The 57,671-nt window shown below is 41.5% G+C and carries 52 protein-coding genes and 1 tRNA gene (1 of these 53 running past the window's edge); 26 read left to right on the forward strand and 27 right to left on the reverse strand.

The window, feature by feature from the left end; all coding sequences use genetic code 11:
• Positions 1–138 precede the first annotated feature (138 nt).
• From M2470_RS09700 to M2470_RS09775, 16 genes are all read right to left on the reverse strand, one after another.
• Positions 139–921 carry a DUF695 domain-containing protein gene (locus M2470_RS09700; RefSeq protein ID WP_129733294.1) on the reverse strand — a complete coding sequence of 261 codons (783 nt, stop codon included), beginning with the start codon at positions 919–921 and terminating at the stop codon, positions 139–141.
• A gap of 143 nt (positions 922–1,064) precedes the next feature.
• Entirely contained in the window at positions 1,065–1,427 is a 363-nt protein-coding gene (locus tag M2470_RS09705) for a hypothetical protein (RefSeq protein ID WP_229058435.1), read from the reverse strand.
• A gap of 8 nt (positions 1,428–1,435) precedes the next feature.
• Positions 1,436–2,116, reverse strand: coding sequence for a hypothetical protein (locus tag M2470_RS09710; RefSeq protein WP_129733293.1), 681 nt, complete (start codon positions 2,114–2,116; stop codon positions 1,436–1,438).
• An 11-nt stretch (positions 2,117–2,127) separates the two neighbouring features.
• Positions 2,128–2,361 (reverse strand): hypothetical protein, encoded by a 234-nt coding sequence (locus M2470_RS09715; RefSeq protein WP_129733292.1) that lies wholly within the window; start codon positions 2,359–2,361, stop codon positions 2,128–2,130.
• A gap of 38 nt (positions 2,362–2,399) precedes the next feature.
• The gene (locus M2470_RS09720; RefSeq protein WP_129733291.1) at positions 2,400–3,332 is read right to left on the reverse strand and encodes a hypothetical protein; all 933 of its coding nucleotides are present in this window, start codon (positions 3,330–3,332) and stop codon (positions 2,400–2,402) included.
• A 14-nt stretch (positions 3,333–3,346) separates the two neighbouring features.
• Positions 3,347–3,940: a hypothetical protein gene (locus tag M2470_RS09725; protein ID WP_129733290.1), complete on the reverse strand. Its 594-nt coding sequence runs from the start codon at positions 3,938–3,940 to the stop codon at positions 3,347–3,349.
• A gap of 47 nt (positions 3,941–3,987) precedes the next feature.
• Entirely contained in the window at positions 3,988–4,548 is a 561-nt protein-coding gene (locus M2470_RS09730) for a hypothetical protein (RefSeq protein ID WP_129733289.1), read from the reverse strand.
• Positions 4,549–4,568: 20 nt separating this feature from the next.
• Entirely contained in the window at positions 4,569–4,775 is a 207-nt protein-coding gene (locus M2470_RS09735) for a hypothetical protein (RefSeq protein WP_129733288.1), read from the reverse strand.
• A gap of 51 nt (positions 4,776–4,826) precedes the next feature.
• The gene (locus M2470_RS09740; protein ID WP_129733287.1) at positions 4,827–5,819 is read right to left on the reverse strand and encodes a fusion protein; all 993 of its coding nucleotides are present in this window, start codon (positions 5,817–5,819) and stop codon (positions 4,827–4,829) included.
• Positions 5,820–5,838: 19 nt separating this feature from the next.
• Positions 5,839–6,075 carry a hypothetical protein gene (locus M2470_RS09745; protein WP_203558333.1) on the reverse strand — a complete coding sequence of 79 codons (237 nt, stop codon included), beginning with the start codon at positions 6,073–6,075 and terminating at the stop codon, positions 5,839–5,841.
• 507 nt (positions 6,076–6,582) lie between these two features.
• Positions 6,583–7,113 (reverse strand): hypothetical protein, encoded by a 531-nt coding sequence (locus M2470_RS09750; RefSeq protein ID WP_129733285.1) that lies wholly within the window; start codon positions 7,111–7,113, stop codon positions 6,583–6,585.
• A gap of 22 nt (positions 7,114–7,135) precedes the next feature.
• The gene (locus M2470_RS09755) at positions 7,136–7,555 is read right to left on the reverse strand and encodes a virulence RhuM family protein (RefSeq protein ID WP_129733284.1); all 420 of its coding nucleotides are present in this window, start codon (positions 7,553–7,555) and stop codon (positions 7,136–7,138) included.
• A gap of 6 nt (positions 7,556–7,561) precedes the next feature.
• Positions 7,562–8,086, reverse strand: coding sequence for an ORF6N domain-containing protein (locus tag M2470_RS09760; RefSeq protein WP_129733283.1), 525 nt, complete (start codon positions 8,084–8,086; stop codon positions 7,562–7,564).
• Between the two features lie 11 nt (positions 8,087–8,097).
• Entirely contained in the window at positions 8,098–8,994 is an 897-nt protein-coding gene (locus M2470_RS09765) for a site-specific integrase (protein ID WP_129733282.1), read from the reverse strand.
• Between the two features lie 20 nt (positions 8,995–9,014).
• Positions 9,015–10,457 (reverse strand): site-specific integrase, encoded by a 1,443-nt coding sequence (locus M2470_RS09770; RefSeq protein ID WP_129733281.1) that lies wholly within the window; start codon positions 10,455–10,457, stop codon positions 9,015–9,017.
• Positions 10,458–10,912: 455 nt separating this feature from the next.
• A tRNA-Asp gene (locus M2470_RS09775) sits at positions 10,913–10,986 on the reverse strand.
• Positions 10,987–11,364: 378 nt separating this feature from the next.
• Between M2470_RS09775 and hisH the strand changes: the two genes are divergently transcribed.
• The 8 genes from hisH (at position 11,365) to M2470_RS09815 (ending at position 18,588) form a co-directional block, all read left to right on the forward strand.
• Complete coding sequence (gene hisH, locus M2470_RS09780; protein WP_280744993.1) at positions 11,365–11,955, forward strand: imidazole glycerol phosphate synthase subunit HisH; 591 nt, start codon at positions 11,365–11,367, stop codon at positions 11,953–11,955.
• Positions 11,956–11,966: 11 nt separating this feature from the next.
• Complete coding sequence (gene hisA, locus M2470_RS09785) at positions 11,967–12,692, forward strand: 1-(5-phosphoribosyl)-5-[(5-phosphoribosylamino)methylideneamino]imidazole-4-carboxamide isomerase (protein WP_280744992.1); 726 nt, start codon at positions 11,967–11,969, stop codon at positions 12,690–12,692.
• A gap of 7 nt (positions 12,693–12,699) precedes the next feature.
• A complete protein-coding gene (gene hisF, locus M2470_RS09790) occupies positions 12,700–13,455 on the forward strand; it encodes an imidazole glycerol phosphate synthase subunit HisF (protein WP_280745002.1) in 756 nt (251 codons plus the stop codon).
• A gap of 16 nt (positions 13,456–13,471) precedes the next feature.
• Complete coding sequence (hisIE, locus tag M2470_RS09795) at positions 13,472–14,068, forward strand: bifunctional phosphoribosyl-AMP cyclohydrolase/phosphoribosyl-ATP diphosphatase HisIE (protein WP_280744991.1); 597 nt, start codon at positions 13,472–13,474, stop codon at positions 14,066–14,068.
• A gap of 7 nt (positions 14,069–14,075) precedes the next feature.
• Positions 14,076–14,753: an ATP-binding cassette domain-containing protein gene (locus M2470_RS09800; RefSeq protein ID WP_280744990.1), complete on the forward strand. Its 678-nt coding sequence runs from the start codon at positions 14,076–14,078 to the stop codon at positions 14,751–14,753.
• Between the two features lie 62 nt (positions 14,754–14,815).
• Positions 14,816–16,132 (forward strand): aspartate kinase, encoded by a 1,317-nt coding sequence (locus tag M2470_RS09805; RefSeq protein WP_280744989.1) that lies wholly within the window; start codon positions 14,816–14,818, stop codon positions 16,130–16,132.
• Positions 16,133–16,243: 111 nt separating this feature from the next.
• Positions 16,244–17,401 carry a diaminopimelate decarboxylase gene (gene lysA, locus M2470_RS09810; protein WP_280744988.1) on the forward strand — a complete coding sequence of 386 codons (1,158 nt, stop codon included), beginning with the start codon at positions 16,244–16,246 and terminating at the stop codon, positions 17,399–17,401.
• A gap of 8 nt (positions 17,402–17,409) precedes the next feature.
• Positions 17,410–18,588 (forward strand): glycosyltransferase, encoded by a 1,179-nt coding sequence (locus tag M2470_RS09815; protein ID WP_280744987.1) that lies wholly within the window; start codon positions 17,410–17,412, stop codon positions 18,586–18,588.
• Positions 18,589–18,616: 28 nt separating this feature from the next.
• Here M2470_RS09815 and M2470_RS09820 read toward each other — a convergent pair whose 3' ends face one another.
• From M2470_RS09820 to M2470_RS09855, 8 genes are all read right to left on the reverse strand, one after another.
• A complete protein-coding gene (locus M2470_RS09820) occupies positions 18,617–19,885 on the reverse strand; it encodes an FtsX-like permease family protein (RefSeq protein WP_280746476.1) in 1,269 nt (422 codons plus the stop codon).
• Entirely contained in the window at positions 19,885–21,084 is a 1,200-nt protein-coding gene (locus M2470_RS09825) for a pyridoxal phosphate-dependent aminotransferase (RefSeq protein ID WP_280744985.1), read from the reverse strand. Before M2470_RS09825 ends, M2470_RS09820 begins: the two co-directional genes overlap by 1 nt.
• 114 nt (positions 21,085–21,198) lie before the next feature.
• Positions 21,199–22,083: a YitT family protein gene (locus M2470_RS09830; RefSeq protein WP_280744984.1), complete on the reverse strand. Its 885-nt coding sequence runs from the start codon at positions 22,081–22,083 to the stop codon at positions 21,199–21,201.
• A gap of 114 nt (positions 22,084–22,197) precedes the next feature.
• Positions 22,198–22,602, reverse strand: a complete 405-nt coding sequence (locus M2470_RS09835) for a hypothetical protein (protein ID WP_280744983.1) — start codon at positions 22,600–22,602, stop codon at positions 22,198–22,200.
• 127 nt (positions 22,603–22,729) lie between these two features.
• Positions 22,730–24,508 carry an ABC-F family ATP-binding cassette domain-containing protein gene (locus M2470_RS09840; protein ID WP_280744982.1) on the reverse strand — a complete coding sequence of 593 codons (1,779 nt, stop codon included), beginning with the start codon at positions 24,506–24,508 and terminating at the stop codon, positions 22,730–22,732.
• Between the two features lie 661 nt (positions 24,509–25,169).
• A complete protein-coding gene (corA, locus tag M2470_RS09845; RefSeq protein ID WP_280744981.1) occupies positions 25,170–26,225 on the reverse strand; it encodes a magnesium/cobalt transporter CorA in 1,056 nt (351 codons plus the stop codon).
• Between the two features lie 7 nt (positions 26,226–26,232).
• Entirely contained in the window at positions 26,233–28,701 is a 2,469-nt protein-coding gene (locus tag M2470_RS09850; protein ID WP_280744980.1) for a Smr/MutS family protein, read from the reverse strand.
• Between the two features lie 11 nt (positions 28,702–28,712).
• Entirely contained in the window at positions 28,713–30,131 is a 1,419-nt protein-coding gene (locus M2470_RS09855) for a DUF4136 domain-containing protein (RefSeq protein WP_280744979.1), read from the reverse strand.
• A 267-nt stretch (positions 30,132–30,398) separates the two neighbouring features.
• Between M2470_RS09855 and M2470_RS09860 the strand changes: the two genes are divergently transcribed.
• Genes M2470_RS09860 through mgrA form a run of 3 tightly spaced genes read left to right on the forward strand, consistent with a single transcriptional unit; the run spans position 30,399 to position 33,171 of the window.
• On the forward strand, positions 30,399–30,983 hold the full coding sequence (locus M2470_RS09860) for a nucleotide exchange factor GrpE (RefSeq protein WP_280744978.1): 585 nt from the start codon (positions 30,399–30,401) through the stop codon (positions 30,981–30,983).
• Between the two features lie 28 nt (positions 30,984–31,011).
• Positions 31,012–32,160 carry a molecular chaperone DnaJ gene (gene dnaJ / locus M2470_RS09865; RefSeq protein ID WP_280744977.1) on the forward strand — a complete coding sequence of 383 codons (1,149 nt, stop codon included), beginning with the start codon at positions 31,012–31,014 and terminating at the stop codon, positions 32,158–32,160.
• 18 nt (positions 32,161–32,178) lie between these two features.
• Complete coding sequence (mgrA, locus tag M2470_RS09870; RefSeq protein ID WP_280744976.1) at positions 32,179–33,171, forward strand: L-glyceraldehyde 3-phosphate reductase; 993 nt, start codon at positions 32,179–32,181, stop codon at positions 33,169–33,171.
• A 5-nt stretch (positions 33,172–33,176) separates the two neighbouring features.
• Here the strand turns inward: mgrA and M2470_RS09875 are convergent, their stop codons facing one another.
• On the reverse strand, positions 33,177–34,892 hold the full coding sequence (locus M2470_RS09875) for a serine protease (protein ID WP_280744975.1): 1,716 nt from the start codon (positions 34,890–34,892) through the stop codon (positions 33,177–33,179).
• 172 nt (positions 34,893–35,064) lie between these two features.
• On the opposite strand from M2470_RS09875, the gene abc-f reads away from it, so the two are divergent.
• From abc-f to M2470_RS09890, 3 genes are read left to right on the forward strand one after another with little or no spacing between them, the layout of a single operon-like run.
• On the forward strand, positions 35,065–36,654 hold the full coding sequence (gene abc-f / locus M2470_RS09880) for a ribosomal protection-like ABC-F family protein (protein ID WP_280744974.1): 1,590 nt from the start codon (positions 35,065–35,067) through the stop codon (positions 36,652–36,654).
• A 50-nt stretch (positions 36,655–36,704) separates the two neighbouring features.
• Positions 36,705–36,869, forward strand: a complete 165-nt coding sequence (locus M2470_RS09885; protein ID WP_280744973.1) for a hypothetical protein — start codon at positions 36,705–36,707, stop codon at positions 36,867–36,869.
• Complete coding sequence (locus tag M2470_RS09890; protein WP_280744972.1) at positions 36,866–37,183, forward strand: hypothetical protein; 318 nt, start codon at positions 36,866–36,868, stop codon at positions 37,181–37,183. Before M2470_RS09885 ends, M2470_RS09890 begins: the two co-directional genes overlap by 4 nt.
• 20 nt (positions 37,184–37,203) lie before the next feature.
• Here M2470_RS09890 and M2470_RS09895 read toward each other — a convergent pair whose 3' ends face one another.
• On the reverse strand, positions 37,204–38,427 hold the full coding sequence (locus M2470_RS09895; protein ID WP_280744971.1) for an MFS transporter: 1,224 nt from the start codon (positions 38,425–38,427) through the stop codon (positions 37,204–37,206).
• A 99-nt stretch (positions 38,428–38,526) separates the two neighbouring features.
• Here M2470_RS09895 and M2470_RS09900 point away from each other — a divergent pair, with 99 nt between their 5' ends.
• The 7 genes from M2470_RS09900 (at position 38,527) to M2470_RS09930 (ending at position 50,669) form a co-directional block, all read left to right on the forward strand.
• Entirely contained in the window at positions 38,527–39,780 is a 1,254-nt protein-coding gene (locus tag M2470_RS09900) for a site-specific integrase (protein ID WP_280744970.1), read from the forward strand.
• Between the two features lie 815 nt (positions 39,781–40,595).
• A complete protein-coding gene (locus tag M2470_RS09905) occupies positions 40,596–42,575 on the forward strand; it encodes an FISUMP domain-containing protein (RefSeq protein WP_280744969.1) in 1,980 nt (659 codons plus the stop codon).
• A gap of 89 nt (positions 42,576–42,664) precedes the next feature.
• Positions 42,665–44,674, forward strand: a complete 2,010-nt coding sequence (locus M2470_RS09910; protein WP_280744968.1) for an FISUMP domain-containing protein — start codon at positions 42,665–42,667, stop codon at positions 44,672–44,674.
• 135 nt (positions 44,675–44,809) lie between these two features.
• Positions 44,810–45,244: a large-conductance mechanosensitive channel protein MscL gene (gene mscL / locus M2470_RS09915; protein WP_280744967.1), complete on the forward strand. Its 435-nt coding sequence runs from the start codon at positions 44,810–44,812 to the stop codon at positions 45,242–45,244.
• 55 nt (positions 45,245–45,299) lie between these two features.
• Positions 45,300–46,349, forward strand: a complete 1,050-nt coding sequence (locus tag M2470_RS09920; RefSeq protein ID WP_280744966.1) for a glycosyltransferase family 9 protein — start codon at positions 45,300–45,302, stop codon at positions 46,347–46,349.
• A 20-nt stretch (positions 46,350–46,369) separates the two neighbouring features.
• Positions 46,370–48,217, forward strand: a complete 1,848-nt coding sequence (locus M2470_RS09925; protein ID WP_280744965.1) for an ABC transporter ATP-binding protein — start codon at positions 46,370–46,372, stop codon at positions 48,215–48,217.
• 25 nt (positions 48,218–48,242) lie between these two features.
• Positions 48,243–50,669: a glycoside hydrolase family 95 protein gene (locus M2470_RS09930; RefSeq protein WP_280744964.1), complete on the forward strand. Its 2,427-nt coding sequence runs from the start codon at positions 48,243–48,245 to the stop codon at positions 50,667–50,669.
• Positions 50,670–50,710: 41 nt separating this feature from the next.
• Here M2470_RS09930 and M2470_RS09935 read toward each other — a convergent pair whose 3' ends face one another.
• The gene (locus M2470_RS09935; protein WP_280744963.1) at positions 50,711–51,850 is read right to left on the reverse strand and encodes a hypothetical protein; all 1,140 of its coding nucleotides are present in this window, start codon (positions 51,848–51,850) and stop codon (positions 50,711–50,713) included.
• Positions 51,851–51,951: 101 nt separating this feature from the next.
• Between M2470_RS09935 and M2470_RS09940 the strand changes: the two genes are divergently transcribed.
• The 5 genes from M2470_RS09940 to M2470_RS09960 form a co-directional block, all read left to right on the forward strand.
• Positions 51,952–52,362: a lipocalin-like domain-containing protein gene (locus M2470_RS09940; RefSeq protein WP_280744962.1), complete on the forward strand. Its 411-nt coding sequence runs from the start codon at positions 51,952–51,954 to the stop codon at positions 52,360–52,362.
• Positions 52,363–52,368: 6 nt separating this feature from the next.
• On the forward strand, positions 52,369–53,859 hold the full coding sequence (locus tag M2470_RS09945) for a capsule assembly Wzi family protein (protein WP_280744961.1): 1,491 nt from the start codon (positions 52,369–52,371) through the stop codon (positions 53,857–53,859).
• Positions 53,860–54,250: 391 nt separating this feature from the next.
• Positions 54,251–56,236 carry a nucleoside-diphosphate sugar epimerase/dehydratase gene (locus M2470_RS09950; protein WP_280744960.1) on the forward strand — a complete coding sequence of 662 codons (1,986 nt, stop codon included), beginning with the start codon at positions 54,251–54,253 and terminating at the stop codon, positions 56,234–56,236.
• Between the two features lie 460 nt (positions 56,237–56,696).
• Positions 56,697–57,128 carry an HU family DNA-binding protein gene (locus M2470_RS09955; protein ID WP_280744959.1) on the forward strand — a complete coding sequence of 144 codons (432 nt, stop codon included), beginning with the start codon at positions 56,697–56,699 and terminating at the stop codon, positions 57,126–57,128.
• A gap of 59 nt (positions 57,129–57,187) precedes the next feature.
• Positions 57,188–57,671, forward strand: the start of a protein-coding gene (locus tag M2470_RS09960) for a UDP-glucose/GDP-mannose dehydrogenase family protein (protein WP_280744958.1). It continues 827 nt past the right edge of the window; the window shows 484 of its 1,311 coding nt (coding positions 1–484); the start codon lies at positions 57,188–57,190; the stop codon falls past the right edge of the window.

Here is a 57,671-nt window from a genome sequence, read left to right on the forward strand (position 1 = left end):
ATTGAAACTTGCTAAAAATTAAATAATGTCATTTGATCTGCAAATTATTTGTATATTTTCTCTCAAATAATTTGCAGATCTCATAAGAATAGTAACGGGCGGAAACCGCGCGTCTGTTTATTTTATATCAGCTATATTTTATCTGCTGTTTTGTGGGCAGCATCCCCAACCGTCGTATTTGGCACCGTAGTCATTACCCAATGTTACTAACTCCCATGTATATTCGTTAATCTCTGAGGGCATGACATTGTTTAGCCGGGAGATTTGCAATGCGAAATGATAGGAATCGCCATGATCTACGGTTTCTTTTAGCGCCACTTTATATCCGAGCGTTTCGACTTCCCGAATAAACTGCTCTCGCCCTTCTTCGGTCGGGAAATAGATAAAGTGATCCACTTCCCTTTCTTTGCTGAAGTCGTCGCCGTCCTGATCCAGTTGGAATAAGACCGACTGGTTTTCTATGGTTTGCAGTTCGTATTTGGATGGGTACAACAAGTCGAAGTAGGTATTCCAATCCTTGTCTTTCTGCACTTCAATGTTGTACGAGTATTCGGGATGTACATTCATGACGGACTTTAAGAGTTCCTCGCATTCTTTTCCGTGTTTTACATAAAGGTACATATTCATCAGACCGTTTGACTTAACGATTCCTGCGACGATGACATTTTTCTTTTCGGTAGCCTCGATGATTTCTTCTTGGATGCTGTGTAGTACCTCGGATTCTTCTTCTGCCGTGAATAATCCGTTTTCATCTGCGGAGAGCATCTGAATAGTAAATAGCAGCAACTCTTTGAGGTTATCTATTGGGGCTAAGTCTACCAGCGCGAGGTTCATCAGGACGTTAGCGGGATGATCTTCGATGTGGCTGAAATAAGCAACCCATTGTTCTGGTATATTGTTGGTTTTAATTGATTCTGACATATTGTATAACTTTTATTACGGCGTGAATTTAACTAAAAGATTTTAATACTCACTGTATTAGGATAATCTAAAAAATATTTAGTGATATAATAGCTATCCCGACGGTGTTCCGTCGGGATTTTTTCGTGTATAAAGAGGAAAATTCAACGAATATCTGTACCGAACATTTCATTGAAGAACGCTACAAGTTCCTCTCGACGCAGGCTATCCCAATAGAGAGAGGCAGGGTGATACGGTTCGTGCCGACCGATTTCATAGGCAATATCCATTTTTGTAAAACGCTTGCCCTGATTGTAGCGCATTTCTGTACCTTCCAACCAACGTGAACGACGGCTTTGTTGTTGAAGCGGGAGCAGTTGTTCCAACATATAGGCATAATTTTCGCCTACGGTGTGTCCGCTTTCCATTTTATACGGACTGTCTTTACAACGCTTACATTCGTCAATGGCGGCGTTCAAATCTGTTACTTCAATTATGTTTCCATCTATGTCTTTTATTGTTGTCATATTCTTTGTTATTTAGAGGTTTGTACTTGCATTGAGGAAACATACCAATTATCTTGATACTTGTCTCCAATCAGGTTAAAAGTACCTGATAGTCCGCTATTATCTGCGTATTTCTTGGCTTCCATTATAGAGCTGAACTCGCCCAACTTTTTGAATCCAATAAATAATTTATACATGGTGCTGTTCTGTTTATGCTTGATGACTTCTGCCTGTAAAATGGCATACGCTTCATTATAATTTTTCTTTTTCTGTTCCAATTTGGCTTTGGCTTTGAGTAACTTTTCATCCGTTTCAAGATTGAAAAACAGGTCATTGTGTGTCATATAGTCGATATATTTGGCGATTGCCCTTTCTACCTTAGTTATCTGCGCTTTTGCCGAAGCTACTTTGCCTAAAAGGAAGTCAAAACCTGTTTGCAATCCCGTCCGCTTGTCGTATGCACAGTGATATACCCAAATTTTCTTACGGGGGTATTTACATACCAATTTTGCCCTGCGCCACTCAATAACCCACCGCCAACGGTCTAACATGGCACGAGGGATGTCGATTATATGTAGTATTTCACGGTTTCTGTCCTCGTCCCTTACTTCAAAGGTTATATATACCCAATGTTCTATTTTGAGTTCCCGTTCCGCTTTTGCAAGGTCTTTGGCATCTTGCATCCAATCGTCTATTTTTTCCTGTGCCATGATATTGATAATTAACTGTTATAAATTTGCTGTATTTCTTCTCCGATTTTTGACAACGCTTGTCGTTGTTCATCGGTAAGTGATAGTACAAAATCATCGTTGCTATACCATTCTCCGCTATCTTCTTGTTCTCGGAAACATCGCCTGTTAGCAGTATCTACGATTCCCAATATTACATCAACTTCGGTTGAAGTTAGTCCGCTAATTGTGCAGGTCTTATTTGTTTTATTTACTTTCAATTTCATGCTTTTTGAGATTATGGGCGGATTACTCCGCCCTTTGGTTATTCATATGCTTCAATCCTTTCTTTTACAATCTCATGTAAGTGTGAATTGGATTGATAAATTTTGATTTTTTCTTGAAAGGTTTTATTTTGCCAAAATTGGTTGGCATCATCAAGGAATTTTGCATCTATTTCATTATTGCCGTCTCTGTCCTGCTCTATACCTGTAATATCTTCAAATTCATCAAAACTAAGCCATTGCCACCACGTATTAAGAGTTTGCAAAGACCATTCATTCGGCTTTTTGGGACTTTCCTCAAATGATCTGACAACCGTTTTCAATTTTTGTCCGTCTGATACACTTAATTCTTTATCCCTGTCCAAAAGCCAGTACAGGAAAAAGATGATAGTGTCTTTAGATATTATATGATTGCCATTGAATAGATTTAGCAAAACAACAGGTTCTTTTTCTTTGGCTTTCAATGCTTCTTCGCTTGTGGTATAGGCATTTTCACCGATACCGAAACGTAGGGAGTTGTTTACGGTAAATTCTACCTTTCCGTATTCTTCCATTTTCCTGTATATGAAGTGTTCTAAATCTCTTATATCGTGTATCAGGTCGAAAGGGTGCAAGGCTTCCAGTTCTTCTTTTAACTGGTTGTGAATATCCCTTAACATGGGTTCAATGGTAAACCATTTAGTAGGGTTGGTTATCTTTCGGCAAGTGGCAGGATCGTGAACGTCATCGAGAAATAAACCATTCTTATCAAGTGTGCAATAACAGTCATAGCAGAAATGCGTATGATATTCCGTTTCGCTCTTTTTGATAGACTTATTTATGATTATTCGGATTTGACCGTTCTGTAACAGATAAAAACGGATGCTCCAACGGTCAGTTTCAAAAGCTATTTGATAATGCTTGCTTTCGCCTGTTACCCTGTTCAGGAAATGTACAACTCCCTTATACATAATTGCTATTTTATTCGGTTTCATATTGATTGGATTTATTAAAAGAATGATAATTCTAATTGTACAGGTTTACGCCCTGTAATCTCGTCAAATAAGGCTTTCGCTTGTTTTAATACATTGATTGCATATCGGTCGGTCTTACTGCTGTCTTTTTCAAGTCCTGTAAGCATTTCATTTAATGCTGCTTTCAGGCAGTCTTTTCTATTGTCGAATATTTTACCCCATACATTAAGCCCATAGCCTGATCCGCCTGTACTGTGAGAGTAACTCATTCCATAAGTCCATTTTCCGTTTAAGCCTTTACCCAGTGTGATATGGTTAGATACCGCCCAACCGTCCCGATGTGGGAATTGTATTTCTTCACGTTCCAAAAAATCAGGTCTTTCCAACCAACCGTATTCGTTAAATTCCTTTTTAATGAAGCCAAATACTAAATGTCTTTCGTACTCTCGTTTATTCATTAATAACTGGCGAGGGGTATTTCCAAAACTCTCGTATTCCTCTATTATCGCCCTGTCGTTACGTCTTAATGCGTTCAGATATATAGCTACATTGTGGCGTTCTGCCCTGCAAAAATTGATGTCCTGTATCTTTTGCAATTTTTCGTATGCTGACAATTCTCTGTATTTCATGACTGTTATTTTGTGGGGCAGGGTTACTGCCCCGTGTTTGACTTCTTTTATCTTGCACTCATTGTTATAGTTCCTCGCAGATTGGGTGAGAACTTTTGTTCATAGGCTTCAATCTGCCTTTCAAGTTCTTCCCATGCGGTTATTTCTTCATCATACATCTGTAAATCGGCTTTACATTCTTGTATTAGAATTGTGAGGTATTCTTTTTCTATTTCAATTTGCTTGATTGCTTCATCCGCATTTATCCTGTCTTGTGAATTTTCATCAGGCTTGGTTGTTGGCAGGAGAAAAACGCAGTTGTATGATGTCAGATAATTCCATGTTTTGCCCTCCACACTTGCATACATTCTGTGATTATTGTCAGATATACCGATTGCAATGCCTTTACATCCTCTTTTTTCGGTGATGCTGTAAGAAAGGTTGTTCGGGTTCTCTGCGGTGTATATGGCTTTAATTAGCTTTGAATTGGCTACCTTGCCATTAAAGGCTCTGATAAACGGCTCACACGTTTCCAAACCTTTTATAAGGTTCTCATTTACTTTAATTTGTTGGTTCATTCTATTAATGAACTCTTGTTTTCTATTGGGGTTCTTTAATCCGTAATACATGATATATTGTTTTTTGATTGTTAATTATTTACTGCGTCCCATTCTCCTTTTTGGTCATCAAACCAAATTGCATGATAGAATTGGACGGTTACTTTTGGCTTCTTTCTTGGGTTGGCAAAGGTTTCCGTTTGGCTGACTTTCCACCCTTTTGCAGTTTCTGCGAGAATTATACAGGATAGGTTTTTATTATACCTGTGGATGAATTTCATATCTATATCTACTCTCATGGTGATTGTTTTTAGTAGGGCAGATAGGCTCTGCCCTGTGTTCTACATTGTTTAATCCAATCCGAAATAATAGGCTAACCTTTGCTCTTGTGATTTCGGGAAAATCCATCCTTTAATTTTTTTCCCATTAAAGGTTAATCGACTGTTGAAGCGTCCTCCCATTGCTCTTAGTTCGTCTTTAATTGCTTTGGTTTCCCCGAATACCGCTACTGCTTTGGCTGAATACTCAACCATTGTACAACCGCATTTACTTTCCCCTGTCTGGTTGGTTGGTGGCGTTGTGTTGGACTTACTGATATGTATATTATCTTCGCTTCCTGCTGTGTATGCAAAATCTTCAATAGTGCGTTCACGGTTATATACTGGCACTTTTTTAATTATCCAACCGCTATGCCTATATTCTCCTAAATAATACCCTGCACCCATAGAGTATTTTTCCCTATTTTCGTAATCCTCGTTAAACTCGGCTAAATAGGCGGTTTCCTCGAAGTTTGATGCGTATTTACGCATTTCGGAAAAAATATCCCTTTTATGTTTGGAAAAGCCTAAAATGACGGTGCGTTGTGTGCTACTTCCGTAATAGTCGGTTTGACTATCGCTTTCGTTTTGTTTCAGACGTGCCACGATTACCGCTTGCGCATCTTCGGGAAATATCTCGGCAAAACGTTTACGCCCTATTACCTTAACTTCTTCTACTCTTATCTTCTCTTTTTCGGCTTCGTCTGTTTCCGCTTTAACTATGTCTTTCGCTTCCTGAAGAAGTAACGCCACTTCAAAACCATCCATAAATTCAGGATTTTCGCTGTCGTAATAATAACCGATACCGAATTTTTCGCTTAATGGTCTGATTATGTCTGCTGTCTGAAAAACTTTTTTCCGTAGGTTAATCAGCTTGTAAGTGATACCCCAGTTATTTTTAACGATGTCATAGACTACATATCTGTCATAGCTATAACCCTCCATTTGGATAACCTGATTGACTTGAACAACCTGTATAGCCTTGTCAATTTCCTTGTTTGCTCCTAATAAAAATACTTTGCTCATAACTCTAAATTTTAAGGGATTATAAAAAGGTCAGCATTGCGAGAATAAAGAGGATTATAGCACCCATACCCACGAAAAAGGAGAGGATACCCCGTATAACAGGAAGAAAGAGATACAAGCCCACTAAAGCCCAAATAAACCCTGTTCCCCACACACAGAAGCCCAAAACCGCCAAAACGATTTTTAAAACCAATTTTATGCTAATTGGATGGTAGGCTGTCGGTCGTTGTTTCCTATTTTTTTCTGTACTTCTCATAATTTCTGACTTTTTTTTTATGCCAGTATGGAGAGGGTGAGGTGTGATCGAGTTTCAGGTGCCTTACTCACGCAGTGCTTTTTGGCAGCATCAAGATTTTTCAAAAAAATACACTCGCTTTCCTGTACCTGATTGGGGTGCAGATACATTTCTTTAAGAAAAGAGGCTATAATTATTGCCCGGATAATTTCTTAAAATCTATTACAAAAGAGATTTTGAATCGAGGAAGATTTTTTTAAAAACACGTCTGATCTTGTGCAGCCAATAAACATGAAATAAATTCGCGCCTGATACTCGTTCACTCCGAACCCCTCCTTTTTTATGGTCATAACTAAATGAGGAAGAAATTATACCGAGGGAAGTACAGAAAAAAGGAAATTTGGTTGTCTGCTTTGCGTTTATCATAATAAAACGCAGAACTTTCCTCACAGAAAGGAAAGCTATATACAAAAAAAGCCTGTACCGATTTTTACGATACAGGCTCCATTTGGATTGTGATATGTATTTTTATTTTGCTCTGGTTTTTCCGTAGCATTTGCTGCCGTCAGGAGATAAGTAGAAATCAAATGTTTCTTCAACGGCTGTTCCACCCGGAGCGATTGAGTATTTGCATCTAACAATTACGGCAAGAACATCATTCGGATTCTTACTGTCATATCCGTTAAGATTATCCGGAGTAAGATTTTTTAGAGAATCAATAGTATTGCTCATCCGTGCAATATCAGCATTGTATTTATCAATTTTAGCTTGATTTTTTTCTCTTGCCAGTAGATCTTCACTCATTTTTTTAGCCAGCTCAATCTTACTGATGTTAGGTTGATTATTTTTCTGAAATTCATCAGTAAGATAGGCGATACTGTCGGCAACCGTAACGTTGCCGGTTTCGCTAATCTCAATAATTTTGAAGTTGAGATTTTCTTTTGTGTCGCTCCCTTTTAACAGGTTATCAGTAATGGTTTTTTCGTAATTACTCGTTGATGAGTTTGAACCGCAGGAAACCATAAAAACAGCGATAAGTAAATAAAATACGTGTTTCATATCTAAATGTATTAAACGTTTATTAATTCATCGAAATAGCCGGAAGTTTTGAGTGTAGGTTATATACTATCAGAACTTCTGTTGATTTTTTATTATCAGTCCGGGTATATTCGGTTAATGCTTTCATTACCCATTCCCGAAATGCTTTTGCTTCAAAAGATGCTACACGGTAGCTGACAAATATCAGTGCTTCCAGATTATACAGTACCGTTTCGCATGGGTGCCCGTTGCTCTCAAATTTATGTATTCGGGTAACATCTTCTTCACGGAGCAAGCCGGATTTGAATATACTCCGTAGATTGTTACCAATCGTATTGACAAATACATTAAATAAGTCGGCAATTTGATGTTTCGTTACCCACAGGGTGCAATTTACAAGTTTTGCTTCAACAATCAGTTGATTTTCACTATTTTCTTTAATATTTATATATCCTCGTTCCATAATATATTATTCTTCATCCTGTTGAACATTATAACCAATACGCTTACGGGGTTTATTTTCCAGTTCCTTTTGTGATGCAAGTTCGGTAAGAGCTTGGTAAATATCACTAAACTGCATATTTGTTTCCACCATAAATTCCTCCAATTTACGATTTAATTCCGCATAACCCAGTGCATATTGTCGTAAAGCGACAAAAGCTCTGATAATAGATATATTAACCTGAATGGCCAACGTGCTGTTAAGAACGCTTGACAGTTGGGCTATACCCTGTTCAGTAAATGCAAAAGGTAAGTATTTTACGTGTTGCCCTTGTCCTTGATTTTCTAAGGTGCCAAAATTGCACCTTAAAAAATCGTACTCTTCCTTTGAGAGTTCAATCATAAAATCCGGAGGAAAACGGTCTATGTTCCGACGAACAGAACGTTTCAGATTTTTGGTTTCAACCTGATATAATTCAGCCAAATCGTAATCCAACATAACTCGCATACCTCGGATTTCATAAATCTTGCTTTGAATAATTTGTAATTCCATGATAAATATTTTTAGAGGTTTAATGCAGTATCCATACCTGTAAGGTGTTCTGATAATTTCAACATATCCCGCCCAATCTTTCCGTTATCCATTCGTACCAATGTTTGGGTTGTATTTATATTGGTATGTCCTAACATTCGGGATATTGTTTCAATGGGTACCCCATTCATATAGGTAATAGTAGTCGCAAATGTGTTTCTTGCAACCCTGAAAGTGAGATTTTTACCAATACCGCAAATATCACCGATTTCTTTCAAATAATCATTCATCTTTTGATTACTTGCTATCGGTAAATTTTGACTGTACTTATTCAAAATTTTCTGCGGAACTGAAAGCAAAGGGATTATAACAGGTGTATATGTCATGCTCCGCATAATTTTGATAATAGGATTACCGTCTTTATCTGTTTCAAAATTTTCGGTTGTTAGCATTGATAAGTCTGAATAATTCAGACCTGTAAAACAGGAAAAGATAAATACATCCCTTACTTGTTCAAGTCTTTTAGTCGAAAACTTTTTGCTCAAAATAGACTGTAACTCCTTTTCCGAAAGGAAGGCACGAACTACCTCTTGCCTTTTAATCCGGTAATGGCTAAAAGGGTTGTTGGATATAGCCTGTTTTTCACAGGCTATATTTACAATACGACGGAATAATTCTATTTTCTTGGCGGCTGTGTTTACGTTATATTTGCGAAACTTCATCAGGTAATTTTCAAAACCTATTATGAAATTGACGTCGATTTCGGACAGCAAGTAATCAACTTTCCCATATCGTTGTTTAATGTAATCAGCGATATAGTTTCTCACCGCTTCATATTTCAGGTAGGTAGATAAGGCTTTAACCTTATATACATTCTTATTATACTCGTCGAACAGAGCTATTACTGTTGAATATTCATTTTTTTTCATTACTATTAAAAATTAGTGGGTTAAACAGCTAATTGAGTATTGGCTTTTTCCGATTTAAAAGTGAGATTGCCTTCATTTTCAAAAGTATTAGACCAGAGAGATAATTTTTCTTCTTCTGAAAGGCTATGCCACATGACAGATATACGCTTTAATCTTTCGGGATCATCAGACAGAGTGCCGGGAAGATTAAATAAAGCCATTTTTTCATGCAATGAAAGGCATTCAAAAAGTTTATCTAAATTAGATTTAGATTTGATTCGCCTTTCTTCAAGTTTTTCAGCAAAAGAAGCCATATCGTTGCTTACCTTAACATCGGTAATTCTTGCATAAATTTGGGTAGTTTTTATGTTTGTATGACCTAACATTTTTGATACACTTTCAATGGAAACTCCTTTTGTAAGCGTAAGAGTGGCGAAAGTGTGTCTTGCAAGATGAAATGTTAAATCTTTGTCAATACCGCAAACAGCTCCGATTTCTTTGAGATATTCATTCACTTTTTGATTGCTTGGAACAGGGAGAACTTTCTTATTGGGCATCGTCCCTTTATACTTCTCAATAATTTGCTTTGGAATGTCGAGTAATGGAATATTGTAGCTTGTACCTGTCTTTTCACGTTTCCCCATTATCCACAAATTATTATCAAATGAAATGCGGATATTACTTTCATCCAATCCTTTTACGTCTATATAGGAAAGTCCGGTATAACAGCTAAAAATAAAGATATCTCTTACTCGCTCCAAACGTTCAGAAGAGAATTGTTTCTTCATGATTTCGTCTATTTGTTCTTGCATTAAATAGCCTCTATCGACTTTCTTAAACTTTATTTTATAGTTGGCAAAAGGATCAATGTGAATCCAACCGTTATTTTTGGCGAAAAGAATAATAGTGCGGAATCGCTGTAAGAATTTAGCAGTAGTATTTTCCTTACATTTGCAGCTTGTCATTAGGTACACTTCAAAATTTCTCAAAAAGGAGTGATTTACCTCTTTCAAAGAAATATCAGCAACATTATAATACTCTTTAATAAAATTAGCCATGTGCCTACGGGCTACGTCATATTTTTGAAGTGTACCTTTTGCCCTGCTTATACCAACCAATTTAGCGATATCATCAACATGCCGTTGGAATAATTCGAGTACGGTTTGGTTTTTAATTTCAAGACCAAGAAAGATATTTTTAACCCGATCAGGATTAACATTGTTCTCTTTGGTGAGTAAATCATGGTAAACGTTGTATAAGCCTGTTTTAATTGTTTCCAGAAAGGTATTTATCTCGACAGCTTCTTTTGTTCTGCCCAGAGCCATTGACGACTTTACATCCCATGATTTAGGATGCACATTTAATTTGGTACTGAAACGGCTTATTTGTCCGTCGATTGTAATCCGGCACATGATAGGAACACTGCCATCGGATTTTTGCTTGTCTCTTTTCAAAAAGAAAAGAACTTTAAATGTACTTTTCATAAACTCATTTTTTAATGTTACAAAATTAAAGTAAACTATCTGTTAATGAGTTTTATGCAGACTGCCAATTCCCGACAACACACTGCCAATTTTGGACAATTCGTACCCCTTTTTCTTTGATTTCTCGTACCCCCTGTGTCCCTTTTTGGTTTGGGGTATGAAATGGGACACACTAAATGTCTTTTTTTGGCTTTATTTTGGCTTTTTCCTAAGACAACATAAATAAAAAAAGTCCCTCATATTCACTGAATATGAAGGACTTGTCTCTTTTTTGGCGCCTATTGACTTAGGCTTTCCGCGGTATGGACGGGTACGCCACCAAACTGTGTCTTTTCGCTGTTTTCCAGCTACTTAACCCCTCTTTTTATCTTTAGGGGTACGAGTTAGAGCCAAAACTCTTAAACTCGTTGTACGTCAGTCTTTTAACGACCTTACCAACCTTATTCCTTTTTTAGCGGAACGGACGGGACTCGAACCCGCGACCCCCTGCGTGACAGGCAGGTATTCTAACCAGCTGAACTACCGCTCCATTTTTTTTTAACTACAATTGCTCTCAATTGCGGTGCAAAGATAGGAGGATTGTTTTTATTATGCAAGTCCTTTTTGTAAAATGTTCTGAGATTTTTTGCATTTTGATCTCATATTTGCGGCATTTTGATCTGAAGTTTTTGTTGGCCGATAGCTATCAGTTAGTTGGCTGACGGCCGTCGGCCAACTGACCGATAATTGTCAACCAATTGACCGACGCCTATCGGCCAATAAAAACAAGTCATACTTTTATCCTTTCTTAGGTGTTGTTTGACAAAATTATATGGATAAAGATCGGCATCTTACTTTTTACTATCTATTACACGATATGTCGTGGTAAATTGTTACTTTTGCGACGCTAATTATAAAGAGCCGAAAGATGGATGTAGCCATTGTAAAATATAATGCAGGGAATATATATTCTGTAGACTATGCTTTGAAACGTTTAGGGGTACAGGCTATTGTTACTGCAGATCATGAGGCGCTTCTGGCGGCGGATAAAGTGATTTTTCCCGGTGTAGGTGAGGCGCGGACAACGATGGAGCATCTGAAGGCTTCCGGCTTGGATGCTTTGATCCGGGACTTGAAGCAGCCTGTTTTGGGGATTTGTCTTGGGATGCAGCTGATGTGTCGTTTCTCTGAAGAAGGGGATGCGGAATGTTTACATATCTTTGATGTGGATGTTAAGCGTTTTATGCCTGAAAGACATGAGGATAAGGTACCTCATATGGGTTGGAATACGCTGAAGAATGTTAAAAGCAGCCTTTTTTCAAACGAACAGGAGAATCAGTTTGTTTATTTTGTACATAGCTATTATGTTCCGGTGAATGATAATACGGCTGCTACAACAGACTATATCATTCCGTTCAGCGCTGCCCTGCAAAGGGATAATTTTTATGCCACGCAGTTTCATCCCGAAAAAAGCGGAGCGATTGGCGAACAGATATTGTGCAATTTTTTGAAACTATAAGAAGATCAACGATGATTGAATTAATTCCGGCTATAGATCTGATTGATGGGAAATGCGTCCGCCTTACCCAGGGTGATTATGATACCAAGAAAGTCTATAATGAAGATCCTCTAGAGGTGGCAAAAATGTTTGAAGATCATGGTATTAGACGCTTACATCTTGTTGACCTGGATGGTGCACGTGCCGGACGTATTATCAATTACCGTGTTCTTGAAAAAATAGCTACACGTACATCCCTTATTATAGATTTTGGAGGCGGCTTGAAGCATGAGGACGATCTGGAAATCGCTTTTGAAAGTGGGGCGCAGATGGTTACAGGCGGAAGTATAGCTGTCAAAAATCCGGAAGTATTTACCGGCTGGATCAGTAAGTACGGGAGTGATAAGATTATATTAGGCGCTGATGTGAAAGATCGTAAGATTGCAGTCAGCGGCTGGGAAGAGACAACGGAAAAGGAGTTGATCCCCTTCATAAAAGAATATCATAATAAGGGAATAATAAAGGTGATCAGCACAGATGTAAGTCGTGATGGTATGTTGCAAGGCCCTTCCATTGATATGTATAAAGAAATAAAAGATGAGATTCCGATGCTATATATCATAGCAAGTGGGGGAGTAGGCTCTATTGAGGATATAGAGAAACTGGTAGAAGCGAAAATCCCTGCTGTAATTATAGGCAAGGCTATTTACGAAGGACGTATTACGTTGAAGGAGCTAATCAGGTTTAATGAGGAATAAAGATACTATGTTGGCAAAGAGAATTGTTCCTTGTCTGGATATAAAGGACGGAACTACTGTAAAAGGAGTTAATTTTGTAGATTTTCGTGATGCCGGAGATCCGGTAGAACTGGGTGCTCAATATAGTAAAGCAGGTGCCGATGAGCTGGTTTATCTGGACATTACAGCTTCGCATGAAGGAAGGAAAACCTTTACGGAGTTGGTGAAAAAGGTGGCGTCCCGTATCAGTATTCCGTTTACAGTGGGAGGTGGAATTAATGAGTTGAAGGATGTAGACCGCCTGCTTAGTGCAGGGGCTGATAAGGTTTCGATTAATTCGGCAGCACTTCGTAACCCTGATTTGATAGAGCAAATTGCGAAAAACTTCGGAAGCCAGGTCTGCGTAGTAGCTATTGATGCTAATTATGAGGATGGAAAATGGCTTTGCTATTTGAATGGAGGCCGTATTCCTACGGATAAATACCTGTTTGAATGGGCTGTTGAAGCAGAGAATCTGGGAGCAGGTGAAATCCTGTTTACAAGTATGACGCATGATGGTGTGAAAACAGGATATGCTAATGACGCATTGGCCTCTTTGGCTGACAAGTTACATATTCCGGTTATAGCCTCAGGTGGGGCCGGAACGAAAGAACATTTTCGGGATGCATTCCTCAAAGGAAAGGCTGATGCTGCATTGGCTGCCAGTGTTTTTCATTTCGGAGAAATTGGTATTGCCGATTTAAAGCAGTATCTTTCGGCTGAAGGTATCCCTGTACGATTATAATTTAGAAACAAGATAGATGAATTTAGATTTTGAAAAATCAGGTGGTTTGATTCCTGCAATTATCCAGGATGAAAGAACCTCTAAGGTATTGATGCTGGGATTTATGAATGAGGAGGCCTTTGAAAAGACAAAGGAAACCGGAAAAGTGACATTCTTCAGCCGTACGAGGAATCGTTTGTGGATGAAAGGGGAGGCCAGTGGTAATACACTTCAGGTAAAGAGCATACTGCTTGATTGCGATAATGATACATTATTAATCAAGGCGCAGCCTGCCGGTCCGGTTTGTCATACCGGCGCAGATACTTGTTTTGGAGAAGAAAACAAGGAAGATATCTTGTTTTTTAAATATCTTCAGGATTTTATAGAACGCCGGAAACTGGAAATGCCGGAAGGTTCATATACTACCTCCTTATTTATGAAAGGAATAAACCGTATGGCGCAGAAAGTAGGGGAGGAGGCTGTGGAAACGGTTATAGAAGCTACAAACGGAACAGAAGAAGGCCTTCTTTATGAAGCCTCGGATATGATCTATCACCTGATTGTCTTGCTGACAAGTAAGGGGTATCGGATAGAGGATCTGGCCCGTGAATTAATGAAACGACATAAAGAATAAAAGAAATATGGAAGATTCGGTTCTGCTCAAACTGGAAAATATAGAGGTTTTGCGTGACGAGAATATGATTTTGCGTGATGCCTCTTTAACGCTCCATAATGGGGAATTCCTTTATGTGATCGGAAAAGTAGGCTCAGGAAAGAGTACCTTGTTGAAGTCTTTATATTGTGAGGTTGCTATCAATCATGGCAACGCCCACTTATTACAATATGATTTGTTGAATATCAAGCGAAAAGAGATACCCTATCTTCGCCGGAAACTGGGAATTGTATTTCAGGATTTCCAGTTATTGACGGATCGTTCTGTGTTCAGGAACCTGGAATTTGCCTTGCGGGCGACAGGTTGGAAAAAGAATGATGAAATTACAGACCGGATTGACAGTGTGCTTTACCAGGTAGGTATGCAGACTAAGGGGTACAAAATGCCGCACGAATTGTCGGGCGGAGAGCAGCAACGTATTGTTATAGCCCGCGCCCTGCTTAATGAACCAAAAATCATTCTGGCAGACGAACCGACCGGTAATTTAGACCCGGAAACGAGTGCTCAGATCGTACAATTATTGCATGATATCTGTAAAAAGGGAACGGCTGTAATTATGACTACTCATAACTATACAATCGTGAATAATTACCCGGCGCGGATTGTAAAGTGCGAGAATGGCTGTTTAAGTGATATCGGCGAATAATATTTTATGTAACTTTGCGGTGCTTTTAGAGTAAGAATGAATAATTTAATAGAATAAGAAAAATGAAAGTATTGAAGTTTGGCGGTACTTCTGTGGGTTCGGCACAGAGAATGAAAGATGTTGCAAAGCTGATCACAACAGGTGAACGTAATATCATCGTGTTATCTGCAATGTCGGGTACTACTAATTCATTGGTTGAAATTTCGGATTATCTGTACAAGAAGAATCCTGACGGCGCAAATGAAATAATCAATAAACTTGCAATAAAATATTATAAACACGCTGAGGAGTTATATGATACTGCCGAATATAAACAAAGAGCCAAAGAACTGATATCTTATCATTTTGATTATATCCGCACGTTTACAAAAGACCTGTTTACGCTTTTTGAAGAAAAGGTTGTTTTAGCTCAGGGCGAATTGATCTCTACAGGGATGATGAATCTGTACCTGAACGAACAAGGCGTGAAGTCTGTTTTGCTGCCTGCCTTGGAATATATGCGTACCGATAAAAATGCAGAGCCCGATCCGGCTTACATCAAAGAAAAGCTAAACAATCTGTTGGAAGAACATAAGGATGCCGATCTGTATATCACTCAAGGATATATTTGCCGGAATGCTTATGGCGAAATAGACAATTTACAGAGAGGAGGTAGCGACTATACTGCATCCCTGATTGGTGCTGCTGTTTATGGCACAGAAATACAGATATGGACAGACATAGACGGAATGCACAATAATGATCCGAGATATGTAGAACATACAGCTCCGGTACGTAATCTTAACTTTGAAGAGGCTGCAGAGTTGGCTTATTTCGGAGCGAAGATACTGCATCCTACCTGTATATTACCAGCCAAGCTGAATAATATACCAGTTCGCCTATTGAATACAATACAGCCGGAAGCGCCCGGAACGTTGATATCTAATTCTTCGGAAAAAGACAAAATAAAAGCTGTTGCAGCTAAAGATAATATTACAGCAATTAAGATTAAGAGTGGCCGCATGCTGTTAGCTACCGGTTTCCTGCGCAAGGTGTTCGAGATATTTGAAAACTATCAGACACCCATTGATATGGTAACTACTTCGGAAGTAGGTGTATCCTGTACTATCGACAACCGGAAACGCTTGGATGAGATTGTAGATGATCTGAAGAAGTATGGAACGGTTACAGTAGACGAAGACCTGGTAATTGTCTGTGTAGTAGGCGACTTGGAATGGGACAATGTAGGCTTTGAGGCAAGTATCGTAAATGCTCTGAAAGATATACCCGTACGAATGATCTCTTATGGCGGAAGTAACTATAATGTATCTCTGTTGGTAAAAGCATCAGACAAGCAACGGGCATTACAGGCTCTTAGCAAACACTTATTTAACGACTAAATATTAACGGTTAACGATTAGCGTTTAACGATTAATAATGTGCGTAGATAGATGCACATTTACCTATTAATCGTTAATCGTTAATCGTTAATCATTAAACGTTATACAATCATGTTAAAAGGATCTTTTCCTGTCGAAAAATTTAAAAATATTCAAACTCCTTTTTATTACTATAATGTTGAATTGTTAAAAGAGACATTGCAGGTAGTAAAAAGCGAAGCAGCCAAATATAATTATCATATACATTATGCAGTTAAGGCAAATGCCAATCCCCGGATTCTTCGTATTATTGCTGAGTTTGGATTGGGCGCGGATTGTGTAAGCGGAGGTGAAATTCAAGCATCTTTAGATGCCGGTATTGCGCCGGAAAAGATTGTTTTTGCCGGTGTAGGGAAAGCTGATTGGGAAATTAACCTGGGCTTGGATGCTGATATATTCTGTTTTAATGCCGAATCGTTAGCCGAATTATCTGTTATAAACGAACTGGCAGCAGCAAAAGGCAAAATAGCGTCGGTTGCTTTGCGTATCAATCCGGAAGTAGATGCGCATACACATGCGAAGATTACAACCGGAATGAAAGAGAATAAATTCGGAATTAATATCGGACAACTCAATATGGTCTTAGACAAGATGTCGGAGATGAAATATGTAGAGTTGATCGGTATCCATTTTCATATTGGTTCGCAAATTACGGATTTGTCTTCTTTCCAAAATCTGGCAATTCGTGCGAATGAGATACAGGAAGAACTGGAGGCTCGTGGTTTGCATGTGAAGAATGTGAACTTTGGCGGAGGTTTAGGTATTGATTATTACCACCCCAACCATTTACCGATCCCAGCTTTTGATAATTATTTTGCGGTTATCAATAAACTGTTGAAAGTGCGTCCGGGACAAGAAATTCACTTTGAACCGGGACGTTCTGTTGTGGCGCAATGTGGATCGCTGATATCTCAAGTATTGTATGTGAAGGAAGGTGAGACGAAAAAGTTTGCCATATTGGATGCCGGTTTTACCGAACTAATACGTCCTGCTATGTATGATGCTTATCATCGGATAGAGAACATATCCAGTGACGAAGCAGTAGATATTTATGATGTGGTAGGGCCTATTTGTGAGTCGTCGGATGTGTTTGATAAGGATGTGGAGCTGAATAAAGCACATCGCGGAGACTATCTGGCTTTGCGCTCTGCCGGAGCCTATGGTGAAATTATGGCATCACAATATAATTGCCGCCGTTTGCCGACATCGTATTTTTCTGATACAATATAATTATAGAAATGATAGAAAGGTTGCTTATATTCAGCATTCCTGAGCTGATACTGTTGGTTGTTTTATTCGTGTTGTTTGTCTGCCAGTTGCTTTACTATCTGGTTTCGTATTCACGTCCGTACAAGAAGGCTAAGACTGCAGATAATCAGATATCATTAGACTCTTATCCGCCGGTTTCAGTGATTGTCTATGCAAAGAATGAGTCTTATAACCTTCAGAAGTATTTGCCCTCTCTATTGGTACAGGATTATCCCTGGTATGAAGTTATCGTCATCAATGATGGTTCTACAGACGAGAGTGACGATGTGTTGAAGAGGTTGGAAAATGAATATAAACATCTTTATCACACCTTTATACCCCAGGAGTCTAAATATTTAAGTCGCAGAAAACTATCACTGACCATTGGTATTAAAGCTGCTAAGCATGATATTTTATTGTTTACGGAGGCGAATTGTCAGCCGCTCAGCAACGAGTGGATCAAGTCGATGGTATGTAATTATACGAATCAAACATCAATAGTGTTAGGCTATTGTGCTTACAAAGAGAATAGTAGTTTCTTCCATAAACTGGTGGGCTATGACAATCTTCTTTCAGGCTTGCAGTATATATCCTCGGCCTTGAAGAATAATCCTTTTAGTGCCAACGGACGAAACCTGTCGTATAAGAAGAAGCTCTTTTTTGAGCACAAAGGATATAGCCACTCCCTGAGCCTTCATGCCGGAGATGATGACTTGTTCATAAATGAAGCCTCAACCGGAGAGAATACCCGTGTGAAATATACTCCGGAAAGTATGACGGAAATGGCTCCTTTTGAACGTTTTGCCATGTGGAAAGAAATGAAGATTTCACGTGCCGCTACGCAACATCATTATCAGGGAAAGCAGTTGTTGTTCTATCGGATGGAAAAGGTGAGCTTTTTCTTATTCTTATTGTTGGTGATAGCCTCTGTTATTTTGGGAATATTGGGTAATCCATTGACTGCTTTGGTGGGTGTGTTACTTTATGCTATCTCATTAATTGTGAAGTATGTTGTGTTAAATAAGGCGGCTCGCATGTTGCAGCAGAAAATATCGGCAGCTTCGTTGCCTCTGCTGGAAATTACACAGCCATTGATCAATTTGTATATTCTTATTTACCGGGTATTCAAAGGAAAGAAAGACTATACCTTTACCATTACCGGTAAGTAAAAATAGCTCATTTTTTTTGCTCACGAACTTATTCAAACCGGATACTACGTGCCGGAGCTATCTTCGTGATAAGATGAGAAGGGGCAAGCATCATAAACATGGAAGCTACTAATGTGCCGATATTAATCAAAATAAGCGTCGGTATGCTTAAGTCTATGGGTACTGCATTCAAGTAGTAAGTAGCCGGATCGAGTTTGATTATGTGGAAATGAGACTGGATGAGGCAGATAGTAATACCGATTACATTTCCCCATATCATCCCTTTTCCGATCAAGAAGAACGACACATATAGAAACACCTTGCGGATGCTTGTATTATCCTGTCCCATGGCTTTTAAAATGCCGATCATGTTTGTGCGCTCAAGAATGATAATTAATAGACCTGATATCATTGTAAAACCAGCTACAGCCATCATTAAAATCAGAATGACGACGACATTGATGTCTAATACATCCAGCCAGTTGAATATCATAGGGTTCAAATCTTTGATGGATTGAACGAAGAAGCTGTTCCCCTGGCGGTCTTTCCGCTCAACGAGGTCGAAGAAAAGGTCTTCTGCTGTTTGATCCAGGTGGTCGTAGTTATCTACTAACAGTTCCAATCCGCTTACCAGGTCGGAGTCCCATCCGTTAAGTCGTCTGATTTGTTTTATATCTGTGATTACAAATAACTTGTCATAGTCCAGAAAACCGGTTTCGTAAATGCCGGTAATGGTAAATTTTCTTGCTCTGACATCCTCTTGTACGAAATAGGTGTGAAATGAATCTCCGGTTTTTAAATTCAACAGATTAGCCAGGTATTTAGAGATAATCACATCTGTCGTTGTTTTCTTGGGATCGATGGAGAAAACGTCCCCTTCTTTTAAGTTTTCACGAAAGAAAGTCCAGTCAAAATCTTCATCAATTCCCTTCAGTATGATTCCTTGAAAATCGGTGTCTGTCTTTAAAATACCGGGTTTGGTAGCATATTTCTCTACATGGCGGATGCCCGGATAGGCCTGTAAATCGTTGAGTAATGTATCGCTTATAGCAATGGGAATTGTCTCATAAGATGTATTGCTGTCGAAGTTGGATATCTGAATATGCGAGCCAAAACCGATCACTTTATTCCTGACTTCTTTCTTGAATCCAATGACAATAGATACGGAAAGTATCATAACTGCCAGTCCTAAAGCTATGCCCATCATGGCAATACGAACAGCCGGAGGAGTAACTTGTCGTTCACCTTCTTTGCTGAAATGTATTCTTTTTGCTATAAACAGCTCCAGATTTTGCATATTCAACTTCTTGTTTTCCATTAAAGCACCCGTCCTGGATATGCTTCAAGTGCTTTCTCTAAGACTACCAAGGCCTTTTTTAAGTCCTCCTTGTTTAATACATAGGCAATGCGAACCTGATTTCTACCTATACCGGGGGTGACGTAAAAGCCGGAGGCCGGAGCCATCATGACGGTTTGCCCCTCGTATTCAAATTCGCTTAAACACCAGGCGCAGAACTTGTCGGCATCGTCTACCGGTAGTTTGGCTACTGTGTAAAAGGCACCCATAGGTATCGGAGAGTAGCATCCGGGGATGCGATTTAATCCGGCAATAAGGAAGTCGCGGCGTTGTATATACTCATTATATACACCGGTCATATATGATTTAGGAGTGTCGAGAGAGGCCTCGGCTATAATCTGCCCGATTAAAGGAGGGCTTAGGCGTGCCTGACACCATTTCATGACATTCTCCCGAACCTGGCTGTTTTTGGTGATGATGGCGCCAATTCGTATGCCGCATTCACTGTATCTTTTGGAAACCGAATCAACCAATACCACATTGTTTTCAACACCTTTCAGGTGGAAAGACGAAATGTACGGATCATCGGTATAGCAGAATTCCCGGTAAACTTCATCAGAGAACAGGAATAGATCGTATTTTTTGACAATGTCGCGAATCTGATCCATCTCTTTCTGTGTGTATAGATAACCGGTTGGGTTATTGGGGTTGCAGATCAGTATAGCTTTTGTACGGGGCGTGATTAATGCTTCAAACTTTTCGATAGAAGGAAGAGCAAAGCCGTCTTCAATATGTGAAGGTATTGTTTTAATCACAGCGCCACAGGATATGGCAAAAGCCATGTAGTTTGCATAAGCCGGTTCGGGGACAATGATTTCGTCTCCCGGATCTAGGCAAGCCATGAAAGAGAACAATACGGCTTCAGATCCTCCGGTTGTTATGATAATATCTTCTACGTCCACGTGGATATTGAACGTAGCATAATAATTCACTAATTTCTTGCGGAAACTGAGAATTCCTTCGCTGGGAGAATACTCCAATACCTTACGGTCAATGTGCTTGAGTGCTTCCATCGCGACTTCCGGTGTCGGTAGATCGGGCTGTCCGATGTTTAAGTGATATACTTTGACTCCTTTTGACTTTGCCTTGTTGGCAAGCGGTACCAGTTTGCGAATAGGAGACGCAGGCATACTTACTCCCCGCTGTGAAATGTTGGGCATTCTGTATAAATTAGTAATTAAAAACGCAAAGATAACGATTAATGATTAACGATTAACCAATAATTGATGTTGTTTTGTAAGTTAATCGTTAATCACTAACCGTTGATCGTTATATTAAATACCGGGAGGAGGTGAATCTTTACTGGCATGCATGGTAGAGACAAATGCTTTAGAGTCGATCTTGCTAATCTCATTTTTTAGCTGAGGAAGGTCTTTTCGTTCGGCAATTGTGAAGATGATTTCTTTCTCTTTACCTTCATACATGCCTCTTCCATGAAGGAATGTGCCCCTCATCCCCATTTGGTTGACGATAAGGTCTTTTATTTTTTCTGTTTCTTTAGATACGATAAATACAGCTCTGTTCGGGTTTTCTGTCTGGAACATTTCTACCAGTTTTCCATATACAAAAATAGTAAACCACGAATACAAAGGAACCGCCCAATCCTGGAATACAAGTAAGCCCAGCAACACAATAACCGAGTCGAGGAGGATAATCATATTGCTTACTTTTAAATTGCTATTACTTGCTATTACACGAGCCAGTACGTCTGTACCGGCACTGGTGCTTTTGGCTCTGAAAACACAAGTAACCCCCATCCCTAAAATGGCTCCTCCGTAGAAGCAGGCAATAAAACGGTCGTTTTCTACCAATGGCGTATCTCCCAACAAGAATGAAAGGGCATCTGTAAACACAGAAATAAGTAAGAATGTAACAATAGTCTTTGGGCCAGACGATAATCCTAGCTTTTTCATGGCCAATATCAGCAATGGCACATTGAAGCATAAGGCAGTAGCACCCATCGGCAATCCATCAGGGAAGAAAGAAAACATATCTTTTGTAACATAATGGATGACAATGGAAATACCATATACGCCTCCCGGCACAATCTTATAAGGAGCAAGAAATACCACATAACTCAATGCTTGAAGAAAAGCACCTACTATGATGAGAGAATAATCTCCAACGTTGCGTTGGATAGTAGCTTTGGCAGAATACATGTGACGTCGTATTTAGATTAGTTACATATTCTATTTTTCGACAAAGGTATGTAAAAAAAGAAAGAGATTACACTCCTTGAATGTAATCTCTTTCGCTTAATTTGTAAATATTACTTATTTCCGGATATTTTCTGCCAGATATGTGTCATCAGGCATTGCCTGTATACCCATTGCACGATAGTTATTGTTCGTTACATTGAGTAGAACAAGATACTTGCGATATTGCGCAGGGGTGAGGGCTTCTTTCATTAACTTTAAGTTGCCATATACAGCTTGGTGCATTTTCTTTTCCTGGCGATATACGCTTGATTTTACACTTTCGTCTTGCATTTCGATGAAGTATTCGTTGATGTTTGCTACCTCATCCATCTGATACGGAGCTAAATCCAAATATTTGCTTAGCTTTTCGAAACTAACGGCAAACGGAGCTTTGTGCAACTTGGTGTTATTGCTCTGTGCATAACTCATAGACGATACACTTACTAAAACGGCTACAATAGCCAAACCTAAACGTTTCATAACCTAAACTTTTTAAATAATTAAACCTATTAAAACCTAAATCTTTTTACCTTTTGGTCTCTACAAATATAACAATATGTTTTATAACATTGTTTTGCAGCAGGTATAATAAATATTAAAATAGTGTTTAAATATATTCGCTTAGTTCCAGCCAGCGTAGCGTTTTTTCGTCAATAGCCTCTATTACTTGCATGATCCGTTCTGATTTGAGCATCAACTCGTCATTGCTTAAGGTGCCGCTACTCATGGCTGTTTCCAGGTCTGTTTTTTCTTTTTCTAATAGGGGAATTTCTTCTTCCAACAGTTCAAACTCTTTGCGCTCCTTGAATGTTAGCTTCTTTTTTTCGGTATCTTGTTTGCTTTTATTATTGGTGGCTGTTTTCTCCTGGCCGGATGTTTCGTTTTCTTTTGCCAATTGGTCTTGTATTTCTTTCCATTCCCTGTACTGCGTATAATTACCCGGAAAGTCTTTGATGTCGGCATTTCCCCGAAAGACCAATAGGTGATCTACCACCTTATCCATAAAGTAGCGGTCGTGGGATATCACGATAACGCATCCCTTGAAGTCTCTCAGGTATTCTTCCAATATATTTAATGTAACAATATCCAGGTCATTTGTGGGTTCGTCTAATATAAGGAAGTTGGGATTGCGCATCAATACGGTGCACAGGTAAAGGCGTCGTTTTTCCCCTCCACTTAATTTGTATACGTAGTTATGCTGCTTGTCGGGAGGGAAGAGAAAGTGGTTCAGGAATTGTGAAACGCTCAGCTTTTTCCCGTCTCCTAAATCTACATATTCCGCTATATTCTGAACGACATCGATAACTTTCATCTGTTCGTCAAATAGCAGTCCTTCCTGACTATAGTAGCCAAAGCGGATTGTTTCACCGATGTCGAAGTGTCCGCTATCCGGCTCTACTTCTCCGATCAGCATTTTAATAAAGGTAGATTTGCCCGTCCCGTTGTTGCCGGTGATTCCTAACTTCTCAAACCGAGCAAAGGTGTAGTTAAAATCTTCTGTTATTTTAATATCGCCATAGCGTTTGCTTACCTGCACAGCTTCAAATATTTTTGAACCTATATAGGACGATTTAACGTTCAGGTTTACCTGTTTGCTGTCTTGCTGTTGTTTGGCTTTGTCTTCCAGTTTGTAGAAGGCGTCGATACGATATTTGGCTTTAGTGCCACGAGCCTGAGGTTGCCTGCGCATCCATTCAAGTTCTTTGCGTAACAGGTTGTTGGCTCGTTCTACTTCGGTATTCAGGTTGTCTACTCTTTCCTGTCGCTTTTCCAGGTAGTAGCTGTAATTGCCTTTATACTGATAGATTTGCTTCCGGTCTATTTCTATGATTTCATTGCATAAACGATCCAGGAAATAGCGATCATGCGTTACCATCAGCAGGCTCATGTTCTGCCGGCTTAGATACCCTTCCAGCCATTCGGTCATTTCCAGGTCGAGATGGTTGGTAGGTTCGTCCAGTATGATCAACTCCGGTTCGGTTATCAGTACGCCGGCTAATGCTACGCGCTTGAGTTGTCCACCGGATAGTTCACTTATTTTCTGTTCGAGGTTTGAGATCTTTAACTTGGTGAGAATCTGTTTGGCCTTTTGTTCATGTTCCGGGCTTTTCATCTCTCCTAAACAGGCTTGTAATACTGTCTGTTGAGCTTGATATTGAGGGGATTGCTCCAGATATCCTACCCGAAGGCCATTTCTGAATACTATTGAGCCGCTATCATACTCTTCTTTCCCGGCTATAATATTCAATAATGTTGTCTTTCCTGATCCGTTTTTGGCAATCAGCCCAATCTTATCACCTTGTGCTATTCCAAAAGTAATATCTTCGAAAAGCAGTAAATCACCAAAGCTTTTGGTCAACCCTTCTATTTGCAAATAACTTATCATGTTGCCTTATTTTCGGCAACAAAGATAATTAAGATAATGGTAATCTGCCAGGCATGAGCAGTTCATTACAAACATTCTTTGCATATAAAGTGTGAAACAAGAAAAAGAGTTCCCGCTGTTTGATATTTTGCATAGCAGGGAGTGTAAGCCCTCTTTTCAAATAATCATCTACCGTTTCGAGAAATACAGAAAGTAGCAAGGGGGCTGTAAGTGGTGAGTTGTAAAGTTTTAGCTCACACACGACAGGCATGATGTCCTTGTACATATTTTTATTTATCCGATAGTGAAACTTGTTGATTGTAAAAAGAATAAATCTGGAATTTTCTGTAGCCCGGCATATAAACGGTTTATTAGGAATGAAAAAGAATTCATTCGGCCTTATTGTTGATATGGGATTTTTTCTATTACAGATTCTCACCTCCCCCTTCAACAGAAAAAAGAAGTGTACATATTCCTTATTGTCCGACTTAAATAAAGAGTTTTTTTCCAATACGAAAGATCTGAATATAGTAGACTTACATATCGGTCTTACTTGGTTGAGGTCGTTTTTACCTGCAAATTTTAAATTACACATAAATTTTTTCTTTCTTGGTTTTATACTAAAAGAACAGTGTTTAAGTTTTATTTGTTGCAAAAAAAACGATTTTTTTTTAATTATCATTTATGACCACTTCTTTTTTTTCAGGAAAAGCCAGGTGAAGAGCCCTATAAGTATCATGATTGCCCAGGAAAATAAGTATCCGTATTTCCAGCTTAGTTCGGGCATGCCGTTAAAGTTCATTCCCCATACACCGGCCATAAATGTTAAGGGTATGAAGATGGTAGCAACTACTGTTAGCCTTTTCATGATGGCATTCATGCGCAAGTCGTTATTGGAGATGTACAAGTCTACAAGGGACGAGCTGATCTCGCGGCAGCTTTCCATCGTTTGGTTTACAAACTGTATCTGGTCTGACAAGTCGTTGTATATAGGATACATATCCGGGCTTATAATTCCACTTTCTAAGCGTAACAGTTTGGGAAACTGTTCTTTCAAAGGTTGGCTATTTTTGCGGATCGTCATGTAGTCGCGGCGGCGTTCCTGTATTTGCGGTCCTACGTTTTCTTGATTGTTGCTTATATCCAGCAGAGTATCTTCTATTTCTTCCAACAGTTCTTCTGCTTTGGCGGCTGATTCTACCAGGTTGGATACAATTGTATTCAACAGGAAAGCCAGTAGCATCCCACTTCCTTTCTTGCGTATGTTCAGCATGTTTGACTTCAGGGCTTGCTCTACCCGTTCAAATACGGGATTACTGCTTTCCGTAAAGGTAATCACGGTCTGCCCGGTTACTATAATACTGATATGCTCTGAGTGTAGCTCTAGATTCTCGTTATAGTAAGTAGAATTCAGGATGATAAGTAAGCGTTCCTGGTATTCTTCTATCTTGATAACATGTTGAGGGGTAAGGATATCCTTTACGTCCAGATTATGTAGCCCGAATCCTTTAACAATCCGGGTAATGAGATCAGAGTCTGTCAGTCCGCTAATCTGAAACCAATTGACATGCTTACTGTCTGCCAGCTTATCGAATGAGACGTCTGTTTTCCTTATTTCGTGAGCACTTAACGTTTCTTCATTATACTGAGTCAGACGGATTTCTGTTGCCGTTTGATGCTTTCCTACATAATAATACTTGTCGGACAGATGATGATTGGATGTATGCCTGTGTCCCATATTGATTTTATGCTAATTCTACAACTGTAATACCTGCTCCTCCCAGTTGTACATGCTCGTCGCGGAAGCTATGAATACCGGGAACCATGCGTAAATACTCCCGGATCAGCTGTCGCAGGGCTCCGGTGCCGGTTCCATGCAGTATACGAACAGGAGACGCGCCAACCAGTATAGCATCGTCGATAAAATACGTGACAGCTTGCAGAGCTTCGTCGCCTCTCATACCTCTGACATCTATCTCTTGCTTAAAGTTCAGCTTCTTTTCGCGCATATCATCGGTGGTCTGGCTGCTCACAAAGGTACTTTTTTTCATCTCTTTTTTGATCTGTCCTTTGCTTACTTTTTCTAGCTTGTCAAGCGAAACGGTACTTTTTATCATCCCGAAGGCTACCAGAGCCTGCTTTCCATGCATTTCCAATACCGTACCGGCTGAAACCTGCCCTTTCAGACGAACCTGATCCCCTGTCTCAATTACGTCTTTGTTGAATGGCTGTTTTTCAGGCGCTTTCTGCTTTTGCTTTTTACGCTCTTGCCGTTCTTTCAGTTTTGTCATCTGGCGGGCTATTTTCTCGTCTGCCTCTTCGGTGGCCAATACTGATGCCTTGAACTCATCCAGCGCTTTACGGGCCAGTTTGGTTTGTTCCTTTTCGGCCTGTGCTTCTTTTATTTCACGTATTGTATTTTCTATTTTTGTGTTGGCATTGGCTATGATGCGCTGTGCTTCTTCTTTGGCTTCGCGAATGATCTCTTTACGCTGTTTGTCAACTGCCTCCAGATTATGTTCATAGCGCGTTGTTACATCTTCCAGTTTTTTCTCCTGCTGGCGTATGTTCTGGCGTTTGGTTTCCCAGTAACGCTTGTCACGCACAATGTCTTGCAGGTATTTATCCATGTTGATATAGTCTGAACCTACAATAGCCGAAGCATCGGTGATAACGTCTTCCGGAAGGCCGATCTTGCGGGCTATTTCTACGGCAAAGGAACTGCCCGGATTACCAATAGAGAGCTTGAAGAGGGGCTGCATTAGGTGGCGATCGTATAACATCGCTCCATTAACCAGTCCCGGGCTGTCTTCTGCAAAGTGCTTCAGGTTCTGATAGTGGGTCGTGATCACGCCAAAGCTCTTGTTGCGATTGAAACGGTCGAGCAATGCTTCGGCTATCGCTCCGCCTATCTGAGGCTCTGTGCCACTGCCGAATTCATCGATCAATATGATTGTTTTCGCATCACAGTTTTTTACAAAGAACTTCATGTTTATCAGGTGTGAACTGTAGGTACTGAGGTCGTTCTCAATACTTTGTTCGTCGCCTATGTCGATGAATATGCCCGAGAATATACCCGTTCGCGAACGTTCGTATAATGGAATCAGCATTCCGCATTGCAGCATATATTGCAAGAGGCCTACAGTCTTCAGGCAGACGGATTTCCCTCCGGCATTGGGCCCGGAAATAATGAGGAGTCGCTGCTCTTCCGTCAGCATAATATCCAGTGGAACAACCTCTCTGTTCTGTTTCTGATGGGAGAGGTAGAGCAGGGGATGAATGGCGCGAAACCAGTCTATCTGCTGTTTGTTTTCCAGGCTTGGCCGTATAGCATTGATTTTTATGGCAAAGAGAGCCTTAGCCCGGATAAAGTCAATGTCGGCCAAAAACTCGTAAGATTGCAAGATATCCGGTACCAATGGGCGGATAATATCTGTAAATCCGGTGAGTATCTTGATGATCTCCCTCCGTTCGTCGTTCTCCAGTTCACGAATACGGTTGTTGGCTTCTACTACCACTTCCGGCTCGATAAAAACAGTCTTTCCGGTGGCAGACTCGTCATGTACGATTCCCCGGATTTTACGTTTGTAAGCCGGAGCTACGGGAATCATCAGGCGTCCGTCTCGCATGGTAGGCGCCACATCTTTATCCACTACTCCGTCTGCCTGGGCTGCACGGAGGATGGATTGCAGGCTGCGCGAGATACTGCTCATGGTGGCATTCATCTCTTTCCGAATCTGCGCAAGGGTGGGAGAGGCATTGTCTTTTACCCGACCGAATTTGTCCAGGATAATGTCTATTTTTCCTATCAGTTGAGGGAATACTAAAATGTCTCCAGCCAAGGCTGTAAGTGCCGGGTAACTGACTTCTTCCCCCTCGGTTACGTGGAGAAAGCGTACAATATCATGGATCGTCTGAAGCGAGCGTTTCAGGTCGAATAACTCTTTCTCGTCCAGGAAGGTACCTTCCGGACGGATTCGTTTCAGCGAGTAGCGTACATCGAAGAAGTAGGCTGCCGGGAATTCATCGTCCCCTTGCAGAATACGGACAAACTCGTCTGTCTGGTCTAACAGTTTGCTTACTGTTTCAAAGCTGTCGGAAAATGCCATGTCTGCCACTCTTTCTTCGCCCAGAGGACTTAAACATTTTTCAGCAACCAGCTGGCGGATCTTATCAAAACCCGTCTTATATTCAAAATTTTGAGGATAAATCACGTATAAGCTTTTTATTTAATTTCTATCATCACTTCCGTGTGAATGGTCGGACGGATGACTAATTCTACTTTTTCCTTACCCCTTTTGATTTGGAATGTACAAGCATTCGTACTGGAAGGGTTGATGTAAGGAGCAAACTTATATAAGTAAGAGAAGGGAGCTATACTTTTGGAGTTCTGAATCGTTTCTGCCACCTGTGTATAACTGAATTTGTCCCAGAACATACAGTATTGAAACCCGTTGAGATCTGTAAAGATTGTATTCTGATCTCGGTATTTCATTGTATTGGTGATGAATCGTTTATAGGCAGCTGTAAGTTCCTCCGAAGAGTAGCTCAGGCTATGATTATCTATTTTATCAATCACGTCACGAGCCCGTACTCCTGCTGTATGAGCCGGAGAATTGGGATCTACACTCATTACCACTTCCATACGGTTGATGTCATAGTTGATCCCTGTATAGTTGTAGGTTTTCTGATATACCTGAAACTGCACATTGCGGCTGTATTTGGCATATGGAAACTGCATACACATCAATGGGATATGAGTTTGTGCGTAATTCTCAAGCCTGAAGCCGGATTCCAGCATTTCGTTGGCTTCACATTCCCACAACACTTTTCCGGGATTGACTTTCTGGTCTATCAGACGGATCCCTAACTGTAGTAGGTATTCTGCCTCCGTCTCTGAGGTAGAGTGGCTTAGGAAAGGGAACTTTTGCATTCGGTTCAGAGTGATGTCATACCTGTAGCTAGCTTGTTTGTCCGTAGTTGCACTGGGCTTGTAATTCGGATTTCTTTTATTGTAATAATAGGTGCGGATCAGTATATCCGGATTGGTAGCATCATAGGTTAAGCCCTTTTTCCGGAACTCTTTCTCCAAAAAACCGTTTATCGTTTCTTCCCGTTTCTGATTTCCTTCGTCTACAGGTGTGAATGCAAAGGTTTTAAATACTGAAAAATCAATAGGTTCTGTAGTAGTTGTTGTCTTAAACGGACAGATAAACGAGCGTTCGCTGGTACTTTCCAGACTGTACATCTGGAAGGCGGAAGCCAGTTGGTCTTCGCTGATCGCATCACGCCTTTTACATTCTTTTTTTACAATTAAATGTTTAGCCGAATCAGTCAGATTGGTAATAACAAGCGAAACTTCGTTCTTGCCTGCCGGATTCATCAGAACCGCAATCTCTTCGGCGCTAGTAACTGCTGTCTGGATGCCATCTATCGATTCGATAATATCGTTTGTTTTCAGTCCTACTGTTTCTGCCGAAGAATAAGGATATATGCCTGTAATGACGGGCTTCCCATTTCCCCAGTTTGGGGATTGGCTGATATCATACGTAAAGCCCAGCCGGCAAATCGTAGGATTTTGAGCCTGTATAGTTACCGCAGCACAGAAGCAAAGCAATGCAGAAAGGAACATTTGTTTCATCATAACACCGAATATCTGTTTGAAATATATCGTTTAGCCCCACAAATGTACGTCATAACTTTTATATAATCAACGCCTCTTAGGCTGAAATATCATGATAAAAGAATCGCGCCACATATGTCACGCGATCGATTCACAATTGTGTTTCGATCGTTTTACATTTGTGGTTTGATCGTTCTACATATGTGGCACGATTCTTTTTTGACGATTCTTTCAGAAATTGGCAGTAAATTTGCTTACTATTTATTGAATGAAAAATAATAATGGATTATGAGCAAGGAAAATCATAATAACAACATGGAATTCAACGAGAACGATGAATTCATGGGTGGAGAGGATGCGACAAATTTGCAGGATGCGACAGAAAAAACGTCAGGCGATTCTGCAGAAGGTGACAATGTGGCGGAGTCTTGTGATGAGCTGCAGAAAAAATATGATGAGCTGAATGACTCGCATTTACGCCTGATGGCAGAGTTTGATAATTATCGCAAACGTACGCTTCGCGAGAAAGCCGACCTGATTAAGACAGGGAGTGAATCGGCACTGATAAATCTGCTCCCGGTACTGGACGACTTTGAGCGTGCTCTGGAAAATATACAGAAAGCCGAAAATATAGAAGGAGTGAAGGAAGGAGTCGATCTTATTTACAGCAAATTTATGGCTTACCTGACACAGCAGGGAGTAAAGCCTATTGAATCGATAGGGAAACCTTTCGAAACGGAAATGTTTGAAGCTGTAGCGATTATCCCCGCTCCCGAAGAAGACTTGAAAGGAAAAGTACTGGATAGCATACAAACCGGATATACCTTATATGACAAAGTAATTCGCCATGCCAAGGTAGTAGTAGGGGAATAATCAAAACAAACAAAAGAATTAAACAAAAATGGCTAAACGAGATTACTACGAGACTCTGGGTGTTGAAAAGAACGCCACAGCAGAAGAAATAAAGAAAGCATATCGTAAAAAAGCGATAGAATATCACCCCGACAAGAACCCGGGCGACAAAGGCGCTGAAGAGAACTTTAAAGAAGCAGCAGAGGCTTACGACGTATTGAGCGATGCCCAGAAACGCCAGCGGTACGACCAGTTCGGACATGCGGGAGTAGGCGGTGCTTCCGGTGGTGGAGGCGGCTTTGGAGGCGGTATGTCTATGGACGATATCTTCTCTCAGTTTGGCGACATTTTTGGTGGCCACTTTGGCTTTGGCGGTTTTGGAGGCGGTTCACGTGGCGGACGTCGCGTAAACAGAGGCTCCGACCTGCGTGTGAAAGTAAAACTTACCCTGTCAGAAGTAGCCAAAGGGGTAGAAAAGAAAATAAAGGTAAAAAAATATGTTCCTTGTTCGACTTGTAACGGTAGTGGGGGAGAAGGCTCAAACGCCACCAAAACCTGTGATACCTGCCATGGTAGTGGTGTAGTAACGCGTATAGCCAATACTATATTGGGACAGATGCAGACGCAATCAACCTGTCCTACCTGTAATGGCGAAGGAACTATTATTACGAAAAAATGCCATGTGTGTAGTGGCGAAGGCATTGTAAAAGATGATGATGTCATTACATTGAACATTCCGGCCGGAGTGGCAGAAGGAATGCAGCTGTCTATGAGCGGGAAAGGAAATGCTGCCCGTCATGGAGGCGTGAATGGCGACCTGCTGATATTGGTAGAAGAAGAACAACATCCGGAGCTGATTCGCGATGAAAACGACTTGTTATACAATCTGTTGCTGAGTGTTCCGCAAGCAGCCTTGGGAGGTAATGTGGAAGTGCCGACGATTGAAGGAAAAGCTAAAGTGAAGATCGATCCGGGAACCCAACCGGGCAAAGTGTTGAGGCTGCGTAACAAAGGCTTGCCCTCCATTAATGGCTATGGTACAGGTGATTTGCTTGTCAATGTAAGTGTATACATCCCGGAAACGCTCTCTGATTCAGAGAAGGAAACCTTAAATGGCCTGGAAAATTCACCGAATTTCCAACCTAAGAAAACAGTCAAAGAAAAGATATTCAATAAGTTCAGACAAATGTTTGACTAAATACTTGAAAATTAACCTATGGAAGCATACAAAGCGAGTGAAAAACGGTACGACGAGATGACGTATCGTCGGTGCGGACGGAGCGGAATCCTTCTTCCGGCTATATCCCTTGGCTTATGGCATAACTTCGGGAGTGTAGATGTGTTCAACCATTTTATCAAGATTGCCCATACGGCTTTTGATAATGGGATTACTCACTTTGACTTGGCAAACAACTATGGGCCGGTGTATGGTTCTGCCGAAGAAAACTTCGGGCGTATCCTGAAAAAAGGGTTGGGAAACTACCGGGATGAGCTGATTATCTCTTCCAAGGCCGGCTATGACATGTGGCCGGGGCCGTATGGCGACTGGGGAAGCCGTAAGTATCTGATGGCAAGCCTCGATCAAAGCCTTAAGCGGATGGGCTTGGACTATGTGGATATATTCTACTCGCACCGCCCGGATCCACAGACTCCTATTGAAGAAACGATGGGCGCTTTGGTAGATATCGTACGACAGGGCAAGGCTTTGTATGTAGGGATCTCTAATTATGATGATGTACAGGCCAAAGCGGCTTTGGAAGTGCTGAAAGAACATAAAGTGAGATGCCTGATCCATCAACCGAAATATTCGATGTTTGAACGCTGGGTAGAGCCAAAGTTGCTCCCATTGCTGCAGGAAGAAGGCGTTGGCGTGATTGCTTTCTCTCCTTTAGCGCAAGGTTTACTTACCAATCGCTATCTGAATGGTATACCCGAAGACTCACGGGCTGCCAAATCGACAGGCTTTCTACAGCGTAACCAGGTAACAGAGGAAGTAGTAGCCAAAGTACGCAAGCTGAATGATATTGCCGTTAGCAGGGGACAAACCCTGGCTGAAATGGCTTTGGCCTGGTTACTGAAAGACGATAGAGTAACAAGCGTGTTGATCGGTGCCAGCTCTGTAGAGCAGTTACAGGATAACCTGAAAGCCCTGAAGAACCTGTCTTTCTCGGCAGACAAATTAGAGGCTATAGAAAAGATACTGGCATAAACGTCTTATTGACAGTTCTCCCGGATTAAACGCTTGGCAAGCGGGTCATTTAGTGCTTCGGCTTTGTTGAATGCCTCGCATGCCTCTGCTTTTTTCTTTAATCTCAGATAACAAATACCCCTCAGACGATAGCAGGCTCCGAAGTCGGGAGCTATATCCAGGGCTTTCTGCAAGCTGGCCAGTGCCTCTTCGTACTTTTGCATGCGGACATAAATCGAGGCTTCTTCTGCCAGATAATCAGGAGAGTCAGCATTCATACTGATGGCCTGCAGGATATCTTCCAGAGCTGCTTCCATATCTCCTTTCTTGAATTTGGCCTGTTCGCGGTAGTAATAAAAGCTATCGTTTACCTGTCCGTTTACCAGCTTATAGTATAAATCGTAGTCTTCAACTACTTGTTCGTATAATCCCAGTTGGTTCTTGTAATTGATGCGTTCCAGTATATAAGGGGCAGATTCTATTGGGCTCAGTCGGGTAATTGTGCTGTCTAACAGTGCGATAATGTCGCTGATCTGTGCTCCCGGAATCCTATCCAGGGTAGTAGCAGCCATGTAATAGCTGTTAGCAGAGGCGTGCTCACTCTCGTTTACTTTCATAAAAGAGGCATAAGCGCTGGAATATTCTTGCAGATAGAAGAATATCTCTCCTTCGAGCAGCCTGTAAGCGGGCAGATCTTCTGTTTCGATTGCTTGGTTGATGGCTGATAAGGCAGCGCCTATCGACCAGTTTTTGTCTGTCAAAGTAGTATTACTTATCGCAACGGAATAGATTGTCTTGGCTTGATTATAATAGATATCCCCTTTGTTCTTACTGTATTGTCCGGCAGTGTTGATGTCTGCCAGTGCCAGTTCTAAGTATTTAGCTTCTTCGGCGGGCGAAGAGGCTAAGGCGGCTCTGTTGTTCGCATAATGCGTAGCCCGGCTTAAATAACCGTCTGCAGCATGGGGGAAAGTAGCGATGAAATCATTCAACGTTTCCAGGTATTTTTTTGGTTCTTGCGAGCTTGACAGCAGAAACAGCGAAACAGATGCCTGCTCAATGTCTGCCGGCCAACCTTTACGTATGCCTATATTGGTATAAACTGAATTAAAAGCGTCCGTAGCAGACACTTGTAGCGATTGAGTATAGCTTGCCGATACAGCATACGAATTTTCTTTCTTGCCGGAAGCATCAGCCTGTGCCAGTCCGAATACTTGTCCGGAAGCCAATAACAAAGGCGCATTTTCCTGTTCCGATTCAATAGGGAAGGTTACCTTGTAATAGCTGTAGGGATCTTTCAGTTTGCTTACTTCCGCTATTGAGCCCTGCTTAAAGTTGATGGCTTTTCCTGTACTGAACGAGAGCAGGTAAACCGGAGTACCCGTTGCAACCGGGTCGTTGGCCAACGGAAGGAAGGTTACTTTCTTGTTTATAGTCACCTTAAAACGTACTACATCGTAAAGGTCGTCGGCTCCCATGATGGATGCAACATTGTATGTAGCTCCATCAGCATCCGTAACAGTGGCTCTTTCTGCCCCCTTAAAGATCGAATAGGCGGAAAGTGCCTCCCCGTTTTCACTGATGAAAAAACCGTTGGTTGTTCCTATTTTGCGATCTCCTTTATCAAAGGTAGTAACCGATACAACAGCCTTTTTACTTTTCTCCATCCACTTGGGCGCATTTTGTGCGAAAATAGTAAAGCTGAAACAGCAGACAATAGTAAGTATAATTAGTCTTTTCATCTTATTGTTGATTTAATAAGAGGCAAAGATAAAATAAAAGTATTATCTTTGCGCCGAACTTTATAATTACTTCCATGTAGGATATATCTAATTTTTCCCGCCAGGGGTGACATAATTCCTTTATTAGATAACCTTTCCGCAGTTTTTGCGGATACATTTCCTTTTTTTACATATGAGTATTATAGTGCAAGGTGTAAGTTACATACACCCGGATAAAGAGACCTTATTCCGTAATATAAGTTTTACAATAAACAAGGGTCAGAAAGTCGCGTTGATTGGTAATAACGGCTCGGGGAAATCAACCCTTTTGCGCATGATAGCCGGAGAGTTACAACATGCCGGTGGCGATATAATCTGTTCTTCCACTCCATATTATGTGCCGCAACACTTTGGTCAGTATAACCAGCAGAGCGTTGCGCAAGCCTTACGTATAGACCAGAAACTGGCAGCTTTGCATGCGATTCTGGAGGGCGATGCATCGGAGGCTAATTTTGCCTTGCTGGATGATGACTGGACAATAGAGGAGCGGGCGCAGGTTGCTTTGTCTTCCTGGGGGCTGGATCATATCCACCCGGATCAGCCGATGGATCAATTAAGCGGAGGCGAAAAGACAAAAGTCTTTCTCTCAGGTATCCAGATACATACTCCGGAGATTGTGTTGATGGATGAACCGACCAATCACCTCGATCTGGAGAGTCGTCGAAAGCTATATACCTTTATCGATTCGGCTAATCTTACTTTACTGCTTGTAAGTCACGATATAAACCTGCTGAACCAATTGTCTTTTATGTATGAATTAAGTAAGAACGAACTGACGGCTTATGGAGGCAATTATGATTTTTATAAGGAGCAGGAAGAACTGAAGCTACAGGCGATGCAGGCCTCACTGGATGAGCGGGAGAAAGAACTCAGACAGGCAAAGAAACTGGCGCGTGAAGTAGCCGAACGCAAGCAAAAGGATGACATAAGGGGAAAGAAAAGAAGCGAGAAGCAGGGAATACCCCGTATCGTTATGAATCAATTGAAAAGTAAAGCGGAGAATAGTACAGCCAAGCTGAAAGATGCCCATGAGGACAAGATGGATGCCCTAAAGGAGGATATAAAGCAGATACAGAATAGTCTTCCGGATAATCGGCTGATGAAACTAAACCTGAACTCCTCTTCGCTACACACCGGAAAAGTGCTGCTGACAGCTAAAGATGTTGATTTCCGTTTCGGAACGGATCAGCTATGGCAACAGCCACTCTCTTTTCAGATACGGAGTGGAGACCGCCTGTCTATAGCTGGACGAAACGGATCAGGCAAGACCACTTTGCTGAAGATCATCACCGGAGAGCTGAAACCACAGTCCGGCGATTTGGTAAGAGCAGATTTCAGTTACACATATATTGATCAGGAATATTCCATTATCGAGAAGTCGCTTACATTGCTGGAACAGCTTGATAAATATAACACATCGCACCTGCAAGATCACGAGTTGAAAACCCTGCTGAACCGTTTCCTATTCCCCCATTCGGTATGGGACAAACAATGCGGAAGCCTGAGCGGTGGAGAGAAAATGCGTCTATTACTATGCTGTCTACTGGCAGGAAACAATACCCCAGATATGATCCTGCTGGACGAACCGACAAACAACCTGGATATCCAGAGTGCCGAAATCCTCACCTCCGTTATCAAAAACTATAAAGGAACAATATTAGTCGTTTCTCACGATCTGCATTTCGTTAAAGAAATAGGTGTTGATAAATCAATAGATTTGTAATATAATCTATTGATTTTATTTGTTATCTTTGTTGTAAATAATTTATGACTATGAATTTACGGGATCAAAAACTTTCTTATGCTGCAGCTGACAGATCGATAAAAAGTAGCAAGAAAGGCAAGACAATATCTGAAAACGATATGAAAAATGGGATATCTGTTGAAGAAGTAAAAAAACAGGTTCACAAACATATTGATGAGTTGTTTGCTGAATGAAGATAATTTATCATAAACAAGTTGTTAAATATCTGAATGAACTTGTTGATGTTTTGTATGAGCAAGACTATTTTGGTTTTAAAGAATCCGCATACGATTATGTGGATTGGATTTTAGACAGAGTATCAAAAAATATTGGGACCATGCCACCAAAAGCAGCACCTGAATATTTCTCTAAATATGGCGAAAACCTTTCATATATTCGTTTGAAAAGAAATACTCAAACAACATGGTATGTTTTCTTTAATCAGGAAAATGATTTGTTTCATATTCGTTATATCAGTAACAATCATATAATTGCCCAATATTTATGATACAGTAGTTAGCCGACCTCTCACCTCTCACCTTTCACCTTCTTCAAGTTCGGCAACAGGCAGGTGATTAGGCCGAGTAGGGGCATATAGGCGCAGACGTTGTAGACGGCTTCTATGCCGTGTATGTCGGCCATTTTTCCTAGGATGGCGGAGGCAATACCTCCTATGCCGAAGGCAAATCCGAAGAAAAGTCCGGATACGAGTCCTAGTTTATAGGGGAGTAACTCTTGTGCGTAAACCAGGATGGCGGGGAAAGCCGAAGAGAGCATCAAACCGGTACAGAAGCTGAGGATAATCGTCCACAGCAAGCCTACGTGAGGCATCATAAGGGCAAAAGGAGCCGCTCCCAGAATGGATGCCCAGATGACATATTTCCTGCCGATTTTGTCGCCGACCGGACCGCCCAGCATCGTACCGATAGCCGTTGCACACAAGAATACAAACAGGTATATCTGTGAGTGTTGCACCGTTATTCCAAACTTTTCAATCAGATAGAACGTATAATAACTGGACAAACTAGCCATGTAAACATACTTTGAAAAGATAAGTATAAGCAGAATAGCAATGGAAAAGACTGTTTTTTCCAGTGGCAGAGGTGCTTCTGTATGGTTAATGGTCGCTTTTCCTTTTGCGGCATGAAGTTGCAGCCATTTCTGATACCAGTGGGAAACGGGCATCATAACCGTAATGGCGATGAATGCCAGGATAGAGAAATATCCGATATTCTGCCGTCCGTAGGGAGCCACGAGCAGTGCCACCAACAAAGGCCCCAGGGCGCTCCCGAAGTTGCCTCCCACCTGAAATAAAGATTGTGCTAATCCCCTTTTTCCGCCGGATGCCAAAGAAGTAAGCCGGGAGGCTTCCGGATGCAGGGTAGATGAGCCTATCCCCACCAGAAAAACAGAGCACAATACCCAGTAAAAAGTACTAGAAAAGGCCAGTGATAGTAGGCCTACCAACGTAAAACTCATGCCGATAGGCAGCGACCAGGGAGAAGGTCTTTTGTCGAAAAACAAACCTACCAGCGGCTGGAATACCGATGCCGACGACTGATAGACCAAGGTAACAATCCCAATCTGACCAAAACTTAGCGCCAAATCGCCTTTTATAATAGGATATGAAGCCGAAATAACCGATTGTAAAGCATCATTCATGCAATGAATAATACTGAGAGATAGTAGGATACGAAAGACGGTTCCGCTAACTAGAGGTGATTCGTCTTTGTTTGAGGATGCTGTTTTCATGGCTGCAAAGATACGGAGATATTTGTGATTTATAATTAGTCGTTATATTTGTATTATATGAGAATACTATGAATAAAAACATCAAAAAACAAAATCCTTATGTGTACAATTAGTATCAATCTGCGGCCTTCCGGCAAGGGTTTGGAGTCTCCAGGCAGCTTGTTTGTCCGCGCGGTACATCGCCGGGAAGTGCTTACTTTAACGCTCCCGTACCGCCTCTATCTCTCAGAGTGGAATGCGGAAGAACATTGTGTGATATGCCCTTCTGGATCAGCTCTCGAACGTCGGGAGTACCTGCTTGAAACAGAGCGTTCTCTGCGGGACGATATGCGCCGTCTGAAGGAACACCTCGCCAGTCTGGAATCCAAAAACCCCGTTTATACGGTGCGCGACGTACTGGACATCCTTCGCTGTCGCCGGGGAAGTTGCCTGTTGAAAAGCTATGCCTCTGCCAAAGCTGCCGAACTGCGCTTGCAAGGCCAGGAGCGAACCGCCGAGGCCTACCTCTCAGCCGCCCGCTCACTGTTGAGGTTTAACGGTGAACGAGATATCCCGCTAAATACTCTGGATGCCTCACTCATACGCCGTTATGAAGCTTGGCTGAAAAATAGCCGTCTCTCGCTCAATACCGTTTCCTTCTACATGCGCAACCTCCGTGCACTCTTGAACCGAGCCGTCAGCGAAGGCCTGATCGAAAGTCCACATGCAAACCCATTCTCACAAGTCTACACCGGCGTACAGCCAACGCGCAAGCGAGCCTTAAGCAAAGAAGAAGTAAGAATACTGGATAAATTAGACTTTACAGATGATAGCCTTTCCTCAAAGAATGTCGGATTGCAGCAGGCATTGGATATCTTTTTGTTCTGCTTCCATGCCAGGGGAATGTCGTTTGTAGATGTGGCATACCTGAAGAAAACAGATGTGCGAGACGGTGTAATCTCTTACCTGAGGCGAAAGACAGGTCAGTTACTCGAACTACGCATCACCCCTGCGATGCAGTCGATAATAGAGCACTATGAAGAAGCAACGAAGGACATCCCCTTCCTCTTCCCGTTGATCCGTGAGCCGGACAAACCCCATCGTCCCCAGTACCTTGCCGCCCTGAAGGTTCAGAACAACCGCCTGCACCGCATCGAACGCCGACTGGGCTGGAAAAAGAAGCTGACCACCCACGTCACCCGCCACTCCTGGGCTACCATCGCCAAAGGCGAACACCTGCCCCTATGGGTCATCAGCGAAGGACTGGGGCACGCCAACGAGAAGGTAACCTATACCTACTTAGCCTCTTTCGACCGCTCAGTCATGGACAAGGCCGTAGATAAAGTCTCCGCCGCCATCCGCCGAGCCGGATAAAAAAATACCATCACTTGCTAAATGATGGCAGGGAGAAGGAGAAAAAGGAAATTGTGATTGAATAACAGCAATTTAGATATCCCCAAAAGAGCTTTCCGTGTAGACAAAAACACAAACATTGTAAACAAGGGATAAAAGTCCGGAAGGACTTATAAGTGGATAACCCCTTGCAAGCGTAGCGCAGCTCGGGGTAAAAGGAGACACTGCAAATCACCTGAGCTCCGTAGGAGTTCAATCTGTCTTCTCCGATGTGACACTTGAATGGATAGTAGAACTCCTATCGGAGTTCCACAGATGGTGGGGAGGGTTGCTCCTCTACCCCGAGCTGCGCTGTCCGACCCCGAGCTACGCTGCGCTTGCAAGGGGTTATCCATCTATAAGCCCTTTCGGACTTTTTCTGCAAATTATCCTGATGAGGAAAAAGTTTCATGCCGATGAGAATTTTTTCTCACCCGCATGAGAACTTTTTCTCAACGCCATGAGAATAAATTCTCACCCAGGTGAAACTTTGAGTTTCACCCTATGAAAAATAGTGAAACTCGCAGGACGCTGTATATTAACACCTTGGGTTTTCCTGTTAGCGTTTTCAGTTGACTATTTTCTATATTTAATAGGTAGAAGGGGTTGACTCGGTTTATTTAGTTTTCGCACCTTTTCTACCTGCTTAAACAATCGGACGTTTTTGTTAACAATCGGTAGAAAGGAAAAGAGTACGTTTGCAGCAGATTAGGAGACATTCTCCCATCCCCTGCCATCACTTAGCAAGTGATAGACGGGTTTATTGAATTATTATTAACCATTGACTATTAACGCACATGAGAAAGCGAATCGTTTTTCAATGTATGCTGCTAGCCTTCTTATTAATGATGTTGGCATGTAGCGATGAAACAGTGTTTACTTCTCCTACCGAATCGGGGGGTGAAGGAACCGTAACATTTACGCTTCCCTTTGTACAAAAGGGAGCAGTAACCTACGCAATAGCCGGAGAGAGTGAAAATACCCTTTCCGATCTTACTATTTACATGTTTAATTTTGACTCTAAAAAGCTGGATAAGGTCTTCCGGATGGAGGATATTTCGCTAGGAGGATCGGGCACTAGTCAGACAGCAACTATCAATGTGACAGGTAGATCAGGCAAAAAGACTTTCTACTTTGTGGGAAACGGCAAAGATCGTTCGGCTGACCTGGAGAACATCGATGCAGGCTCTACGTTGGAGTCTGACTTCCTTGAGTCCATAACGGATATGCATACCGACACGCTATCTACTCCCTTGCTGATGTCCGGCTCTACAACGATTACGGAAGTAAGTACTCCGGACGATAAACCTTTGGAGTTGAAAGTAGACTTAAAACGTCGCGTGGTACGTCTGGACATCGACAATAACCCGAAAGAGACGAACTTTGACGTAAAGAAGATCCTTGTCTCCAAAGCCAAGCTGCGCGGCTATGTCTTTAACGGTTCAACCGGTACTCCAGCAAAGCCTATAGAAGAGGGTAACTATCAGCCTATTGCGATTGAACCCCGAAAGCCTCAGACACCTGAACGTCTGGACAGCGTCTTCTACCTGTACCCCACAACTATAGGAGTAGGAACAGGTAAGACAGAAATCGCCCTGGAAGGTATCTTCAATGGTGAAACAAAGGTCTACAACCTTAATATCGCCGACCTCGAAGCCCAGCCGAATAAACGCTACATCCTGAAGGTAAAGACGGTAGACCTGAACAAAGCCGAGATGGAAATCAAGGTAGAAGACTGGGTAGATGAAGTCATAGGGCCGGCCAACCCTGAAACCGACCTGGTAACCTTCTCAGCTATCAAACGCACAGACGCCACAGGCATAGTAGTAGAGGCGAACGATACCTACAACCTGACAAAAGTCACAAAGGAAGGCAAGCTTACCTTCACCACCTCCTCCTTCAACGAAAAAGGCACCAAAGCAGAAGTAAAATACAACTGGGGCAGCGCCTCTTCGTACGGAGATTTTGTAGTCAACACCCCAACCCCAGCATTAACCTACAGTGGCGCCTCATACGTTCAGGAATACGAAATAGATATTCCGAACATAAACGGCAGCAAAGTCCCTGTAGAAGTAGAAATCACGATCCGCAACGAAGCCAACCCCGATCAGAAAAAAATGATCACGCTATACGCCAATCGCTACTTGGATACCAAGCTGTATCCGGTATTGATAGACGACACCTACTTTGCCCCTGTGAATGCCGGTGTAAGTGGTCCGGATGCTAAGGTGACTGATCCTGGCTTATTCTATCAATGGGGGCGTAATGTCGGTTTTACTTATGAAACAGGAATCAACCCAACTGATACAGTTACTGGTCCGATTAGTGCCGAAGAAGCCTCAAGAGTAAATAAATTTATTCTAGCTTCCAATACGCCTTATGACTGGCTAAGCCCTCAAGATAGTGCCCTTTGGAGTGAGACGAATGGACAGGATCCTTGTCCGCAAGGCTGGCATGTAGCTACAGAAGCAGATTATAGAAAAATTAAGACGCTGTATGGAGCAGGAGGATATGCAAATAATACCAAAGTGTCATTCACTAATGGATGCTTGGAAGTACAAGGCGATAACGGAATAGATATTCTCTATCTCCCAGCCGCAGGATTTCGTTCCTATTATGCTCCAGGTTCTTTGCGCGACTATGGTATAAGTGGCAACTATTGGTCTTCGGATGCAAACGAGACACATGCTGTTCGTTTACACTTTAGTTCGTCGCTTTTTCCTCTGGGATTTGAGAGTCGTGCATATGGTCTTTCCGTACGCTGTGTACAAGAGTAGAGCAGTCAGTGACTGCCCAGCTTTGTAGCCAGTAGTAGCCTCAGGCTACTGGGCTACTTGAATTTTAAACATTAAACTTTAAAAGAAAAATGAAAACAAAATATACAAAACTAACAATGATACTGGCTGCTCTGGTGCTGATGTTGGCGCCTTCCTGCAGCAACGAGGAAGAGTATGTGGATACTCCTTCCACTCCGGTTCGTGAAGGCTTTATCACCTTCCGTCTGCAAGGAAAAAGACAACCTGTGAGCTATGCAACAATAGCTACTGCCAATGAAAATGCAGTAGACTCTCTTGAAATCTATATGTTTAACGACCGCTCGGCAGAAAGCCTACCCAACTTATTGCAAAAGGTATTCCGCGTAAGCAGTGACGACCTGGAACAACAGGATACAGACCTGAAAGCAACAGTGGATGTAACCGGACGTACAGGCAAACACACCTTCTACTTTGTAGCCAACGGCAAAGGCAATGCTTCGGCTTTAGGCAATGTAAATGCAGGTGCAACAACGGAAGAGGACTTTCTGGAACGCCTCTCTGATGTACAAAGCGGACTCCTTGAGACCCCGCTTCTGATGACAGCCCGCAAAATAATAGAAGATGTAGAAGATGCCAAGGACGACGATCTGAAGGTGAAACTCCTCCGTCGTGTAGCCCGTTTCGACGTGATAAACGATGCTTCAGAAACCAACTTCACGATAGAAAATATCATCATAGAGAATGTCAACCTACAAGGCCATGCCTTCGGCGATGCAACCGGTATCCCCGAACCAACTCTGACAAAAGGCACACTGCCACTAATAGAGTACAGCAAGGAAGCCAACGCCAACACCGCTACTGCTATCGAGAGCCTGTTCTACCTCTATCCCACAGAGATAGGAGCAGACAAGTCCATCATCTCTGTTGAAGGTACCTTCCTGGGCGAGCGCCGCATCTACAGTCTGAAGAACAACCAGCAGATTGAAGCCAATAAACGCTATACGCTAAGAGTGCAGAAGGTAGAAAAGAAAGAGCCGGAGCTCAATATACAAGTCGATGATTGGGCTGACGACGGAGGCACCCATGAGGCCAAACCCGAAACAGACGCTATGACAGTAAGCGCAGCTGTCCTGACAGGTGGTGCAGGTATCCAGGTAACGGACAAGATCTATGATATCACTAATGCCACTACCACAGGCACAATCAAGGTTCCGGTAACAACTTTCAACAAATCTGGTACACACGTAGATATTACTTACCTACACGGAACAGGCAACGGAACAGACAGAATTATCGTCACCTCCCCCGAACCCACCCTTACATACGCCGCAGGCTACATGCAAGAACACAAGATTGAGATCCCGGTACAGAAAACCCCTCTTCATGCCCGAATAGAGATAGTCAACAACTCCAAGCCTGAAGAAAGAGACACCCTCTACATCAACGGTGTGCCAAACTACGACACCACAAACGAGAAACCCGTCCTGTTCGGAGATATCTACTGGGCTCCGGTAAATGTAGGAGCAACAGAAGTCGGTACCACAACAGAAGTAGAACATCATGGATTATTTTATCAATGGGGACGCAACGTAGGCTTTACCTATGCTGCAGGACTAGGAACAATCACCGATACGATTATGGGCCCATTGGATTTGGAAACAGCGACAACAGGCGAAGCTAAAGATATGTTTATCAAGAGCACAAACGATTCACTTACCGATTGGTTAACCCCTCCGGGTAACAGCTTATGGTCTGGTGCGAACTATCAAGGTCCTTGTCCTGAGGGTTGGCATATTCCTACAAAAGCGGAATTAATGTTGTTGATAACTGCTTATGGTGAAGGTTATACCGCTAACGAAGGGAAGGTTATTTTGAATGATACAGATAAACGTTTAGAAGTCAAAGGGGATAATGGAACAGATATGCTTTACTTCCCTATCGCCGGGCATCGAGGTTCTTATGGCTCGTCAGTCTTACAACACACGCAGGCACGTTATTGGTCGTCTGAGCCAAATCCTAAAAATGCAAATGTATTCATATTATTAATTACTCCCAAAAGTCTAGAATTGAGTGCCGGCGGACGTGCGCTTGGGCGAACGATCCGCTGCGTACAAGATTAAATATTTTTCATACATAATAATGTTTTTGGTTAAGAGAGCCGTGCGGGCAGGGATGTTAGCACGGCTCGTTTTTTTATGCTGTTTGAAACCAAATTACTACTTTTGTGGTTATTATTTAAAATATACCCAATAATTATGAGTAAGATATTGCAAGAGTTTAAGACGTTTGCCATGAGGGGCAATGTAGTGGATATGGCAGTTGGTATCATTATCGGCGGAGCCTTTGGAAAGATCGTGAGTTCGGTGGTCAGTGACCTGATTATGCCTGTGATAGGGCTGTTTGTTGGTGGTGTGAATTTTACCGACTGGAAACTGGTACTCAAACATGCCGTAACGGAAGGTGGAGAAGCAATTTCTCCGGAAGTGGCTGTTACATACGGAAACTTTATTCAGGTAACCTTTGATTTCCTGATTATTGCCTTTGCTATTTTTCTGATGATAAAAGCCATCAATGCTGTTGAGCGGAAGAAGAAAGAAGAACCGGCTCCTCCGGCTGCACCTCCTGCGGATATACAGTTGCTGACAGAAATACGCGACCTGCTGAAGAAGGATAATAAGCTGGATAGTTGATTATTTGGATTTATCCTCTAAATTTGCATTAAATTAATAAATGCAAATATCTTTTATGAGCTTTAAATCCACTATAAACGAGATACGAAGGCATACTCTTCGCAGATTAACCAGATATATAGGATTTTCTTCAGGGAATTCGTTACTTAGTAAAAGTTCACTAAAGGATGTTAAGAAGATATTAGTAGTCAGGCCTAATGGTCGGTTGGGAAATCAGATTCTTATTACCCCCCTTATACAGGAACTTATCAGTCTGTTTCCGGGATGTGAAATTGATTTGTTTGTAAAAGGAGGCTTGGCTACGATTCTCTTTGAAAATTATGAGAATGTAAACCGCATCATCAAGCTACCCAAGAAGCCTTTCAAGGGATTGATCCGTTATGGCAAGGTATGGCTGTCTTTACGGAAATATCATTACGACTTGGTGTTTAATGTAACTGAAGGGTCTTCATCAGGCAGGCTTGCTACCAATTTTGCCAAATCCCGACTGAAGTTTTTTAATGATGCAAAAGACGAACTTGATACTATATATCCTGATTACAGGCACATGGCGAAGTTTCCCGTCTATAATCTGCGGTATTATTTGTCACCCTCCGGTTTGTCTCAGATGGATCTGCCAATCCCCCCTTTGGATATCAAACTGAGTCCTTCGGAAAAGCTCAACGGCAAGAAAGTGCTGGATAGCTACGTAGATCCGGCGAAGCCTACGATTTGTATTTATACGTTTGCTACCGGAACGAAGTGCTATTCCGAAGTATGGTGGATTGCTATGTATGAGCGTTTGAAGGCAGCTTTTGAACCCGCCTATAATATCTTGGAGGTGTTGCCGGCAGAGAATGTTTCGCAAATAAACTTCCAGGCACCGGCTTATTATAGCAAAGATATCCGCGAGATAGCTTCCGTAATAGCCAATTCGGTTCTGTTTTTTGGAGCAGACAGTGGCATTATGCATTTGGCCAGTTCGTCTCTTACGCCAACTGCCGGACTATTCTCTGTTACGAAAATAGACATTTACCAACCCTACGATAACGGAAGCGTAGCCATTGATACGAATAATACAGACTTTGACGGTATTATCGAAATTATCACTAACTTGCGGCCTTAAATTAATCCGCTACGTTTTACATGAAAGATTTCTTCCGTATATTGAGGCGCTTTGTCCCTCCCTATAAGAAGTTTATGGTATGGAATGTTATATTCAATATTCTATCGGCCATTCTTAACTTATTCTCTTTTGCCTTACTAATTCCTATCTTGAACATCCTGTTTAAGATGGATGAACAGGTTTATACCTTCAGCGAATGGAACGTTCAGCTAACGAATTGGGATTGGTGGAGCAGTCTTCCCGGATTAGCCAAAGACAATTTTTACTGGTATATAACAAACATGATAGATACACATAGCTCTACATTTGCTTTGGTGATGCTGAGCTTATTCCTGATAGGGATGACACTGCTGAAAGTAAGTGCTATGTACCTGTCTTTTTTAACGATGATACCGATCCGTACAGGTGTAGTGAGGGATATTCGAAACCAGATTGTACGTAAGATAGTGCAATTACCACTTGGCTTTTTCTCGGAAGAGCGGAAGGGAGATATTATCGCCCGTGTATCCGGAGATGTGAACGAGATAGAAACGTCGATCATGAGCTCTTTGGATATGTTGTTTAAGAATCCGATCCTGATTGCTATCTATCTGACGGGTATGTTTATTATCAGTTGGAAACTGACTTTCTTTGTCTTTGTTCTTCTTCCTGTAGCCGGATATGTGATGGGGAAAGTGGGGAAAACGTTAAAACGTAAATCCTTGGTAGGGCAGGAGCAATGGGGGTACTTGATGAGCCAGGTAGAAGAAACCCTGAGCGGCTTGCGTATAATCAAGGCTTTTAATGCGGAGCTGAAGATACGGGATCGCTTTGAAAGAAGCAATGAAACTTTTCGTCGTACAACCAATAAGATCTATCGCAGGCAGCAACTGGCACATCCGATGAGTGAGCTCCTTGGAACAATAACAATAGCCGTTGTTCTGTGGTACGGGGGAAGCCTGATTCTGGGTGAAAACAGCCCTATAGATGCTTCTACCTTTATCTATTACCTGGTTATATTCTACAGCATGATTAATCCGGCAAAGGATTTAAGCAAGGCGTCATATTCCATACAAAAGGGCCTGGCCTCTATGGATAGGATAGATAAAATACTGATGGCAGAGAGCAATATTGTAGACCCTGCCGATCCTAAAAAAATAGCCCTGACAAAGCAAATCAGCTACAAGGATGTATGGTTCAAATACCAGAATGACTGGGTGCTGAAAGGTATCAACCTGCAAATTCCTAAAGGTACAACCGTGGCACTCGTAGGTCAATCCGGTTCGGGTAAAAGTACACTTGTGGACTTGCTCCCTCGCTTTTACGATGTAGATAAAGGAAGTGTCAAAATAGATGAAACAGACATACGCGAAGCTACTTTGTGTGATTTACGCGGACTGATGGGGAATGTGAATCAGGAAGCGATCTTGTTTAATGATACCTTCTTCAATAACATAGCCTTTGGTGTGGAAGATGCTACCTTGGAACAAGTACAGGAAGCGGCAAAAATAGCAAATGCGCATGAATTTATATTGGCCTCGGAAGAAGGCTACGATACGAATATAGGTGATAGAGGAAGCAAGCTGTCCGGTGGTCAACGACAACGGATCAGTATTGCACGCGCTATCCTGAAAAATCCTCCGATCCTTATTCTGGACGAGGCTACTTCGGCTTTGGATACAGAGTCGGAACGTTTGGTGCAACAGGCATTGGAAAACCTGATGAAGAACAGAACCACCATTGTTATAGCACACCGCCTGTCTACTATCCGTAATGCAGATGAAATTTGTGTGATGCATGAAGGAGAGATCGTAGAAAGAGGCCGCCATGAAGAGCTATTCTCATTAAATGGATACTATAAGAAGCTCTGTGATATGCAAAGTTTTTAACAAGTATACACCCTTGCCCTGATATATGAAAACAAATTATTTTCTTCTATTATTTCTTTTTTTTGCTGCTTGCAGTATGCCTGATTTGAGACAGGATACATCTTTATCTTATTTTTTCACAAAGCCGGCTGCGATATGGGAAGAGACGTTTCCGCTAGGGAACGGACGTTTAGGTATGATGCCTGACGGAGGTATAGAGAAGGAAACAATCGTGCTGAACGAGATATCCATGTGGTCGGGCAGCAAGCAAGATACAGACAATCCCTATGCAGCAGCTTACTTGCCGCAGATTCGTCGTTTGCTATTTGCCGGACGTAACGATGAGGCGCAGGAGTTAATGTACAAAACCTTTGTCTGCAAAGGAGAAGGCAGTGGTCTTGGTGGTGGAGCAAACGTCCCTTACGGCTGTTTTCAGCTATTGGGAAACTTGGTATTGGAGTATTCATATCCGGGAAATAATGCTCCCGTAACGGCTTATCGCAGAACGTTAAATCTGGAAGAGGCAGTTTCGTCTGTCAGTTATACGAGGGGCGATGTGAATTATACGCGTGAAGCCTTTACCTCTTTTGCCGGAGATGTAGGAGTAATTCGCCTGATGGCGGATGTAGATAAGTCCCTCCATTTTTCAGTAGGCTTGAATCGTCCGGAACGATATGAAGTCAGTGTAAGCGGAAATGATCTGATTATGCACGGGCAGTTGAATAACGGAACAGATGGCAAAGGGCTTCAATATGTGTCTCGTACCCGGATCATACTACCCAAAGGAGGAAAAATAACCAAGAATGATACAATGCTTTTTGTCAGTGAAGCATCAGAAGCCTTGCTGTTGGTAAGTATGGCTACAGATTACTTTCAGTCTGATTATGAAAAACAAACAGAAACGCTACTGGATGCTGCAAAAAATAAGGAGTATGTAGCATTGAAGAAGGAACATACGACTGCTTATCAGAAACTTTTCAAACGGGTACATCTGGATTTGGGGCGTTCGGATAAAGAGACACTTCCTATGGACGAGCGTTTGCATGCCTTCAGGAGAGACAAGAATGATCCCTCACTGGCTACATTATATTTCCAGTTTGGCCGCTATCTCTTGATATCGTCTACTCGTCCGGGTTTGTTACCGCCGAATCTACAGGGACTTTGGGCAAATACCGTTCAAACACCCTGGAACGGAGACTATCACTTGAATATTAATCTGCAAATGAACCTATGGCCTGCTGAAGTAACCAATCTTTCGGAGCTACATCTCCCTTTGGTCGAGTGGATAAAGCAGCAAGTGAGCAGTGGAGAACAAACAGCCAAGGTCTTTTATAATGCACGTGGGTGGGTAACACATATCTTGGGTAATCCCTGGGAGTTTACCGCTCCGGGCGAACATCCTTCCTGGGGGGCAACCAATACCTCTGCTGCCTGGTTGTGCGAGCATCTGTATATACATTACTTATATACCCTGGATAAAGCCTACCTGAAGGATATCTATCCGGTGATGAAAGGTGCTTCTCTTTTCTTTGTAGATATGCTGGTTGAAGATCCCCGGAATGGCTATCTGGTAACTGCTCCTACTACCTCTCCCGAAAATGCGTTTATCTTGAACGATAAACCGGTACATATCACTGCTGGCTCTACAATGGATAACCAGATTGTACGCGAGCTGTTTACCAACACCATAGAGGCTGCAGGAATCTTAGGTATAGACACGGAATTTGCCGAAGAACTGAGCCGGATGCGCTCCCGACTGATGCCGACAACCATCGGAAAAGACGGACGTATCATGGAGTGGCTGGAGTCCTATGAGGAAGAAGACCCTCATCACAGGCATGTGTCACATCTGTACGGTTTGTATCCGGGAGATGAAATATCGATAGAAAAAACACCGGAGCTGGCTGTAGCTGCCCGTAAAACTTTGGAAGTAAGAGGTGATGAAAGTACCGGTTGGTCTATGGCCTGGAAAATGAATTTCTGGGCACGCTTGCACGATGGTGATCATGCCTACAAACTACTCTGTGACTTGCTGGCTCCGGTTGTGGATACGAATGTGAAGTATACAAAAGGTGGCGGTACCTATCCGAACCTGTTCTGCGCACATCCTCCGTTTCAGATAGACGGTAATTTGGGAGCTACTGCCGGTATAGCAGAAATGCTTGTACAAAGCCAGGCTGGGGTTATAGAATTACTGCCGGCGCTTCCTGCTGCTTGGAAAAGCGGCAGCTTTAGCGGTTTAAAAGTGCGGAATGGGGGAGAAGTAGCTGTTCGCTGGCAGGATAGCCGGATGATAGAGGCAGGCCTCCATACTTCAGTTGATGGAATCTTCCACATAAAGTTGCCTGTTTATGCAGAAAATTTGGATTTAAAAATTAATCAAAAGCCCGTTTCTTTGCCTGTAATAAACGGAATTGTATCTGTAAAGATGTTTGCTAATGATGAATTGAAGATGCAGTTTTTCAAGTATTAATCGTAGAAAGACTGCATCTTCCTGATAGTTTTATTCGTCTTTTATTTTACCAAGGTTTTAGACTCTGTCAGTTTTCCGTTTTCATATATTTCTTCTTTGTAGAATCCCAGTGAGTTACCATAATACCATTTGCCGTCTTTTTTGTCATTTACATACTGGCCTTTGGTCTTTTCCTTTTTGTTATCCTCAAACACCTCTCGGTATTCGCCATGCTTTTTGCCGCTTTCATTGTAATTGGAGTATTCAAAGAAGCTGCCATTATTGCTACTTACCCGGCGCATTTGTTTGCCAACCTGTTTTCCGTTGACAAAGTTTTTTTCACTGGTCAGATGTCCTCCTTCATAAGCATATTTCTTTTCGATACCATGCTGTTTGCCCTGATCGTTGAAATTACGCTCCATTTCGATGCTACCATCGGTGTAGTAGATTACTCTACGGATAACAACACCGTTTTTGTATGTTTCAGAGCCCCCTTTGCGTGATCCGTCACTATGGAATGATTCCCACAGTCCGTCTTTTTTGCCGTTGATGTACTTACCTTTCACTTTTACATCTCCGTCTTTGTACGTTTCCAGGTATTCGCCATCGTATTTTCCATCTTTGTAATAAGCAGTCTTGGTATATTCACCGGTTAGTCCTTTGTTTATAATCGAGAAAGATTTACCTACTTGTTTTCCGTCTTTGTAGGTATTGTCATATACTAGCACACCATTGTCATCGTAACGGCGTTCAGGTCCGTCTTCTACGCCCTCTTTCATCCCTTTTTCATAGGTGAGTGTTCCGGCTTGCGAATAGGTAGTAGTGATTCCATTGACCTTTCCATTCTTCATGTTGCTTTTTTCTTTTATACTTGTCCCGTCGGGATAGTATCTGATGATTTCTCCATTCAGGCGGCCATCTTCATAATGTGTAACTTCGGATAATTTATTATCCTTGTAATACTCCCATTTCCCTACGGCAAAGCCTTTGGCAAATTCGGCATCAATATATTCCGTCGTATATCCGGTAATGATGCGCACTTTCCCGTTAATGGGTTTGTCCTCTTCTTTTTCTTTGTTCTCATACTCGGCATACATGCGGCCATCGCCGAGGTTTGTCATCTTTAAGTCATTGATTTTTACTTGTCCTTGAGCTAAAAGTGTAAATGCTAATACTCCTAAGAGCAATACGATTCGTTTCATATAAGTAAATTTAGTTAGTCAAACGGTAGACAAACATACGTAAAATTTTAACAAAAGCTGAATAAATTTCTATCTTTGCAATTATAATTAATGTGTTGCAGATGAAAATAAAGTATTGGGGAATTATATTACTAGCTACTCTGTTGTTTTACTCTTGTTCGGACAATGACCTACCCAAGGTAGATGGGATGTGGCAACTAAAGTCGGTGGAAAGCGCTACCGGTACACAAAAAGTAGATACCATTTATTATAGTTTTACTCATAAAGCTGTGTTTGCCTATACCTTGTTGCGTCAGTCGGCTAAACCGGAAAGTTCATCGGTATTACATGGTTATGTGCTCTTTCCGGATGATAAAACGATGTCTTTAGAAATGGATGCGAAACATGATAATCTCAATTTTGACTTGTATCCCCGAATCGAGAAAACTAGAACGTATGGAATTTTGCATCTGAGCTCGAAGAAAATGACGCTAACACACGATGACGAAACCTATCATTTTGTCAAATTCTAACGAAATATGAAACGACTGATCTTTTTATTCGCCTGTTGTTGGCTGTCTTTCCAGGGATTTGCACAGATAGAAAGTACATATAGGGTGGAAGCCTTCGGTTCTCTGAGTGAAAAGCATACCCCGTTCTGGATAACCAATCAGAAATGGGGCGCAGTGCCCTTGGAAGGTGATAATTTTTACCTGCGCGGCTTTGCCGATTATGTACAAAGGCTGAATGACGACTGGTCGTTTGATGCTGGTGTTGATTTGACAGGATCCAACAATGATAATTATGGACATTTTTGGATCCAACAACTATACGGACGTTTGAATTGGAAACTATGGCGCTTGGATATTGGTATGCGTGAAGATTATACTTCGTTCTTGAATCCATACCTAAGTTCCGGCGATATGATTTTTTCCAATAATGCACGTCCGATACCCCAAGTCAAATTGAGTCTTTCGGACTTCTTGCTGATCCCTTATACCAAAGGAAATATGTACATAAAAGCCGATTTCTCCGTCGGGCGTTATTTAGACGGAGGTTATCAGGAAGACATTGCTCGTCCGAACAATCGATTCTATAACAAGGACGATTTCTCCCATAGTAAATTTCTTTTCCTCCGCTTCGGCAATATAGCAACAAAGCATCGGATACAATTTATCGCAGGATTGATGCACGCAGCTAAATGGGGAGGCGATTTATATACTTATAGTGGGGGGCAGTACACGGTGATAAACCAACCGAAAGGTATAGATGACTTCTTGCGCGTGATGATAGCCAAGGAAGGTTCGTCTTCAGCTACAACATCGGACAATATGTATGTCGCTGGTTCGCAATGGGGCGCCTATTTGGTGAAGTTTGATTATAAATTGAAAAATGATGACCAGATAAGTGCTTACATGCAGCATTTTTTCGATGATGGTTCGGGCATGATTTTTAAGAATTATCGGGATAATTTGTTGGGACTAGAATATAAATCGACTAAGAAGTCCTTCCTGTCAGGTGTTGTTCTAGAGTATTTATATACCAAACAACAAACAGGACCAATACATCTTAATCGCGACATGGATGACGAACATAGAGATGTGGTGAAATGGGCTGTAGGTTGTGATGAATACTATAATAATGGCGGTTATATTTCAGGCCCTTCCCATTACGGAAAATCTTTCGGTAGTTCGTTATTGCTCTCGCCCGAATATAATGGTGACGGGAATGTTAATTTTAAGAGTAACCGTATTATCGCATACCATTTGGGCGCAGAAGGATTTATTGCCTCCGCTTTGCAATATAGACTACTGATGTCTGCCGGTAAGTCCTGGGGAAGATATTCACTACCCTATACATCCGTAAGAAAAGGCATTGCTACCCAATTAGAAATGACGTACACTCCTCCCAAATTGAAAGGTTTTGATTTTAAACTGGCTGTCGGATACGATAATGGCTCTTTTTTCGGTGAAGATACCTTCGGTGGCGCTATCACAATCACAAAAAAAGGACTCCTTTTTTCGAAATAAGTAATAGGTGGTAAGTGGTAAGCAAGTGGTAAGCAAGTGGTATAAAACGTACCACCTACCGTTTACCACTTCGCACATATTTTCCCCGTTCTGCGTGTTCCATTCTGCGTTCTGCGCGCCTCTTAACGAGACGTTTTGATTTAAAAAGAGGAAATAAACAAAAAATAGTATGAATAAATGAATATATTTACTAATTTTGCCCCATAATAAAGAATAGCTTGTTCCCGATGCTTTGTGAAATTCATAAAACGAAGCATGTGTATTCTTTTGTGTATTGGATTAACAGAAGCTTTTGAAAAACAGTCTTCTTCTCTAACAGTTTTTTCAGAATCCGTTACCTTAATCTTGGGGGTGACGAACCTTTGTACACTTATCAGACAGACTCATTTGTATGGGAATTAGGGAATTATTAACTACATTATCTCGCATTAAGTATATCAACAGATGGCTGGTCTTTATCTTAGACCTTGTCTTTTCAACGATAGCCACAGGAGTTGCTTTAGCTTTTACCTATTATATAATAAGCTACGTTGACACTTCCGGATATGCTGTGTCACAATTCTTTGCTTTTTCTGTATTAAGTAGTGTATTAACTTTTTTAGGACTACAGACACATAAAAATGTAATCCGTCATTCAACATTTGTTGAAACCGGGCGGATCGCTATAGCCGCTTTATTAAAAGTGGTTTTTTTGTTTATCCTGATGAAGTTGTTCCTGCCTCAATGGACAACACCTAAGGGGTTTCTATTGCTTTGTGCAATAGACTTTTGGGTGTCATTCTTTATTTTAACGACTTTTCGTGTTGTATTAATCTTAGCCTATAATTTTGTTCGGGATAAGAGCCTTTCCGGTACGGAAAACTTGCTGATATTCGGAACAGAAGATACATCCGTTGATCTGTTAAATTCATCCTTGAAAAATATAAAAGGGAATTACCGTATTGTCGGTTGCATTACAAATGGTAAAAACAGATCACTTCGTATTGGAGGGTATAAGGTGTTTTCAATAAAAGATCAAGAGGCTTTTAACCAACTTGTTGATAGCTTATATGTAAAAGCAGTTCTGTTTCCTGATTATCACTCTGTAAAATATGAAAATGAACGTTTTGTTCGTTATGCGGAAAAGAAGCATGTTCGTATGCTATTAGCTCCGACGATCCGGGAAATGGATGGAGGAAAAGTTAATTACCGGAATCTTCCGGAAGTGCGTATTGAAGATTTATTAAACAGAGAAGAAATCACCATTAATTTAGAAGAGATCGCTGCCTCATTGAAAAATAAAGTAGTATTGGTAACAGGTGCTGCCGGATCAATCGGAAGTGAACTTTGTCATCAGATCTGTTCATTTGGGGTAAAGCAATTAGTATTGTTCGATTCTGCGGAAACTCCTATGCATAATCTTCGCTTGGAACTGGAAGAGAAATTTCCGAAAATGAGTTTTATTCCGCTGATGGGTGATGTCCGTATGCCTGAGCGGGTAGAAAGTGTATTTCGCCGTTTTCATCCTGAAATAGTCTTTCATGCAGCAGCCTACAAACATGTTCCTTTAATGGAGGAAAATCCCTGTGAGGCTGTATTGACCAATGTGCAAGGAACCCGTACTGTAGCGGATTTAGCTGTCACGTACAAGGTTCATAAATTTGTCATGATATCCACAGATAAGGCTGTGAATCCCACCAATGTTATGGGAGCGTCCAAACGCTTAGCTGAGATGTACGTGCAAAGTCTTGGGACAGCTATCAGTAAAGGAGAATATGCAGGAAATACCCGTTTTGTAACCACCCGTTTTGGAAATGTGTTAGGTAGCAATGGTTCTGTGATTCCCCGCTTCCGCGACCAATTAGCCAAAGGGGGGCCTTTAACGGTTACAGATCCGGAAATCATCCGCTACTTCATGACCATCCCTGAAGCCTGTCGCTTGGTGTTAGAAGCCTCCTTTATGGGTAATGGCAACGAAATCTTCATCTTCGACATGGGTACCCCCGTGAAAATAGCTGATTTGGCTAAACGCATGATTGAGTTAGCAGGTCTGGAAGTAGGGAACGATATCAAAATAGAATACACAGGTCTACGCCCTGGAGAAAAGCTCTATGAAGAACTTCTCAACGATAAGGAAAGCACCATTCCTACCTCAAACAAAAAAATATTCAAAGCAAACATACGCGAATATACCTATTCAGATATTGTAGAGCTGATAGACGAATTAAGTATTATAGCTTCCACCGTCAATAAAAAAGAGACGGTACGACTCATGAAAAACTTAGTCCCTGAATTTGTCAGCCAGAATTCAGAGTACGAGATGTTAGATAAGGAAACACTCCTGAAGAACGATATACAGGAAGCTCTCGAAATTTCCCCTCTTGAGAGGGGGGGGTAGGGGGGGATAGAAAATATGTAAAAAAAACTATGCATACTTTTTTCAGAAAGTATTAATACTTTTCCCGAAAACTATGTATACTTTCTAAAAAAGCGATGTTATTATCCTATCAAAGGATTTAAAAAGTAATTATATGTTAACGGGGAAGTTTAGGAGAGCTGTTTCTTCGACAAATGTTAATAATTAATTTCTTTTGAATTCTTTAATGTGTTCTTAATTAGTGCTATTACGTATATTTTCGTTCCATTAGGTATAATTCGCCAAATATGTAGGATTTTACCTTGTTCTTAAGAATTTGATTTTATTAATTTGCTAATATATAAAGCAATAGATAATGGGAGATGCTTTTTTACATGACAAATAGTATACATGTTACGCGGATTTTAATATTTGTGGCAGATCTACCTTTGCATCGTGATCACAAAACAAAATTTAGTAGTAACAATTAAAATTAGAAATTATGTCAGTAAAATTTAGATTAGTAGATCGTAAAAACTTAGGTAAGGATGCCAAAGAGGCTCCACGTAAGTTGTATGCATACGCTGTAAATAACGGTTTTGTAACATTTGAAGAGTTGTGTAGTGATATAGCAGAAAACTGTACGCTTACCTCTGCAGATGTAAAAGCCGTATTAGACCGTATGAACCAGCAATTGGATAAAAACCTGCGTGCAGGTCGTATCGTCCAGTTCGGTGAATTCGGAAACTTCCGGATGGCTGTCGGATCAACAGGAGCAGTGGAAGAAAAAGACTTTTCCACCTCACAGATCAAAACTCCCAAGATCGTATTTACCCCAGGTAAACGCCTACGAACAGCACGTGTATTAACTACTTTTGAGAAAATCAACCCAACAGTGGTAGAAGCAGAGTGCGATAGAACGCATCTTGATTGATAATTAAAAAAGCTCTCGAAATATTCGGGGGCTTTGCTATATATAAAACAAATTGTTGAATGAATATTGCTATTATTGGTACAGGCTACGTTGGTTTAGTGACTGGGACCTGTTTTTCAGAAGTTGGAATAAATGTCACATGTATAGATGTTGATCAAAATAAGATAAATAAATTAGAAAAAGGAATTATCCCTATTTACGAACCAGGCTTGGAGGAAATGGTTATTCGTAATCATAAAGCTGGTCGTCTACAATTTACTACTGATTTAATTTCTTGCTTGGATGAGGTAGAAGTTATATTTTCTGCTGTAGGTACTCCTTCTGACGAAGATGGTAGTGCAGATCTTCGTTATGTATTGGAAGTCGCTTCTACAATTGGCAAGAATATCAATAAATATGTATTAGTGGTTACCAAAAGTACAGTACCGGTAGGAACTGCTCAAAAGGTTAAAACCTGTATTCAGAAAGAATTAGACAAACGTGGAATAGATATTCCCTTTGATGTGGCTTCAAATCCTGAATTCTTAAAAGAAGGGTCGGCTG

This window comes from Parabacteroides sp. PH5-46, assembly GCF_029892785.1.
GTDB lineage: Bacteria > Bacteroidota > Bacteroidia > Bacteroidales > Tannerellaceae > DFXE01.

What these genes read in the sequence shown, in the direction of transcription:
- M2470_RS09700 (WP_129733294.1), bottom strand. Translation starts at nt 921, where the DNA reads ATGTCAGAATCAATTAAAACCAACAATATACCAGAACAATGGGTTGCT.
- M2470_RS09705 (WP_229058435.1), bottom strand. Translation starts at nt 1,427, where the DNA reads ATGACAACAATAAAAGACATAGATGGAAACATAATTGAAGTAACAGAT.
- M2470_RS09710 (WP_129733293.1), bottom strand. Translation starts at nt 2,116, where the DNA reads ATGGCACAGGAAAAAATAGACGATTGGATGCAAGATGCCAAAGACCTT.
- M2470_RS09715 (WP_129733292.1), bottom strand. Translation starts at nt 2,361, where the DNA reads ATGAAATTGAAAGTAAATAAAACAAATAAGACCTGCACAATTAGCGGA.
- M2470_RS09720 (WP_129733291.1), bottom strand. Translation starts at nt 3,332, where the DNA reads ATGAAACCGAATAAAATAGCAATTATGTATAAGGGAGTTGTACATTTC.
- M2470_RS09725 (WP_129733290.1), bottom strand. Translation starts at nt 3,940, where the DNA reads ATGAAATACAGAGAATTGTCAGCATACGAAAAATTGCAAAAGATACAG.
- M2470_RS09730 (WP_129733289.1), bottom strand. Translation starts at nt 4,548, where the DNA reads ATGTATTACGGATTAAAGAACCCCAATAGAAAACAAGAGTTCATTAAT.
- M2470_RS09735 (WP_129733288.1), bottom strand. Translation starts at nt 4,775, where the DNA reads ATGAGAGTAGATATAGATATGAAATTCATCCACAGGTATAATAAAAAC.
- M2470_RS09740 (WP_129733287.1), bottom strand. Translation starts at nt 5,819, where the DNA reads ATGAGCAAAGTATTTTTATTAGGAGCAAACAAGGAAATTGACAAGGCT.
- M2470_RS09745 (WP_203558333.1), bottom strand. Translation starts at nt 6,075, where the DNA reads ATGAGAAGTACAGAAAAAAATAGGAAACAACGACCGACAGCCTACCAT.
- M2470_RS09750 (WP_129733285.1), bottom strand. Translation starts at nt 7,113, where the DNA reads ATGAAACACGTATTTTATTTACTTATCGCTGTTTTTATGGTTTCCTGC.
- M2470_RS09755 (WP_129733284.1), bottom strand. Translation starts at nt 7,555, where the DNA reads ATGGAACGAGGATATATAAATATTAAAGAAAATAGTGAAAATCAACTG.
- M2470_RS09760 (WP_129733283.1), bottom strand. Translation starts at nt 8,086, where the DNA reads ATGGAATTACAAATTATTCAAAGCAAGATTTATGAAATCCGAGGTATG.
- M2470_RS09765 (WP_129733282.1), bottom strand. Translation starts at nt 8,994, where the DNA reads ATGAAAAAAAATGAATATTCAACAGTAATAGCTCTGTTCGACGAGTAT.
- M2470_RS09770 (WP_129733281.1), bottom strand. Translation starts at nt 10,457, where the DNA reads ATGAAAAGTACATTTAAAGTTCTTTTCTTTTTGAAAAGAGACAAGCAA.
- hisH (WP_280744993.1), top strand. Translation starts at nt 11,365, where the DNA reads ATGGATGTAGCCATTGTAAAATATAATGCAGGGAATATATATTCTGTA.
- hisA (WP_280744992.1), top strand. Translation starts at nt 11,967, where the DNA reads ATGATTGAATTAATTCCGGCTATAGATCTGATTGATGGGAAATGCGTC.
- hisF (WP_280745002.1), top strand. Translation starts at nt 12,700, where the DNA reads ATGTTGGCAAAGAGAATTGTTCCTTGTCTGGATATAAAGGACGGAACT.
- hisIE (WP_280744991.1), top strand. Translation starts at nt 13,472, where the DNA reads ATGAATTTAGATTTTGAAAAATCAGGTGGTTTGATTCCTGCAATTATC.
- M2470_RS09800 (WP_280744990.1), top strand. Translation starts at nt 14,076, where the DNA reads ATGGAAGATTCGGTTCTGCTCAAACTGGAAAATATAGAGGTTTTGCGT.
- M2470_RS09805 (WP_280744989.1), top strand. Translation starts at nt 14,816, where the DNA reads ATGAAAGTATTGAAGTTTGGCGGTACTTCTGTGGGTTCGGCACAGAGA.
- lysA (WP_280744988.1), top strand. Translation starts at nt 16,244, where the DNA reads ATGTTAAAAGGATCTTTTCCTGTCGAAAAATTTAAAAATATTCAAACT.
- M2470_RS09815 (WP_280744987.1), top strand. Translation starts at nt 17,410, where the DNA reads ATGATAGAAAGGTTGCTTATATTCAGCATTCCTGAGCTGATACTGTTG.
- M2470_RS09820 (WP_280746476.1), bottom strand. Translation starts at nt 19,885, where the DNA reads ATGGAAAACAAGAAGTTGAATATGCAAAATCTGGAGCTGTTTATAGCA.
- M2470_RS09825 (WP_280744985.1), bottom strand. Translation starts at nt 21,084, where the DNA reads ATGCCCAACATTTCACAGCGGGGAGTAAGTATGCCTGCGTCTCCTATT.
- M2470_RS09830 (WP_280744984.1), bottom strand. Translation starts at nt 22,083, where the DNA reads ATGTATTCTGCCAAAGCTACTATCCAACGCAACGTTGGAGATTATTCT.
- M2470_RS09835 (WP_280744983.1), bottom strand. Translation starts at nt 22,602, where the DNA reads ATGAAACGTTTAGGTTTGGCTATTGTAGCCGTTTTAGTAAGTGTATCG.
- M2470_RS09840 (WP_280744982.1), bottom strand. Translation starts at nt 24,508, where the DNA reads ATGATAAGTTATTTGCAAATAGAAGGGTTGACCAAAAGCTTTGGTGAT.
- corA (WP_280744981.1), bottom strand. Translation starts at nt 26,225, where the DNA reads ATGGGACACAGGCATACATCCAATCATCATCTGTCCGACAAGTATTAT.
- M2470_RS09855 (WP_280744979.1), bottom strand. Translation starts at nt 30,131, where the DNA reads ATGATGAAACAAATGTTCCTTTCTGCATTGCTTTGCTTCTGTGCTGCG.
- M2470_RS09860 (WP_280744978.1), top strand. Translation starts at nt 30,399, where the DNA reads ATGAGCAAGGAAAATCATAATAACAACATGGAATTCAACGAGAACGAT.
- dnaJ (WP_280744977.1), top strand. Translation starts at nt 31,012, where the DNA reads ATGGCTAAACGAGATTACTACGAGACTCTGGGTGTTGAAAAGAACGCC.
- mgrA (WP_280744976.1), top strand. Translation starts at nt 32,179, where the DNA reads ATGGAAGCATACAAAGCGAGTGAAAAACGGTACGACGAGATGACGTAT.
- M2470_RS09875 (WP_280744975.1), bottom strand. Translation starts at nt 34,892, where the DNA reads ATGAAAAGACTAATTATACTTACTATTGTCTGCTGTTTCAGCTTTACT.
- abc-f (WP_280744974.1), top strand. Translation starts at nt 35,065, where the DNA reads ATGAGTATTATAGTGCAAGGTGTAAGTTACATACACCCGGATAAAGAG.
- M2470_RS09885 (WP_280744973.1), top strand. Translation starts at nt 36,705, where the DNA reads ATGAATTTACGGGATCAAAAACTTTCTTATGCTGCAGCTGACAGATCG.
- M2470_RS09890 (WP_280744972.1), top strand. Translation starts at nt 36,866, where the DNA reads ATGAAGATAATTTATCATAAACAAGTTGTTAAATATCTGAATGAACTT.
- M2470_RS09895 (WP_280744971.1), bottom strand. Translation starts at nt 38,427, where the DNA reads ATGAAAACAGCATCCTCAAACAAAGACGAATCACCTCTAGTTAGCGGA.
- M2470_RS09900 (WP_280744970.1), top strand. Translation starts at nt 38,527, where the DNA reads ATGTGTACAATTAGTATCAATCTGCGGCCTTCCGGCAAGGGTTTGGAG.
- M2470_RS09905 (WP_280744969.1), top strand. Translation starts at nt 40,596, where the DNA reads ATGAGAAAGCGAATCGTTTTTCAATGTATGCTGCTAGCCTTCTTATTA.
- M2470_RS09910 (WP_280744968.1), top strand. Translation starts at nt 42,665, where the DNA reads ATGAAAACAAAATATACAAAACTAACAATGATACTGGCTGCTCTGGTG.
- mscL (WP_280744967.1), top strand. Translation starts at nt 44,810, where the DNA reads ATGAGTAAGATATTGCAAGAGTTTAAGACGTTTGCCATGAGGGGCAAT.
- M2470_RS09920 (WP_280744966.1), top strand. Translation starts at nt 45,300, where the DNA reads ATGAGCTTTAAATCCACTATAAACGAGATACGAAGGCATACTCTTCGC.
- M2470_RS09925 (WP_280744965.1), top strand. Translation starts at nt 46,370, where the DNA reads ATGAAAGATTTCTTCCGTATATTGAGGCGCTTTGTCCCTCCCTATAAG.
- M2470_RS09930 (WP_280744964.1), top strand. Translation starts at nt 48,243, where the DNA reads ATGAAAACAAATTATTTTCTTCTATTATTTCTTTTTTTTGCTGCTTGC.
- M2470_RS09935 (WP_280744963.1), bottom strand. Translation starts at nt 51,850, where the DNA reads ATGAAACGAATCGTATTGCTCTTAGGAGTATTAGCATTTACACTTTTA.
- M2470_RS09940 (WP_280744962.1), top strand. Translation starts at nt 51,952, where the DNA reads ATGAAAATAAAGTATTGGGGAATTATATTACTAGCTACTCTGTTGTTT.
- M2470_RS09945 (WP_280744961.1), top strand. Translation starts at nt 52,369, where the DNA reads ATGAAACGACTGATCTTTTTATTCGCCTGTTGTTGGCTGTCTTTCCAG.
- M2470_RS09950 (WP_280744960.1), top strand. Translation starts at nt 54,251, where the DNA reads ATGGGAATTAGGGAATTATTAACTACATTATCTCGCATTAAGTATATC.
- M2470_RS09955 (WP_280744959.1), top strand. Translation starts at nt 56,697, where the DNA reads ATGTCAGTAAAATTTAGATTAGTAGATCGTAAAAACTTAGGTAAGGAT.